General features: G+C 59.1%; 56 protein-coding genes (1 of these 56 cut by a window edge). 27 read left to right on the top strand and 29 right to left on the bottom strand.

Annotated features, from left to right (window positions below; all coding sequences use genetic code 11):
• The 4 genes from AC13QY_RS27205 to AC13QY_RS27190 form a co-directional block, all read right to left on the bottom strand.
• Positions 1-497 carry the beginning of a phosphopentomutase gene (locus AC13QY_RS27205; protein ID WP_113391021.1) on the bottom strand. The gene continues 724 nt to the left of window position 1, outside the view, so only the first 497 of its 1,221 coding nucleotides appear in the window; its start codon is at positions 495-497; the stop codon falls past the left edge of the window.
• A gap of 128 nt (positions 498-625) precedes the next feature.
• Positions 626-1,198: a TadE/TadG family type IV pilus assembly protein gene (locus AC13QY_RS27200; protein ID WP_113395924.1), complete on the bottom strand. Its 573-nt coding sequence runs from the start codon at positions 1,196-1,198 to the stop codon at positions 626-628.
• A 14-nt stretch (positions 1,199-1,212) separates the two neighbouring features.
• Positions 1,213-1,833 (bottom strand): TadE/TadG family type IV pilus assembly protein, encoded by a 621-nt coding sequence (locus AC13QY_RS27195; protein ID WP_113351453.1) that lies wholly within the window; start codon positions 1,831-1,833, stop codon positions 1,213-1,215.
• A gap of 154 nt (positions 1,834-1,987) precedes the next feature.
• The gene (locus tag AC13QY_RS27190; RefSeq protein WP_145323346.1) at positions 1,988-2,416 is read right to left on the bottom strand and encodes a pilus assembly protein N-terminal domain-containing protein; all 429 of its coding nucleotides are present in this window, start codon (positions 2,414-2,416) and stop codon (positions 1,988-1,990) included.
• Positions 2,417-2,819: 403 nt separating this feature from the next.
• Here AC13QY_RS27190 and AC13QY_RS27185 point away from each other — a divergent pair, with 403 nt between their 5' ends.
• From AC13QY_RS27185 to AC13QY_RS27140, 10 genes are all read left to right on the top strand, one after another.
• Positions 2,820-3,005 carry a Flp family type IVb pilin gene (locus AC13QY_RS27185; protein WP_113351451.1) on the top strand — a complete coding sequence of 62 codons (186 nt, stop codon included), beginning with the start codon at positions 2,820-2,822 and terminating at the stop codon, positions 3,003-3,005.
• Between the two features lie 97 nt (positions 3,006-3,102).
• On the top strand, positions 3,103-3,615 hold the full coding sequence (locus AC13QY_RS27180; protein WP_113351450.1) for an A24 family peptidase: 513 nt from the start codon (positions 3,103-3,105) through the stop codon (positions 3,613-3,615).
• Between the two features lie 156 nt (positions 3,616-3,771).
• On the top strand, positions 3,772-4,587 hold the full coding sequence (cpaB, locus tag AC13QY_RS27175; RefSeq protein WP_113351449.1) for a Flp pilus assembly protein CpaB: 816 nt from the start codon (positions 3,772-3,774) through the stop codon (positions 4,585-4,587).
• Between the two features lie 14 nt (positions 4,588-4,601).
• Positions 4,602-6,134: a type II and III secretion system protein family protein gene (locus AC13QY_RS27170; protein WP_113420607.1), complete on the top strand. Its 1,533-nt coding sequence runs from the start codon at positions 4,602-4,604 to the stop codon at positions 6,132-6,134.
• 53 nt (positions 6,135-6,187) lie between these two features.
• Complete coding sequence (locus tag AC13QY_RS27165; protein ID WP_152094606.1) at positions 6,188-6,919, top strand: CpaD family pilus assembly protein; 732 nt, start codon at positions 6,188-6,190, stop codon at positions 6,917-6,919.
• A gap of 31 nt (positions 6,920-6,950) precedes the next feature.
• Positions 6,951-8,222, top strand: a complete 1,272-nt coding sequence (locus AC13QY_RS27160) for a CpaE/TadZ family protein (RefSeq protein WP_145323358.1) — start codon at positions 6,951-6,953, stop codon at positions 8,220-8,222.
• 77 nt (positions 8,223-8,299) lie between these two features.
• Positions 8,300-9,784: a TadA family conjugal transfer-associated ATPase gene (locus AC13QY_RS27155; RefSeq protein ID WP_069610976.1), complete on the top strand. Its 1,485-nt coding sequence runs from the start codon at positions 8,300-8,302 to the stop codon at positions 9,782-9,784.
• Between the two features lie 8 nt (positions 9,785-9,792).
• Entirely contained in the window at positions 9,793-10,800 is a 1,008-nt protein-coding gene (locus tag AC13QY_RS27150) for a type II secretion system F family protein (protein WP_488494285.1), read from the top strand.
• Positions 10,801-10,821: 21 nt separating this feature from the next.
• Positions 10,822-11,799 carry a type II secretion system F family protein gene (locus AC13QY_RS27145; RefSeq protein ID WP_069610978.1) on the top strand — a complete coding sequence of 326 codons (978 nt, stop codon included), beginning with the start codon at positions 10,822-10,824 and terminating at the stop codon, positions 11,797-11,799.
• 72 nt (positions 11,800-11,871) lie between these two features.
• The gene (locus AC13QY_RS27140) at positions 11,872-12,516 is read left to right on the top strand and encodes a LysE family transporter (protein WP_113330642.1); all 645 of its coding nucleotides are present in this window, start codon (positions 11,872-11,874) and stop codon (positions 12,514-12,516) included.
• Positions 12,517-12,608: 92 nt separating this feature from the next.
• Here the strand turns inward: AC13QY_RS27140 and AC13QY_RS27135 are convergent, their stop codons facing one another.
• Positions 12,609-13,439, bottom strand: coding sequence for a tetratricopeptide repeat protein (locus tag AC13QY_RS27135; RefSeq protein ID WP_488494284.1), 831 nt, complete (start codon positions 13,437-13,439; stop codon positions 12,609-12,611).
• 166 nt (positions 13,440-13,605) lie between these two features.
• Here AC13QY_RS27135 and AC13QY_RS27130 point away from each other — a divergent pair, with 166 nt between their 5' ends.
• The 4 genes from AC13QY_RS27130 (at position 13,606) to AC13QY_RS27115 (ending at position 16,989) form a co-directional block, all read left to right on the top strand.
• Positions 13,606-14,997, top strand: a complete 1,392-nt coding sequence (locus AC13QY_RS27130) for a leucyl aminopeptidase family protein (protein ID WP_488494283.1) — start codon at positions 13,606-13,608, stop codon at positions 14,995-14,997.
• Positions 14,998-15,460: 463 nt separating this feature from the next.
• Positions 15,461-15,805 carry a MarR family transcriptional regulator gene (locus AC13QY_RS27125; RefSeq protein ID WP_041677769.1) on the top strand — a complete coding sequence of 115 codons (345 nt, stop codon included), beginning with the start codon at positions 15,461-15,463 and terminating at the stop codon, positions 15,803-15,805.
• A 15-nt stretch (positions 15,806-15,820) separates the two neighbouring features.
• Positions 15,821-16,675, top strand: coding sequence for a C40 family peptidase (locus AC13QY_RS27120; RefSeq protein WP_113351441.1), 855 nt, complete (start codon positions 15,821-15,823; stop codon positions 16,673-16,675).
• Positions 16,676-16,749: 74 nt separating this feature from the next.
• Complete coding sequence (locus AC13QY_RS27115) at positions 16,750-16,989, top strand: hypothetical protein (RefSeq protein WP_092714676.1); 240 nt, start codon at positions 16,750-16,752, stop codon at positions 16,987-16,989.
• 32 nt (positions 16,990-17,021) lie between these two features.
• Here the strand turns inward: AC13QY_RS27115 and AC13QY_RS27110 are convergent, their stop codons facing one another.
• A complete protein-coding gene (locus AC13QY_RS27110) occupies positions 17,022-17,948 on the bottom strand; it encodes a DMT family transporter (protein WP_488494282.1) in 927 nt (308 codons plus the stop codon).
• Between the two features lie 124 nt (positions 17,949-18,072).
• Between AC13QY_RS27110 and AC13QY_RS27105 the strand changes: the two genes are divergently transcribed.
• A complete protein-coding gene (locus AC13QY_RS27105; RefSeq protein ID WP_113391032.1) occupies positions 18,073-18,552 on the top strand; it encodes an Lrp/AsnC family transcriptional regulator in 480 nt (159 codons plus the stop codon).
• A 21-nt stretch (positions 18,553-18,573) separates the two neighbouring features.
• On the opposite strand, the gene AC13QY_RS27100 is transcribed toward AC13QY_RS27105, so the two are convergent.
• The 12 genes from AC13QY_RS27100 to AC13QY_RS27045 form a co-directional block, all read right to left on the bottom strand.
• Positions 18,574-19,965: an amidase gene (locus tag AC13QY_RS27100; RefSeq protein WP_488494281.1), complete on the bottom strand. Its 1,392-nt coding sequence runs from the start codon at positions 19,963-19,965 to the stop codon at positions 18,574-18,576.
• Between the two features lie 23 nt (positions 19,966-19,988).
• Complete coding sequence (locus AC13QY_RS27095) at positions 19,989-20,855, bottom strand: ABC transporter permease (protein ID WP_113391034.1); 867 nt, start codon at positions 20,853-20,855, stop codon at positions 19,989-19,991.
• A complete protein-coding gene (locus AC13QY_RS27090) occupies positions 20,852-21,805 on the bottom strand; it encodes an ABC transporter permease (RefSeq protein WP_145633761.1) in 954 nt (317 codons plus the stop codon). The genes AC13QY_RS27095 and AC13QY_RS27090 overlap by 4 nt, the downstream gene beginning before the upstream one ends.
• Before the next feature lie 145 nt (positions 21,806-21,950).
• Positions 21,951-23,480, bottom strand: coding sequence for an ABC transporter substrate-binding protein (locus AC13QY_RS27085; RefSeq protein WP_269245648.1), 1,530 nt, complete (start codon positions 23,478-23,480; stop codon positions 21,951-21,953).
• A gap of 157 nt (positions 23,481-23,637) precedes the next feature.
• Complete coding sequence (locus AC13QY_RS27080; RefSeq protein WP_269245647.1) at positions 23,638-24,555, bottom strand: LysR substrate-binding domain-containing protein; 918 nt, start codon at positions 24,553-24,555, stop codon at positions 23,638-23,640.
• Between the two features lie 15 nt (positions 24,556-24,570).
• Complete coding sequence (locus tag AC13QY_RS27075; RefSeq protein WP_488494280.1) at positions 24,571-25,569, bottom strand: P1 family peptidase; 999 nt, start codon at positions 25,567-25,569, stop codon at positions 24,571-24,573.
• A gap of 263 nt (positions 25,570-25,832) precedes the next feature.
• The gene (locus AC13QY_RS27070; RefSeq protein WP_488494279.1) at positions 25,833-26,027 is read right to left on the bottom strand and encodes a hypothetical protein; all 195 of its coding nucleotides are present in this window, start codon (positions 26,025-26,027) and stop codon (positions 25,833-25,835) included.
• A 510-nt stretch (positions 26,028-26,537) separates the two neighbouring features.
• The gene (locus AC13QY_RS27065; protein ID WP_488494278.1) at positions 26,538-29,465 is read right to left on the bottom strand and encodes an aminotransferase; all 2,928 of its coding nucleotides are present in this window, start codon (positions 29,463-29,465) and stop codon (positions 26,538-26,540) included.
• 134 nt (positions 29,466-29,599) lie between these two features.
• Complete coding sequence (locus tag AC13QY_RS27060) at positions 29,600-30,151, bottom strand: hypothetical protein (RefSeq protein ID WP_488494277.1); 552 nt, start codon at positions 30,149-30,151, stop codon at positions 29,600-29,602.
• Positions 30,152-30,250: 99 nt separating this feature from the next.
• Positions 30,251-31,135 carry a formyltetrahydrofolate deformylase gene (gene purU / locus AC13QY_RS27055; protein ID WP_145323378.1) on the bottom strand — a complete coding sequence of 295 codons (885 nt, stop codon included), beginning with the start codon at positions 31,133-31,135 and terminating at the stop codon, positions 30,251-30,253.
• A 154-nt stretch (positions 31,136-31,289) separates the two neighbouring features.
• On the bottom strand, positions 31,290-32,525 hold the full coding sequence (locus AC13QY_RS27050) for a hypothetical protein (protein ID WP_112722803.1): 1,236 nt from the start codon (positions 32,523-32,525) through the stop codon (positions 31,290-31,292).
• Between the two features lie 88 nt (positions 32,526-32,613).
• On the bottom strand, positions 32,614-33,693 hold the full coding sequence (locus tag AC13QY_RS27045) for a glycoside hydrolase family 5 protein (protein WP_488494335.1): 1,080 nt from the start codon (positions 33,691-33,693) through the stop codon (positions 32,614-32,616).
• Positions 33,694-33,887: 194 nt separating this feature from the next.
• On the opposite strand from AC13QY_RS27045, the gene AC13QY_RS27040 reads away from it, so the two are divergent.
• Positions 33,888-35,564 (top strand): GumC family protein, encoded by a 1,677-nt coding sequence (locus tag AC13QY_RS27040; protein WP_488494276.1) that lies wholly within the window; start codon positions 33,888-33,890, stop codon positions 35,562-35,564.
• A gap of 215 nt (positions 35,565-35,779) precedes the next feature.
• Positions 35,780-37,765: a polysaccharide biosynthesis protein gene (locus AC13QY_RS27035; RefSeq protein ID WP_113390821.1), complete on the top strand. Its 1,986-nt coding sequence runs from the start codon at positions 35,780-35,782 to the stop codon at positions 37,763-37,765.
• 68 nt (positions 37,766-37,833) lie between these two features.
• Here the strand turns inward: AC13QY_RS27035 and AC13QY_RS27030 are convergent, their stop codons facing one another.
• A complete protein-coding gene (locus AC13QY_RS27030) occupies positions 37,834-38,694 on the bottom strand; it encodes a glycosyltransferase family 25 protein (RefSeq protein ID WP_269245525.1) in 861 nt (286 codons plus the stop codon).
• A gap of 248 nt (positions 38,695-38,942) precedes the next feature.
• Here AC13QY_RS27030 and AC13QY_RS27025 point away from each other — a divergent pair, with 248 nt between their 5' ends.
• From AC13QY_RS27025 to AC13QY_RS27000, 6 genes are all read left to right on the top strand, one after another.
• Positions 38,943-39,275: a hypothetical protein gene (locus tag AC13QY_RS27025; RefSeq protein ID WP_269245526.1), complete on the top strand. Its 333-nt coding sequence runs from the start codon at positions 38,943-38,945 to the stop codon at positions 39,273-39,275.
• 192 nt (positions 39,276-39,467) lie between these two features.
• Positions 39,468-40,625: a Gfo/Idh/MocA family protein gene (locus AC13QY_RS27020; RefSeq protein WP_113329834.1), complete on the top strand. Its 1,158-nt coding sequence runs from the start codon at positions 39,468-39,470 to the stop codon at positions 40,623-40,625.
• A 13-nt stretch (positions 40,626-40,638) separates the two neighbouring features.
• Positions 40,639-41,526 (top strand): carbohydrate ABC transporter permease, encoded by an 888-nt coding sequence (locus AC13QY_RS27015; RefSeq protein WP_113329835.1) that lies wholly within the window; start codon positions 40,639-40,641, stop codon positions 41,524-41,526.
• On the top strand, positions 41,523-42,380 hold the full coding sequence (locus tag AC13QY_RS27010) for a carbohydrate ABC transporter permease (RefSeq protein ID WP_112722798.1): 858 nt from the start codon (positions 41,523-41,525) through the stop codon (positions 42,378-42,380). The genes AC13QY_RS27015 and AC13QY_RS27010 overlap by 4 nt, the downstream gene beginning before the upstream one ends.
• A 36-nt stretch (positions 42,381-42,416) precedes the next feature.
• Positions 42,417-43,646, top strand: a complete 1,230-nt coding sequence (locus AC13QY_RS27005) for an ABC transporter substrate-binding protein (RefSeq protein ID WP_113329836.1) — start codon at positions 42,417-42,419, stop codon at positions 43,644-43,646.
• Positions 43,647-43,730: 84 nt separating this feature from the next.
• The gene (locus AC13QY_RS27000; protein WP_269245527.1) at positions 43,731-44,864 is read left to right on the top strand and encodes an ABC transporter ATP-binding protein; all 1,134 of its coding nucleotides are present in this window, start codon (positions 43,731-43,733) and stop codon (positions 44,862-44,864) included.
• A gap of 173 nt (positions 44,865-45,037) precedes the next feature.
• On the opposite strand, the gene AC13QY_RS26995 is transcribed toward AC13QY_RS27000, so the two are convergent.
• Genes AC13QY_RS26995 through AC13QY_RS26985 form a run of 3 tightly spaced genes read right to left on the bottom strand, consistent with a single transcriptional unit; the run spans position 45,038 to position 48,127 of the window.
• The gene (locus AC13QY_RS26995; RefSeq protein ID WP_269245528.1) at positions 45,038-46,153 is read right to left on the bottom strand and encodes a D-TA family PLP-dependent enzyme; all 1,116 of its coding nucleotides are present in this window, start codon (positions 46,151-46,153) and stop codon (positions 45,038-45,040) included.
• Between the two features lies 1 nt (position 46,154).
• Positions 46,155-47,630 carry a M81 family metallopeptidase gene (locus tag AC13QY_RS26990; RefSeq protein WP_488494275.1) on the bottom strand — a complete coding sequence of 492 codons (1,476 nt, stop codon included), beginning with the start codon at positions 47,628-47,630 and terminating at the stop codon, positions 46,155-46,157.
• Positions 47,631-47,641: 11 nt separating this feature from the next.
• A complete protein-coding gene (locus AC13QY_RS26985) occupies positions 47,642-48,127 on the bottom strand; it encodes a hypothetical protein (RefSeq protein WP_113395731.1) in 486 nt (161 codons plus the stop codon).
• 274 nt (positions 48,128-48,401) lie between these two features.
• Between AC13QY_RS26985 and AC13QY_RS26980 the strand changes: the two genes are divergently transcribed.
• Both AC13QY_RS26980 and AC13QY_RS26975 read left to right on the top strand, forming a co-directional pair.
• On the top strand, positions 48,402-49,265 hold the full coding sequence (locus AC13QY_RS26980) for a MurR/RpiR family transcriptional regulator (RefSeq protein ID WP_152093855.1): 864 nt from the start codon (positions 48,402-48,404) through the stop codon (positions 49,263-49,265).
• 107 nt (positions 49,266-49,372) lie between these two features.
• The gene (locus tag AC13QY_RS26975; protein ID WP_113390825.1) at positions 49,373-50,149 is read left to right on the top strand and encodes an SDR family oxidoreductase; all 777 of its coding nucleotides are present in this window, start codon (positions 49,373-49,375) and stop codon (positions 50,147-50,149) included.
• A 225-nt stretch (positions 50,150-50,374) separates the two neighbouring features.
• Here the strand turns inward: AC13QY_RS26975 and AC13QY_RS26970 are convergent, their stop codons facing one another.
• Positions 50,375-50,557 carry a hypothetical protein gene (locus AC13QY_RS26970; protein ID WP_069611006.1) on the bottom strand — a complete coding sequence of 61 codons (183 nt, stop codon included), beginning with the start codon at positions 50,555-50,557 and terminating at the stop codon, positions 50,375-50,377.
• Between the two features lie 301 nt (positions 50,558-50,858).
• On the opposite strand from AC13QY_RS26970, the gene AC13QY_RS26965 reads away from it, so the two are divergent.
• The gene (locus AC13QY_RS26965; RefSeq protein WP_113390827.1) at positions 50,859-51,125 is read left to right on the top strand and encodes a DUF982 domain-containing protein; all 267 of its coding nucleotides are present in this window, start codon (positions 50,859-50,861) and stop codon (positions 51,123-51,125) included.
• A gap of 43 nt (positions 51,126-51,168) precedes the next feature.
• Here AC13QY_RS26965 and AC13QY_RS26960 read toward each other — a convergent pair whose 3' ends face one another.
• From AC13QY_RS26960 to AC13QY_RS26940, 5 genes are all read right to left on the bottom strand, one after another.
• Positions 51,169-51,297, bottom strand: coding sequence for a hypothetical protein (locus AC13QY_RS26960; RefSeq protein WP_257714003.1), 129 nt, complete (start codon positions 51,295-51,297; stop codon positions 51,169-51,171).
• Positions 51,298-52,102: 805 nt separating this feature from the next.
• The gene (locus AC13QY_RS26955; RefSeq protein WP_488494274.1) at positions 52,103-52,480 is read right to left on the bottom strand and encodes a hypothetical protein; all 378 of its coding nucleotides are present in this window, start codon (positions 52,478-52,480) and stop codon (positions 52,103-52,105) included.
• Positions 52,477-52,980 carry a Panacea domain-containing protein gene (locus AC13QY_RS26950; RefSeq protein WP_488494273.1) on the bottom strand — a complete coding sequence of 168 codons (504 nt, stop codon included), beginning with the start codon at positions 52,978-52,980 and terminating at the stop codon, positions 52,477-52,479. Before AC13QY_RS26950 ends, AC13QY_RS26955 begins: the two co-directional genes overlap by 4 nt.
• A gap of 109 nt (positions 52,981-53,089) precedes the next feature.
• Positions 53,090-53,668, bottom strand: a complete 579-nt coding sequence (locus tag AC13QY_RS26945; RefSeq protein WP_488494272.1) for a GIY-YIG nuclease family protein — start codon at positions 53,666-53,668, stop codon at positions 53,090-53,092.
• Between the two features lies 1 nt (position 53,669).
• Complete coding sequence (locus tag AC13QY_RS26940) at positions 53,670-54,845, bottom strand: DNA cytosine methyltransferase (protein WP_488494271.1); 1,176 nt, start codon at positions 54,843-54,845, stop codon at positions 53,670-53,672.
• Between the two features lie 86 nt (positions 54,846-54,931).
• Between AC13QY_RS26940 and AC13QY_RS26935 the strand changes: the two genes are divergently transcribed.
• Complete coding sequence (locus tag AC13QY_RS26935; protein WP_488494270.1) at positions 54,932-55,396, top strand: very short patch repair endonuclease; 465 nt, start codon at positions 54,932-54,934, stop codon at positions 55,394-55,396.
• A 378-nt stretch (positions 55,397-55,774) separates the two neighbouring features.
• On the opposite strand, the gene AC13QY_RS26930 is transcribed toward AC13QY_RS26935, so the two are convergent.
• Positions 55,775-56,836, bottom strand: a complete 1,062-nt coding sequence (locus AC13QY_RS26930; RefSeq protein ID WP_488494269.1) for an AAA family ATPase — start codon at positions 56,834-56,836, stop codon at positions 55,775-55,777.
• Between the last annotated feature and the right edge of the window lie 18 nt (positions 56,837-56,854).

The following is a 56,854-nucleotide window of genomic DNA, read 5'->3' as shown; positions in this document are numbered from 1 at the left end:
CCGCTACGGATGTGCTCTTCGCCAAGCTTGGCGATGATATCCGTGCCGGATGCATGGCAATTGCCGAGAATCCCTGGCAGATCGGCGGCTTCGCAGATGGCCTTCACCAGCTCCGGCGGAAAGGCATCGCCCTCTGCCGGAAAGTAACCCCAGTCGAACATGACGGGCGTACCGGCGATCTCCCAATGACCCGATGGTGTATCCTTGCCGCGGGAAACTTCATTGGCGCAGCCATAAAGGCCGTAGAGTTTTTCCGGCATAGGCATGCCGGCGGGATAATTGCCCGTCGCCGCCTTGGCGATCTCCAGCAGGCCGAGACCGGACATGATCGGCAATGTCAACGGACCCTGACGCAGGCCCTCGCGATCGGCCGCGCCAGCGGCGCAGAACTCGGCGATATGGCCAAGCGTATCGGCGCCCTCGTCACCATAGCTTGCCGCATCCGGGCCGCCGCCTACACCGAAAGAATCCAGAACGAAGAGAAAGGCGCGCGCCATAGATCACCCGATAGAATGCCGTCACCCGGCAGGTCTTCCGGGCTATTGGACGTCACCCATATAACGGAGGCATCGACTTGGCAATTTTCCGTTTGGAAGCACCCGTCAGGCGCCTTTCCTCGGCGTTTTCAGCAATCGCTGCAGCTGATCGAAGTGCCGACGCGCTGCCGGTAATAATATTGCCGGCTGATGGTGATCTGGTTTGTGCCGCTTGGCAGGAAATTGGCACCGAAGCTGAGGAGCTGATAGGGCAGGGCAAGCTCGCTACGGACGAGGAATGTGCTCGCCTGGTTCATGTTGGCCGGCACCGTGACCGTGGAGCCTGGTGTGTACGGTCTGGTTCCGTCCTGCGCCCAGGACCAGGCGACGGTCGCCTTGCCGGCCGTGTCGATCGCAATGCCGGTGATCTTCAGCGTCAGGCCCGTCGTGCTATAGGGCGCGAAGATCGCGCCGGCAACGGAAGGCATGCCCGCAAGCACGGACTTGGTGACAGACGGCTGCTGCGAGACGATGTCCGCGATGGAACCTGCAGAACGGCTGGCACGTTTCGAGGCATTGAGGCCGACGGTAAGCTCGAAGGCACCGAGATAAAGCATCAGCAATACGGGAAAAAGAATGGCGAATTCGATCGCGCCGACGCCATCTTTGTCGCGAGCGAAGCGTCTTAGTACGCCAAGGCGCGTACTTTCTTTCCCGATCATGCTCTTGAGGCCGCTCACGGATAATTCTCGTTCTGAAAGGCTGCGGTTGCGACGATGAGATAGACCGACGCCGAGCCGTCGGTTGGATGTACGTTGGTAAGATAGGGGCGCAGCAGATCCGTTATGATCTGCCAGCGATAATAGGCGCGCACCATGTTCAGCGACTTGGCGCCGCCGGGTGTAAAAGTGAATCCGGTGGTGCTGAGATCGGAATAAGGATCGGTCGACGACTTGCGGGGGATCGTCGTCGGCATGGATGCGAAGCTCGAATAGCTCTCCACATCGAGATAGAGGTTCGCCGGCGTCTGTACTTCGGTGGAGGAGCAGGTAATGAGCACGGAAATCTGATTGCAGAATGCCTGTCGGAACTGCTGCGAAGTTGTATTGGCTGCCGTAATCTGTCCCGTCCGGATCTGGCGCGACAGAGTATCGACGGCGTTTGAGACGACTTGCTCCGCGGTAAAGGCGACGAAGGTTTCGATGATCGCAAAGACGATCAGAAAATAAGGGATCGCAAGCAGGGCAAATTCGATCGCTGCTGTCCCGTCCCGAGAACGCAGGAATTCACGCAAGCTGCTTCGGGCACTGCGACGTGCGCGGCCTGTATTGGCGTGAGGGGTATTATCTGGCGTCATGGGAAGTCCGCGGCGATTTACACGCGGACGACACTAGAATTGCTTTCTTGATAATCCGTTTCTCTTCTCTCTTCATATTTAGAGGAAACAAGGATTATCGTTTGCTGCTCAATTCTTTGAAAGTACTTTAGAATATTTGAGTTATCGAATGTTTCTATTGTCCGGCTGCAGCCGTTGGGGTCGTCGTCGTATTGTTCTGCTGGGCATGCTGTTCGCAATTGGGCGTGCATGACAGCACGGCGCGATCCGTCTGGCGGAAGACACGGACCGTATTGCCTTCGTCGATCGATACCAGGATCTGCTCGTCCACGATGGCATTGCCGTCGGTATCGAGCAGGATGATATTCGTCGTCCCGAAGCTGCGGCCGGTCAGTACGATGGTTTTCGGATCGGCGACCGTGGCATCGGCGACTTGCGAATTGCCGACGATGACCTTGCTGACAGGGCGGTCCAGCTTCAATACGCGCGCGTGATCCATATAGACGCGCAGCATGCTTTCTCCGGCAGCGTGGGAAAGCTGCGGCATCATGCCGGCCATGGCGACAATGCCGGCAAGGAATGCTGTTCTGCCGCCGATTGGCATGGCTTGGCCTCTTGGAAAGCTATGGCGAAAAGAATTTCCCGATAGAATGAGAAAGAATGGTGAATGAACGATTAAGCTCGCCTTCTGTCATGTAATTATGGCGCAGATGTCCCATGCGGACCCTCCTCGTCGCCTTCTTCCGCAGATCGTGTATTAATTCGAGACGAATCGTATATCGTACTAATATTCATACATCTAATAATTTCTATTTGGCTGAAGATTTTCTTTAAAAACGCACAGAAGAACATGCAAGTCACATTAACTATTCTATTTTCGCTTTTGTATTTACTGCACATTAACCTAATTCTTTAAAGCGATGGAAACGGCGGGAAGCTACCGTGCAACTCATCCGATCAACGGCAACAGTTGGCGGACGTGCTGTCAACAAAGTGGAGTTAAACTTATGTCCAAGCTTTTTTCGCGTTTCCTGAAGGATGAATCCGGCGCGACCGCAATTGAATACGGCCTGATCGCCGCCCTGATCTCGGTCGCCATCATCACCGGCGCGACGACCCTCGGTAGTACATTGAACACCACCTTTCAGAATATCTCGAACCACATGACTAATGCTGCTGCGGTCAACAAATAAGCCCAGTATATATTTAGTGCAGATTCTTGGCGAAAACCGCTCGGTATAGTGAGCGGTTTTCGATGTTTTTACTTTCGCAATAGGCGATGTATCTTCAATGATTGAAGCTTCAACATTGTTAATATTTCCGCTCTGCATGTCGATCGCGGCGATCTCCGATCTTCTGACGATGACGATCCCCAATCGCGTTTCACTGGCACTCGCACTCGCATTTCTGGTACTCGCGCAGATCTTCGGCTTGTCGTTTTCGGAAATCGGTATTCATTTCGCCGGTGCCATCGCCGTCTTCCTCGCCTGCTTCGCACTGTTCGCATTAAATGTCATGGGCGGCGGTGACGCCAAGCTCCTGGCCGCGGCCGCGCTTTGGTTCGGCTTTGATGCATCCCTCCTAGAGTTCTTGATCTACGTAGCCTTTATCGGTGGGGCGTTGACGGTTTTGATCATCTTGCTCCGCTCGCAGGCCAACACGATTTTGGCCATTGGTCTTCCTCTGCCGAACTCTCTGGTGATCGCGAAGAAAATTCCTTACGGCATCGCGATCGCGATTGCTGGCATTCTCGCCTTTCCATCTTCACCGGTGTTGATTGCGGCGACGCGCGCCTTGGCTTGAGTCGACTAGTAAAAACAAACTCGCACATATACATTTTCTAATATACACCAAGTAATCATGGTTAAATAACAATAAATGTAACCAGCCATTAACCATAATTACACCAATTATCGGTCATTCTGCAGGGCGAAGAATCCTGTTCCTCAAGGAATGACCATGAAACCCGCTCGCATAATGATACTCGCAGTGGCAGCCGTCGCGGCCGGGATGGCCGGTCTGCTCGCAATGCGCCTGGCTGGTTCGCGCGATATCGTTCCCCAGCAGATTGCGGCGGTGGTGGAGAAGGAGGCGACGATCAATGTCCTCGTTGCCGGTGCCAATCTGCCCGTCGGTTCGCGTCTGAACGAGCAATCGATCCATTGGATGCCCTGGCCGGAAAGCGGCATCGTCAAAGGTCTCATCACTGAACGCGAGCGCCCTAATGCGTTGAAAGATCTGACCGGCGCGGTTGTTCGCCTGCCGATCTTCGAGGGCGAGCCGATCCGCGAGGAAAAGGTCGCCGATTCCAACAGCCGTATCCTTTCTTCGTTGCTACCGGCGGGCAAGCGCGCCGTCGCCACCGAGATTTCCGTCGCCACCGGCGCAGGCGGTTTCATCCTTCCGAATGACCGCGTCGATGTCATCATGGTGCGCAAGGGTTCGCAGCAGCAGCTCGTCACCGAAACCGTGCTCAGCAACGTTCGCGTTCTGGCGGTCGATCAGCAGATCGAGGAAAAGCAGGACGGAAGCAAAGCCGTCGTTGGGGCAACCGCGACGCTGGAGCTGACGCCGGACCAGACGAAGGTCCTGGCGGTCGCGCATCAGATGGCCGATCGCCTGACGCTGGCACTGCGCTCCGTTGCCGACGCGCAGCAACCCGATACGACGGCCGCCGATTATCTGCTGGCCGGGGACAATGGCGGCAGCATGATCCAGGTCATCAAATCGGGAGCGATCGTGACCGACGGCCCCAGCGGGCCGAAACCGCAATGAGAAGGGGCGAGACCATGTTAAAGACAAGCAAGAAAGCCAGCCTCCCCCTTGCCGTAAGCCTCTCCTTCTCGGTTGCCTTTGCCGGCCTGCCCTTGGCAGATGTTCCGGCCTTTCTGCGCACGCCCACAGCTTTTGCAGGCGGCTCGGACAGTATCGTCACAATAGCCGGCCTCGGCACCAAGCGCACTTTGAAGCTTGGTCTCAACAAGGCGCTTGTCGTCGATCTGCCCGCCGACGCCCATGACATCCTTGTCTCCGATCCCAAGATGGCCGATGCGGTGACGCGGACCTCGCGCCGCATCTACCTTTTCGGCAAGACGGTCGGCCAGACCAACATCTTCATCTTCGGCGCCGACGGCAAGGAGATCGTCAGCCTCGATCTCCAGATCGAGCGCGATATTGCTGGCCTGCAGGATAATATCAAGCGCTTCATCCCGGACTCCGATATCAACGTCGAGATCATCTCCGACAACATCGTCCTCACCGGCATCGTGCGCACGCCGCAGGATTCGATCCGCGCACAGCAGCTCGCCCAAGCCTTCCTGAAGGGCGGCGAAGCGACGACACGAAACCAGACCGCCTCCGGCAGCGGCGACAACAACGCAGTCGCCATTTTCGCCGAAGGGCGGCAGACCTCGCAGATCGTCAACATGCTGCAAATCGAAGGCGAGGATCAGGTGACGCTCAAGGTGACCGTCGCCGAAATCAAGCGCAGCGTCCTGAAGCAGATTGGTTTCGACAACCTGGTCAGCAATTCCTCCGGCCTCGGCGTCGCTCAACTCGGCAATATCGGAAACAGCGGAACCACGAATTTCCTGGGAGTAAACGGCGATCCCACAAACGCCACCGGCGCGGGTGGTATCTCGACACTCTTCAAATATGCGCTCGGCAAATACAATATCAGCACCTATCTGAATGCTCTCGAGCAGGCAGGTGCCGTGCGCACCTTGGCGGAGCCGACATTGACCGCCATTTCCGGACAGGCTGCTACCTTCAATTCCGGTGGTCAGACGCTCTATTCCACGACCGACAAGGACGGCAACACGACGATTACGCCCTATACCTATGGTATTACGCTGGCCTTCACGCCTGTGGTCCTGGCCGGTGGCCGCATCAGCCTGCATGTGCAGACCCAGGTCTCGGAACCGGTCGCATCGTCATCCACCCCGACCTACAACCAGCGTGCCGCCAATACTTCGGTCGAGCTGCCATCCGGGGGATCGATCGCGCTTGCCGGCTTGCTGAGCGATAACGTGCAGCAGACGACCTCGGGAACGCCGGGTGCATCGAAGATTCCGATCCTGGGTGCCCTGTTCCGTCAGAAGAGCTTCCAGCGGGATGAGAGCGAGCTTGTGATTATCGCGACACCCTATCTCGTGCGCCCCGTAGCGCGCGACAAGCTTGCTCGCCCCGACGACAATTTTTCTCCGACGAACGATGCCGGTGTCTTCTTCATGAACCGGGTCAACAAGATCTACGGCCGCAAGGATGGTCCGCCGGTCGCCGATGCCGATTTCCACGGCACAGTCGGCTTCATCTACAAGTGAAGAGCGGGATCATGACGCCAGCCTTTTCAACGAGGTCAACGAGAGAGCAAGAGATGGCCAGCCTCGAACGCAATACACCCGGCGGTGCCCGGCCTCGTTTTTCAAGATCGATGCTGATCCTCCCGACATTGGCGCTGATATCGGCCGTCAGCAGTTGCGCGGGCTCCCCAGATGGCATGACGACGAGCGCCATCAGGGATGACTATCGCCAACGGCATCCCATCGTGCTCACCGAAAAGGAGCATAGCGTCGATATACCGGTCGCGGCCAGTGACCGGCACCTGACAACAGGCATGCGCGATACGGTTCGCGGTTTCGTTCAGGATTATCGCGCCCATGCAAGCGGCACGGTGGAAATCCTGTCGCCGCGGCAATCGCCAAATGCCTTCGCCGCATCGGCGCTCAACTCACAAATCCGTCGGGAGCTGGTCACGAACGGTATTCCGTCGGCGCGAATCGTCAACAGCTATTACCCGGCGGGCGGCCCGGGCGATGCTGCGCCGATCCGCCTGCGCTTTACCGCAACGACGGCGGCCACCAACGCCTGCGGCCAGTGGCCGGACGATCTTTCCGACAACGCATTCGACAATCAGAACTATTATAATTTCGGCTGTGCGACCCAGCACAATCTGGCAGCGCAGGTCGCTAATCCGACCGATTTGATTTCGCCGCGCGCGATGACACCGATCGATGCCGATCAGCGCAGCAAGGTCATCAGCGATTATCGCAGCGGCTCAACTCCGACCAGCACGGCGACGGTCGGCGGCTTCGGTAGCGGAAATTGAACGCAAGAGGCTGGCGCAACGGGATGAGATCATGAACGCCATCGAATACGATATCGGCTCGACTGCCCCGGAAGCGGAGGAAGCTTCGCGCTCGGGCAACCTCGACAATCTGCGGCCGCTGCCGCGTATTTCCATACATGCTTTTTGCGAAAGCGAGCAGCTGCAGCAGGTGATGGATCAGTGCGCCAACGATCGGCGCATGTCCAAGGTCAGCCTGCGGATCACCAGCGGCGGTGTGGCGGCTGCGGCGAACATGTTCGCCTCAGCGCCGACCCCAAACCTGATCATTCTGGAGACGCGCGCCAACCCACGCGGCCTCCTGGCGGAACTCGAACCGCTCGCTGCCGTCTGCGATCCGAGCACCAAGGTCATCATCGTCGGCTATCACAACGATATCGGTCTTTACCGCGAACTCATCCGCAACGGTATCTCAGAATATATCGTACAGCCGACCGATATGATCGATCTGATGACGGCGGTGGCATCGATCTTCATCGACCCCGATGCCGAACCGCTCGGCCGCAGCATTGCCTTCATCGGTGCCAAGGGTGGGGTGGGCGCATCCACCATCGCCCATAATTGCGCCTTCGGCATCTCCAGCCTCTTCTCGACCGAAACCATTCTCGCCGATCTCGATCTGCCCTACGGCACCGCCAATATCGATTTTGACCAGGACCCGGCTCAGGGGATAGCCGAGGCCGTCTATGCGCCGGAACGCCTCGACGAGGTCTTTCTCGACCGGCTCCTGACCAAATGCTCGCAGCATCTGTCGCTACTCGCCGCGCCCTCGATGCTGGACCGCGCCTATGATTTCGAAGGGCAGGCATTCCTGCCGGTGCTCGACGTTCTCCAGCGCAGCGCGCCGGTGGCGGTTCTCGACGTGCCGCATGTCTGGACGGAATGGACGCGTTCGGTGCTTGGTGCCGTAGACGAGGTCGTCATCTGTGCCGCGCCTGATCTTGCCAATCTGCGCAACGCCAAGAACCTGATCGACGCTCTGCGCAAGCTGCGGCCGAACGATAAGGCACCGCACCTCATTCTCAATCAGGTCGGCATGCCGAAGCGCCCGGAGATCAATCCTTCGGAATTCTGCGCGCCGCTGGAGACCGACCCGATCGCCATCATACCCTTTGACATCAACCTGTTCGGTAATGCCGCCAACAGCGGGCAGATGATCTCCGAGACTGATCCCAAGTCGCCGATTGCGGAAACTTTCTCGCAGATATCGCACATCGTTACCGGGCGTGTTGCTTTGAAGAAGGCAAGAAAGGGCGGTTTGCTTGGCCTTTTAAAGCGGAAGTAACCCTATGATTTCACATGGATTCCGAAAGCCAATCTTTCGTGAAAGCCATGCAGCAGCAGTAGAATTGGATCGAAGACATGTTTGGCAAGCGCGGAAGTGAAGGTCCTGCAAAGAGCGGCGGCGCAATGCCTCCGCCGGCACCGGCGCGTGCACCCGTTCCCGCTGGCGGGCCAACGGCGCCGGCTGTGCTGATAGAGCCGTCCCGTGATGCCGCGCAGCCACGTCAGCAGGTCGCTCCGCCGCCGATGCAGACGCCTAGCCGGCGTCGCGTGGCGCGCACCGAAGAATATTACGATACGAAATCGCAGGTTTTCTCCGCGCTGATCGATACGATCGATCTCTCGCAGCTCTCCAAGCTCGGTAACGAGGCGGCGCGTGAGGAAATCCGCGATATCGTCAACGATATCATCACGATCAAGAATTTCGCGATGTCGATCTCCGAGCAGGAGGAATTGCTCGAGGACATCTGCAATGACGTGCTTGGCTACGGTCCGCTGGAGCCGCTGCTCGCCCGCGACGACATCGCCGACATCATGGTCAACGGCGCCGGCCAGACCTTCATCGAAGTTGGCGGCAAGACCGTCGAATCCGAAATCCGCTTCCGCGACAATTCCCAGCTTCTATCCATTTGCCAGCGCATCGTCAGCCAGGTCGGCCGCCGCGTTGATGAATCGAGCCCCATCTGCGATGCGCGCCTGCCCGATGGTTCGCGCGTCAACGTCATCGCCCCACCGCTGGCCATCGACGGTCCTGCACTCACCATTCGTAAGTTCAAGAAGGACAAGCTGACGCTCGAGCAGCTCGTCCGCTTCGGCGCCATCACGCCGGAGGGCGCGACGCTTTTGCAGATCATCGGCCGCGTGCGCTGCAACGTCGTCATTTCAGGCGGTACGGGCTCGGGCAAGACGACGCTTCTGAACTGCCTGACCAACTATATCGATCGAGACGAACGCGTCATCACCTGCGAAGACACCGCCGAACTGCAATTGCAGCAGCCGCACGTGGTGCGCCTCGAAACCCGTCCGCCCAACATCGAGGGCGAGGGTGAGATCACCATGCGCGATCTCGTCAAGAACTGCCTGCGTATGCGCCCCGAACGCATCATCGTCGGCGAAGTGCGCGGACCCGAGGTCTTCGACCTGCTGCAGGCGATGAACACGGGTCACGACGGCTCCATGGGCACGATCCACGCCAATACGCCGCGCGAATGCCTGAGCCGCATGGAATCGATGATCGCCATGGGTGGTTTCAGCCTGCCGGCCAAGACCGTCCGTGAGATCATATCCAGCTCCGTCGACGTCGTCATCCAGGCTGCCCGCCTGCGTGACGGTTCGCGCCGCATCACCCAGATCACCGAGGTGATTGGCATGGAAGGGGATGTGATCATTACCCAGGATTTGATGCGCTACGAAATCGAGGGCGAGGATGCGAACGGCCGGATCATCGGGCGGCACGTCTCCACCGGTATCGGCAAGCCGCATTTCTGGGATCGTGCTCGCTATTATAACGAGGAGCGGCGTCTGGCAGCCGCCCTCGATGAGATGGAACAGAAGGCGCAATAGGGCTCGCGATGTTTGGTATCGATCCGATAGTGCTGCTGATTGTCCTGCTGACGGCGGTCTCCGCCGCCGCGGTCTGCTACGGCATTCTCTATTCACGGATCGAGACACAGAAAAAGGCCGATAGCCGGGTCAACCGGGTCAAGCAGGCTGAGACCGATCGCGTCAAGGTCAAGGCTGCGCGCGATCGCGTCCAGGAAATGTCCAAGCGGCGCAAGTCGGTGCAGGACACACTCAAGGACCTGGAGCGGCGACAGAGCGAAAATACGAAGAAGAAGCAGTCGCTCAAGGCGCGTCTGGCGCAGGCCGGCCTGTCGTTGACGCCGTCGCGCTTCTACATCTTCAGCGTGCTCTTCGGTCTTTTCGTCATGCTGGTCTTTTTCATCGTCGGCGCGCCGCCTCTTGTCATTTTGGGAATGTTCTTTGCGTCTGCCTTCGGCCTGCCGCGCTGGGTCATCGGCTTTCTCATCAAGCGCCGGCAAAGCAAGTTCCTCGAAGAGTTTCCGAACTCGCTTGACCTCATCACGCGCTCGCTTCGCTCGGGCCTGCCGCTCAACGATGCAGTGCGGCTGGTGGCTGGCGAGGCGCGAGAGCCTGTCAAGACGGAGTTTCGGCGGGTGGTCGAGGCGCAGCAGGTCGGTCTTAGCATGTCGGACGCCTGCGCACGCATCGCGAACCATATGCCGCTGCAGGAAGTAAATTTCTTTTCGATCGTCATCGCCATTCAGGCCCAGGCGGGCGGCAACCTGTCGGAAGCCCTGGGCAACCTCTCGAAGGTGCTGCGCGAACGCAAGAAAATGAAGGCGAAGGTCAAGGCATTGTCGATGGAGGCCAAGGCATCCGCCGTCATCATCGGTGCTCTGCCCTTCATCGTGATGCTGCTCGTCTATCTGACGTCGCCGCAATACATGATGATCCTGTTCGCCGACCCGCGCGGCCATCTGATCTTGCTTGGAGCCGGCATCTGGATGTCGCTCGGCATCTTCATCATGCGCAACATGGTCAATTTCGAGATCTGAGCGGAAGGAGCCGCGTCGCCCATGTCCGATCTGGCAGCCAATTTGACCGATCCTGGCACCCTTCTTGCCGTTGTGGTTGCCATCGCCGTCTTCGCGACCTTCTACACGATTGCCATACCGCTGCTGGAGCGTGGCGATCTCAGCAAGCGCATGAAGGCCGTTTCGACAGAGCGCGAGCAGATTCGCGCCCGTGAACGCGCACGGCTGAGCGCAGAGGGCGGCAAGGCATCGCTGCGGAGCCACAACAATCGAAACGTCAGACAGATCGTCGAGCGGTTCAACCTGCGCAATGCGCTTGTCGATGCCAATACCGTCAATCGCTTGCGGTCTGCCGGCCTGCGCTCTGAAAATGCGCTCAACATGTTCCTGGTGGCGCGATTCCTGCTGCCCTTCCTTTTTCTGGCAGTTGCGATCGTCATCGTCTTCGTTCTCGGCTGGTTTGCCGCAAAGCCCCTGCCGATCCGGCTGCTTGGCGTCATTGGCTTCGCCTATCTGGGCTTCTATGCGCCGAACATCTATATCTCCAATCTGGTGACCAAGCGCCAGAAATCGATCAAGCGCGCTTGGCCGGATGCGCTCGACCTGATGCTGATCTGTGTAGAGTCGGGCATTTCAATCGAAGCCGGCATGCATCGCGTGTCCGAGGAAATGGCCGAGCAGTCCCCGGCACTCGCCGAGGAAATGGTGCTGACCACGGCCGAGCTTTCCTTCCTGCAGGATCGCCGCACCGCCTTCGACAATCTCGCCGCCCGCACCCAGATCGAGCTCGTCAAATCGGTCACGCAGGCGCTCATCCAGGCGGAACGCTATGGTACGCCGCTCTCGCAGGCCTTGCGTGTCATGGCGCAGGAAGGCCGCGACGAGCGCATGAACGAGGCGGAAAAGAAAGCCGCCGCACTGCCGCCGAAGCTCACCGTACCGATGATCGTCTTCTTCCTGCCGGTCTTGATGGCGGTCATTCTCGGCCCGGCGATCATTCAGGCAATGGACAAATTCTGAGCCGCCGACTTGCTCGCGGCATGCGGGTATGGTTATCTTCCATGCAATGTCGCCCATATTGGGAGGTCTCGCATGGAATCCCTGGCAATATTTTTCAGCGTCGTCGCGGCAGTCTTCATCGGGGCGGTGAGCCCCGGCCCAAGCTTCGTGCTCGTTTCGCGCATCGCAGTTTCCCGCTCACGCAAGGCAGGTCTTGCCGCGGCCTTCGGCATGGGAACAGGCAGCGTCATTTTCGCGACCTTGGCCCTCTTTGGCTTGAGCGCATTGCTGATGAAAGTCGAATGGCTATATCTGGCGCTAAAAGTCGCCGGTGGCCTTTATCTGATCTATATCGGCATCCGCATCTGGCGCGGTGCTGCGGACGATCTTCCCATCGATGCGCCTACGACGCCGGCTGCAGGCGGTGTGATGCGCAATTTCCTCTTTGCGCTCGGCACGCAGCTCAGCAATCCGAAGACAGCCATTTTCTACGGTAGTATCTTTGCCGCACTTCTGCCGGCGGCTCCGGCTCCCTGGCTGCTGTTTACGGTTCCGCCCGCAGTCTTCCTTGTCGAGGTGGGCTGGTACACGGTGGTAACGCTGGCCTTTTCGTCGAACCGGCCGCGCGCCATCTATCTCGGTGCGAAGTTATGGATAGATCGGGTGGCCGGCGTTGTGATGGGCGCCCTCGGCGCGCGGCTTGTCGCCGAGGGGTTGCCGCGCCACATCTGGCGTTAAGGCCTACGGCTACCGGGCGTGCGCCTCAACCGCTCCGCTGACGAGTTCCGTTTTCGAAAGTTGGGTAGGGAAGCTGTTTCGGCTCTCCCGCTCTATTGCTGGGCTACTTTCCTGTTATCGCCACTGGCGGCAAGCTTCTGCCAGGAGTTCTGCTGTGCCAGCATGCCGCGCAGATAGGCGACATTGGCGTTTGCCTGCTGCGGCGTCAGTTCCTGGCGGGCGATTTGTTCGGCTTCCGCAAAGCGACCCTGTAGCCCGACGACCAGCGCCAGGTTCTGCCGCACGCGGCTGTCGGCGCCCGGCTGGGCGACGGCCGTGCGGAGATAGCTCTCCGCATTCTTGAGGTCGCCGGTCAGCACGTAGGACATGCCGAGATTGGAAAGAACGGTCGGTTCGTTGGGGGCGAGCACCAGCGCATCGCGATATTTGGCGCGTGCATCGGTGGAGCGCCCGAGCTGATCGAGGATGGCGCCCTGCGCCGAAACCAGCCGCCAATCCGGCCGATCCGGCAGCTGTGCGCGGTCAATAGTCGAGAGCGCTTCGTCGAGCTGCCCTGCCGCCGCTTGCGCCTTGCCGTAGGCGGCCAGGACGCCGCGATCGCTCGGATTGGCGATTGCCACCTGCTGCATGACGGCAAGCGCCTGGTCGTTGCGGCCGCTCATGCGCAAGGCGTTGGCATAATTGACGCCGGCATCGCGATCTTTAGGATTGGCGTCATAGGCCTTGCCATACGTCGCAGTTGCCTGCGCCAGATCAGTGCTGTTCATCGTGTCGAGAGATTGCGACGTCTTCGGAATCGAGCCGGTCGTCATCCGGTCCTTTCCGGTTGTCGAGCAGCTTGCGAGCGCGATCGCCAGAAGTGCAGCCGAAGCTCCCCGGAAAAGAAAGGTTCTGAATGAAGACGCAGCTGAGACGGCGGGCATGACGCTTATCCCTGAATTCCTATAGTCTTGCGTCCGGCCTAGAATCGGAACAGGGAAAGGTTCGACGCAATGTTCGCTCCAGCAATAATCTGTTAACCCTAACAGACGGTTAACTCTCGATTCCCTGAAGTCCCCGATTCCCTGAAGTCATCGTCAAAGGATAGTCATGGCCCCCTATCAATTCATCGAGCGCGCGACGCCCTTCAATTCGAAGGGTGGCGCGACCCTGCCGATCTTTGCCGTTACCCCCGCGCATATCGAGACCGGTACCATCGATCCCATCGCGCTCGATTGGGCACGCAAGGCGGGTTACAAGGCGGAGAGCGGTTCGTTGCTGCTGATCCCGACCGCGGAGGGGCATCTGGGCGGCGCTCTCTTCGGCCTAGGCTCTAACCCATCCGAGCAACCCTTCCTCACGGGCAAGCTGGCGCGCAGCCTGCCGGCCGGCGGCTGGCATATCGAGACGGCGCCGCTGACGGCGAACCGGCTCTCGCTTGGTTTCGGTCTCGGCAGCTATCGCTTCGACCGCTACAAGTCGGAAAAAGCCGCGGCACCCACGCTGATGATCCCGCGCGATGCCGATGCTGCCGATATCAAGCGCCAGCTGGCAGGCGTCTTCCTTGCCCGCGACCTCATCAACACGCCGACCAACGACATGGGTCCGGAACAGCTCGAAGCCGCCTTCCGGGCGCTTGCCGAGCACTACAAGGCAGAGATGTCCGTCATCATCGGCGATGATCTCCTGAAGGAGAATTTCCCTCTCGTGCACACGGTCGGTCGCGCCAGCGCCGATGCGCCGCGCCTTCTGGAACTGCGCTGGGGCAAGAAGGGTCATCGCCGCATCACCCTGGTCGGCAAGGGCGTGTGCTTCGACACCGGCGGCCTCGACATCAAGCCGGCATCCTCGATGCTGCTGATGAAGAAGGACATGGGTGGCGCCGCCAATGTGATGGGCCTGGCGCTGATGATCATGGACGCCAAGCTCAAGGTCGATCTTCGCGTCATCATTCCGGTCGTCGAGAACTCGATTTCATCCAACGCCTTCCGTCCTGGCGATATCTACAGGAGCCGCAAGGGCCTGACCGTGCAGATCGACAATACGGATGCCGAGGGCCGGCTGATCCTCGCCGATGCGCTGGCTTATGCCGACGAAGACGCGCCGGACCTGATGATCGACATGGCAACGCTGACAGGTGCAGCCCGCGTTGCGCTCGGCCCCGACCTGCCGCCTTTCTTCACAGACGATAGCGAGCTTGCCAGCGATCTGACCGAGGCGAGCCTGGAGACGGATGATCCGCTGTGGCGGATGCCGCTCTATATGGGCTACGACAAGGACATCCGGACCAAATTCGCCGATATCACCAATGCTCCATCAGGCGGCATGGCCGGCTCCATTACGGCTGCCCTGTTCCTCAAGCGCTTCGTGACAAAGACGCCGAGCTGGGTGCATTTCGATATTTTCGGCTGGGCGCCGAGCGAACGCCCGCATTCCCCCGGCGGCGGCGAGGCACAGGCGATCCGGGCTCTGTATCATCATATCAGGCAGAGCGTACGGTAGGTCATTGTTATTCCCTCTCCCCGCATTGCGGGGAGAGGGTTAGGGTGAGGGGCCAGGCACGTAAGCGCAACAAAGTCGGGCTCACCTGGCCAGCAGCTTAGGAAGGCAAGCGGGCTTTTAAGCCTGCCGCACGTTTGATACCCCCCTCTGTCACTTCGTGACATCTCCCCCACAAGGGGGGAGATCGTTGGGAGTCTGCTGCTTGTCGTTCGTAAAACAACGAACTGCAATTTCAACAGGCGCGATGTCAACTTGTGGCAGGTGTATGCAGCGAGTTACCAATCTCCCCCCTTGTGGGGGAGATGTCACGAAGTGACAGAGGGGGGTGCGCACCCTCCTTGAATTCTACGACTACTATTGGCGATGGTTCATCTTCGAAGGAGCTGGAACCAAAACACCCCTTGAAACCGCCATGATCTTGGCCGAGACTGGAACGGCAGCGTAACGAATTCCGGGGTTGCCCTTGCCGCTTGAACTCACCGCCTCACAGGCTCTCGGCCTCTGGCATGGCGTGACGCTCGCTCAGGTGCGCCGCGAGGATCATGACTTGACGCTGCGGCAGACGGCAATCCTGCTGCAGATCTATCTTGTGCCGCCTCCTCATACCGTGCGCGGTCTGGCCGCGACCCTCGGCGTTACCAAGCCGGTCATCACCCGGGCGCTTGATACCATGGGCGTGATGGGATTGGTCGACCGCGTGCGCGACGATCGCGATCGCCGCAACGTCATCATTAAGCGAACGGTCACCGGTGCACTCTATCTTGAAAAACTCGGCGATCTCATCATCGAGCATGGCCGAAAATTGTAACCGCAGGAATTTACCATGATGCTCGACCGCCGTCTCAATGCTTTCAGACCCGATCTCGCCGAGGCGTCTCTCAAGGGCAAGGTCGAGGCCGAGCGCTTCGTCGAGGGTATTGCTGCACGCATTGCCGTCCCGGTCATTGCGCTTCGGCCCAAGCCTGATCTCGCCTCGGGCATCGATACCGAGCTACTGATGGGCGAAGAGGTGACTATATTCGAGCGCCGCGACGGCTGGTGCTGGGTCAAGGCTCTGTCCGATGGTTACGTCGGCTATCTCCCGGAAACGGCGATCAAGGAGGGTGCGGCACCCCCGACCCACATCGTCGTCCCGCAGCGCACCTTCCTCTATCCGGAGCCGGAGCTGCGCAAGCCGCACGTGGCAATTCTCTCCATGGGCAGCCTCGTGCATGTGGCCGGCACGGCGGAGGCGCGCGGCAATCATTATGTCGTCCTGGAGGATGGCACTGCCATTTTCGCAAAGCATGTCGAGCCGATCGGCTACAATAAGGGCGGCGACTTCGTCGATGTCGCCGTACGCTTTCTGGAGACGCCCTATCTGTGGGGTGGCCGCTCAGGTCTCGGCATTGATTGTTCTGGCCTCGTCCAGCTGGCACTGTCGATGACGGGCCGCGCCGCGCCGCGCGATACCGACATGCAGGCTGCCAGCCTCGGCCAGCCGATCGAGCGCGAGGAGTTGAAGCGCGGCGATTTCGTCTTCTGGAAAGGTCATGTCGCGATCATGGAAGATCCGGACACCATCGTCCATGCCAACGGCCATACCATGACCGTCGCCCGCGAGAATTTTGCTGCAGCTATTGAGCGCATCGGCTGGCTTTATGAGCGGCCGACAGGTTACCGCCGTTTCATCGATTGATTGCGCTCCGGAACCGTCCTTTCTCTCACCCGTTATCTTCTTGATCGAGATATCCTATCGAGAGGAGAAAACTCATGCCCATTACGGCCATGGAAAAGACGGTGCGGGATATTCTGTTCGACAATCATCTGCGCAAGAGTGGCAAGATCGACAGGCTTCGCGAGCTGCGCAGTGAGGCTCGGGCTATCCAGCGCGCCGGCAGCGAAAGCTCGATGAGTGCCGACGACGGCCTCCAGGATGATTTGCGCGTAATTGAAAAGGCGCTGCACGATCTGGATGCCGATGTCTCGCACAAGGGTGCAGCGACCTTGTAGTGGCGACTTTCTGCACTCCCGATAGCGATAGTCTACGGAGTGCGAGGGCGCGCGATCCAGATGCCGGCGACGATGACGATGCCGCCGAGCGCCTGCAGCAGGGTGACGTTTTCGCCAAACAGGAACCAGGCGAAAACGGCGGCCGCGATCGATTCCAGAAAAATGACGAGCGAGGAGAAAACGGTTGGCAATCGTCCGAGCGCCACCGAAAGCAGCCCCTGTCCGCCAGCGTGGCTGATCAGGCCGAGCGCGAGAAGCACACCCCACCCCGAGATCGACTGCGGCAGGATGCGCGGCTCGAAGAAGAAGGCGATCAGGAACAGGATCGCCGAGGTTATGACGCTCAATTCGAAGGTAACGCGCGCGGCATTGGTCCCCGGGCGTGCCTCGCCGACTGCCAGGAAATAAAGGCCGAAGAAGGCGCCGGTGATGATGGCGAGCGCATCGCCGACGGCTCGGTCCGGATTGAATGCCAGGCTTTGGACGACGAGTGCCGTTCCGCCCGCAAGGCAGACGAGAAGCCCGAGAAGCGTGGCGCGGCTGACACGCTGTCTCAAAAGAAGCCAGCCGAAGATGACGACCCAAAGCGGCGCCATCGTTGCGAAGAAAGTGGCGTTGGCGATCGTCGTCCGCATGATCGAGAGATGCCAAAAGAACAGGTCGCCCGTGAAGGCAATGCCGGCGAGGACCGTCGGTATCGTAAAGCTGGCGCGGGGTGCATCGGGTTCCGCAGCCTCGCCATATCGCATCCATATCCAAAGGATCGGCAGCGCCAGAAAGACACGCCAGAAGGCGCTGGCGAAAGGCCCGACATCGGCAAGACGCACGAGGCTGGGCGAAATGCTCATGGCCAGCGCCGCGAGGATCATCGCGACAACGCCAAGAAGAAAGCCTTTCGTATCTTCGCTTTCCCCGAGGCTCGCGCTGCGCATATCGTATTCGGTGTCCGGCTGTGACATTCTCGTGCCCTTGCAAGTCAGGTGATTTGTGGCGCAAAGCTAGTACATAGGGGAAGAGGATTTGGCTCCATTTTGATGGCTTTCATGCAATTTTGTTTCCTCTTTGCGGTAAGGATGTATTGAAATGCGCAAACCCGCCGATCTCGATGAGTTCGACCTGGCAATTCTCGAGATTCTCCAAAAGGACAGTATGGTTCCGCAACGGGAGATCGGTGAACGGATCAACCTGTCGGCGCCGGCTGTGCAGAGGCGCATCAAGCGTATGCAGGAAAGCGGCGTCATCCAGGCCAATATCGCGGTCGTCGATCCGGCGGCAATAGGCCTGCCGATCACCATCGTGGTCGAGGTCCATATCGCCAACGAGCGGTACGACCTCATCAACGCGATCAAGCGCAGCTTCCTCGAAGCGCCGGAAGTCCAGCAATGCTACGGGGTCACCGGCGAGGCCGATTTCGTGCTCATCATCGTCGTCCCCAGCATGTCCGCCTATGAGGAGGTGGCCCGGCGTCTTTTCTACGACAATCCGAATGTCACGAAGTTCAAGTCGCTCGTGACCATGGACCGGGTCAAGGTCGGCCTTTCGCTGCCATTGTCGCTGGACTAGCTGGCTGTCTCCAAGTTTGCTTCATGACGGCCGTTTCGGCCAGTTCGTCACGCCGCCGGTCCAGTCCTCAAAAGCCTTCGAGAGACGAAGTACCAGCATGTCGTCGAAGCGCGGGCCGATGATCTGCATGCCGATCGGCATGCCGGAGCGGGAGAAGCCGCAATTGATCGATGCCGCCGGCTGCTCCGACATGTTCCACGGAACGGTGAAGGCGATGTGCTCGAACGGCCGCACAGGGTCGTTGGTGGGCGAAGCCCATTCGGCGGGATAGGAGACGATCGGATTGGTTGGCGAAAGCACGGCATCCACCTCCGCGAAGAGCTTGGCGCAGCTCTTGCGCATCTCGTAGGTCTGGTTGAAGCCGCGAACGGCATCGACGCCGCTGATACCGGCGCCGCCCTTCGCCCAGCTATAGATATAGGGCAGGATGCTGTTGCGGCGTTCCTCGCTCAAAGCCGTTATATCGCCCCAGAAGCGTGCACGCCAGAAAGCATCGAGTCCGTCAAGCATCTGCCTGGTCAGCACCGGCGAGACGTCGATGATGATGGCGCCTGCTTCCTCGAAGCGCTTGGCGGCAGCAGCGACCGCATCGCGTATCTCGTCCTCGACCGGCAGGCCGCAGCCAGCATCGAGCATCAGGCCGATCTTCATGCCTCGGATGTCGATGTCGAGATTCATCCAGTCGATCTCATTCGGCGGCAGGCTCGTGCTGTCGCGCCAGTCGGGTCGTGAGAGCGTAGCCATGGAAAAGGCCGCATCCTCGACCGTGCGGGTCATCGGTCCGGCGCATCGCCCGAGATAATAGGGATCGATCGGGATGCGGCCATTGCTCGGCTTGAAGCCGAAAATGCCGGTCCATCCTGCCGGCAGGCGTATCGAGCCGCCGATATCGGTACCGATATGCAGCGGCCCATAGCCGGCAGCGGCAGCGGCAGACGCACCGGCGCTGGAGCCGCCTGGATTTTGGCTGGGGTCCCAGGGATTGCGGCTGAGCTTGTGAAAGCTCGAAAGGCCTGATGAGAGCATACCGTAATCGGGGCAGGTGGTTTTCGCGAAAATCACCGCGCCATCCTCGCGCATCCGGGCGGCGATCGGCGCGTCCTCGGCTGCAGGAATAAGCTCGACGGCCGCCGTGCCGAGCGGCACCGGCTGGCCTTTGGTGGCGATCAGCTCCTTCAACGTTACCGGAATGCCGTCCAGAGTTCCAAGCGGCGTACCCTTCGCCCAGCGCTCCGTGGAGGCCGCGGCTTGCCGGCGAGCATCCTCCGGATCATAGGCGTAAAGAGCGGCGATTGTCGGCTCCCATGCCTCGATATGCGTCTCGAGTGCCAGCCAGTATTCGCTGGGAGATAGGCTCTTGTTGGCAAATTGGCGCCGGAGGTCTCGGATGGAAAGATCGGTAGGTTCGGTCATGATCTATACTCTTCATGTCTCAATCAGCGCGTCGCCTCGCGGGGGTCGAGGAGATCACGCAGCCCGTCGCCGAGCAGGTTGAAGCCGAGCACGGAGAGCGCAATGGCAAGCCCCGGCAGCAGGGCGAGCCACGGCGCAACGTGGAAATAGGTCTGCGCATCGGCCAGCATCCGACCCCAGGTCGGCGCGGGCGGCGGTACGCTCAAACCCAGGAAAGCGAGCCCAGCCTCAGTCAGGATCGCAAGGCCGAGCTGGATGGTCGCCTGGACGATGATACTGCCCATGATGTTGGGCAGGACATGGCGCAGCGTGATGGAAAGCTGCGTATTGCCGATGGCGTGCGCCGCCAGCACATAGTCGCGGCTCCACGCCTGCAAGGCAGAGCCGAGCGCGACGCGGGCGAAGACCGGCACCATGAAAACCGCAATGGCGATGATTGCCGTGGAGCGCCCGGTCCCAAGAAATGCACCAAGGATCATGGCCGAAAGGATCGGTGGTAGGGCGAAGATCACGTCGCAGGCGCGCATAACCAGCGCCTCGAACAGGCCGCGTTGGGCGGCGGCGGAAACGCCGATGATCGTTCCGAGCGTCCCGCCGATCGCAACCGCCGATACGGAGATTGACAGCGAATTCCAGCAGCCCGCCATCAGCATCGACAGGACATCACGGCCGATCTGATCGGTGCCGAGAAGTCCGAAGCCGAAGGGTGGCTGCAGCTTGTGGAGGATCTGCATCTTCGCCGGCGGCACCGGTGTCCAGAACAAGGAGACGATGGCGACGCCGATAAGAGCGAGGATAATGAGGGCGCCGACGATCAGATTCATCCGCCGCAGCGCCCGAAAACGACGGCGGGAAGACGTCGCGGCGATTTTGGCCTCGACAGCAGTCATCGCGCACCTCCCGCTCGCAATCGCGGATCGATGACGAGATAGGAGAGATCGACCAGAAAATTCACGACGATGACGAGGCCGGCAAAGAACAGCACGACATCCTGCAGAACGATGACGTCGCGCTGGCTGAGTGCCTGGTAGGCGAGGCGGCCAAGGCCGGGCAGGGTGAAGACATTTTCGATCAACACGGCCCCGGCGACGAGAAAGGTGAATTGCAGCCCGAGAATGGTCAGCACCGGCACCAGGGCGTTCGGCACCACATGTCCCCACAGCACGCGGCTGCGTGACAGGCCCTTGGCGATCGCCGTGCGGGCAAAATCCTCATGCAGCGTGTCGAGCACGGCCGAGCGCGTCACGCGGGTCAACACTGCCGCCTGCGGCAGCGCAAGTGCGATCGCGGGTAACACCAAAGATTTCAGGGAGGGCCAGAATCCGCTTTCCCAACCGGGAAAACCGCCGGCCGGCATCCAGCCGAGCGAGGTGGCGAACAGAAGAACCAGCAACAGGCCGACCCAGAAGCCCGGCACGGCGATGCCCATCTGCGAAAACAGCGTGGCGATGATATCGAAGACGCCGCCGCGTCTTGCCGCTGCCGCAACGCCGAGCGGTACGGCGACAAGAACCGACAACAGGATGGCAAGCAGCGCAAGCGGCAGGGTAACGGCAAGCCGCTCGGCAATCAGGCCTGCGACCGGAACGCCATAGGTATAGGACGTGCCGAGATCCCCCGCCAGCGCGCCGGCGAGCCATTGGCCGTAGCGGACAATCAGCGGCTGATCGAGACCCATATCATGCCGGAGCGCGGCAAGTGTTTCCGGCGTCGCCGATGTGCCGAGCGTGATCGCGGCCGGGTCGCCCGGCAGCAGCGCCATGACGGCAAAGACCAGCAGCGAGACGGCAATCAGCGTCAGCACAAGTCCGAAAATCCGGCGGGTGAGCAGTACGATCATAGCAAGTCCATGGCCAGGCTAATTCGGCTAAGAATACGGAGTTGGTGCGGCCTTTGACTCCTCCTTCTCCCCATCGGGGAGAGGGAGTTGGTCGTCGTGCGCGAAAGAAATACCAAGATCATGCCCAATCAAACTGTTGGAGCGGTCAGTCTTCCCAGGAGACGTTGGTCAGCACGTTGGAAGGGATCGGTTCGTTCTCCCAAAGCCCCTTCAGCTTCTTGTCCCAGACGCCGAGCTTCGGCATGACGAAAAGAAAGAGCGCCGGCACGTCCTCGGCAAGAATGCTCTGCGCCTCGCCATAGAGCTTGTTCTGCTCGGATACATCGGACGTGAGCTGGATCTTCTTCATCAGCTCGTTGAAGGCGGAATTCTTGTAGTTGAAGTAATAGGGGTCGCGCGAATAGATATCGATATCCAGCGGCTCAGCATGGGCGACGATGGTCATGTCGTAGTTGCGGCCGGTGAAGACGTCCTGCACCCATTTCGCCGGGAATTCCGTCGGCTCGATGTTCATCGTCACGCCGATATCGGCAAACATCGCCTGCATCACCTGGGCGCTACGCGGCGCATAAGCCATCTGCGGCGTCTTGATGGTAAAGGTGAAACCGTTCGGATAGCCGGCCTCTGCAAGCAGCGCCTTGGCCTTGGCGGTGTCGTAGGGCAGCGTGCCGGTCAAATCCTTGTAGCCGGGATCGTTCGGCGTGTAGTGACTGCCGATCGCGGTGCCTAAACCGGACCACGCGCCTTCGATGATCGTCTTCCGGTCGAGCGCCATCATCAGCGCCTGGCGCACGCGCTTGTCGTCGAAGGGCTTGCGGGTGTTGTTCATGCCGGCCACGACCTTGAGTTCGGTATTGCCGACCTTGGTCGTCAGCCTGGCGTCGCCCTCGAAGGAACTCATGAGCTCCGGCGCGGCGAATTCCGGAAAGGCATCGAGATCGCCGGCCTTCAGCGCCGCCGCCTCCGCCTGCGGATCGGAAATGAAGCGGAAGGTTACCTTCTCGAGCTTCACGTCGACCGACTTGTTCCAGTAATCCGGGTTCTTGACGAGGTCGACATGATCGCCCTTCGCCCAGGAGGAGAATTTGAACGGGCCGGTGCCGATGGGCGTCGTCTTGTCATTGGCCGAGGATTTCGGCCCAACCATCACGGAGCTCGGCCAGCCTAGCCAATAGAGAAGGCTGCCGGTTGGCGAGGACAGATGCAGTACAAGCGTTTCCGCATCCGGCGTATCGATCGAGGCGATGGTCGAAAAGAAGCGCTTCTGCGGGTTGACGGAGTCGGCGCCACGAGCGCGATCGAGCGTGAACTTGGCGGCAGCCGAATCGAAGGCTTCGCCGTCATGGAATTTCACGCCGGCCTGCAGCTTGAACGTATAGGTCAGGCCGTCAGGTGAAATCTCCCAGCTCTTGGCGAGCTGCGGCGCGATCTTGCCGTTTTCGTCGATCGCAACCAGGCCTTCGAAAATGTTTTGCCAGGTGACCTGGCCGATCGCGACGGGCGCGGCGATCGTCGGATCTAGACCTGTTGGCTCGACGCTCATGCCGAGATTGAGTGTCGTCTTCGCGGCTTCAGCCTGCGTCAGGCCCATCATCAACAGGCCGGCAGAAACTGCGGCGCCATAGGCAAGCCGGCGCGCAACGTCGCCCAGGCTCGGGCGTGAAAACTTGGTCATGTCGGTTCCCTTGCTTTTGCCCGCACGTCCGGCTTCCCTTCCGGCCTGCGGTCTTTTTTCAGGATAGTGTCATCTCATCGGCGCACACACAATTCCGAAAATGTGTGCTCGGTGTAGCTGAAATCGCTACACTCTTTTCGTGGTTACAGCGTTTCGTTCAATCATGCCTCCTCCTGGCGGAAAGTTGCTGATGCATGAAGCGTTCGATGAAATCGAGTAGCTTGCCGGCGGCGAAGGAGAGCTGGCGATCGGGCGCGACGCAGAGATCGACCGGCGTCCGCACCCCCATGCCGCCCGCCACGGGCCGTGCGACGAGCTGCCCCGCCTCGATCTCCCTTTGAACGGTGAGTGCCGGCAGCATGGTGATTGCCGCGCCGCGCAGCACCAGCTCCTTCTGCATTTCAAGCGAGCCGGTCTCAAAGACTGGATCGAGCCTCAGCCCCTCCTGCTCGAACAGTGCGTCGAAGGCCTGTCTTGCGCCGAAGGAGCGATCGGGGACGGCAAGCGCGTGGGCCGAGAGTTCCGCAAGTGTGATCTCGCTGGCGGCAGCAAGCGGATGAGAGGCGGCAGCGATCACGTCATAGACGAGCTCGGAACGCAGGCGCACCTTTGTGCCGGAAAGCGGCGGAGCAAACAGCGTCACCGCAATATCGGCCTCGGCATTATTGACGGCTTCGATGGCGCCGCGGGCGCTGGTAATGGTCACTTCGAAACGTAGGCCGGGATAGCGCAGGCTGAATTCGGCCAGCGCCGGAGCAAGGATATTGGCGACGGACGCGCCATTGGCAAAGATGCTGACGGTCCCGCGCTGCAGGCCCTTCAGGTCTTCGATCAACTGGTGAACATGGTCGAGCTCGCGCAGCGTCCGGCCGGCGCGTTCCGCCAGCAATTCGCCAGCCGCCGTCAATTTGATGCCGCGGGCACTTCGCTCGACCAGCTGCGTGCCGAAATGATATTCGAGATTCTCGATCTGGCGGCTGATGGCCGTCGGCGCCACGTTCAGGTTTTCAGCCGCCTGGCGCATCGAATTGGTGCGCACCAGCTCGTCGAAATAGATCAGCGCGCGGATCTGCATGCGCGGGAGCTCCCGTTAGATGGCGGACTTGGCGAAGCGATCCCGCCACGCCACTTGCCCGCCTTCGACCGGCAGCGCCGTCGCTTCGTAGACGCCGCGGGCGATGGCGCGCGCCATGATAATGGTGGCGAGGTGGCAGAGCTCCATGAAACCAGGCATATCGTCGCGCGCATGCCTGCCGGTGGAAGCGGCAAATACGGTATCGCCGTCGAGCGGCAGATGCGTCGGTAAAAGCGCACGCGCAAAGCCGTCGTGAGCGCAGATGGAGAGGCGATGCGCCTCAGCCTTAGTCAGCTGAGCGTCGGTGACGACGACGCCGATGGTCGTGGCGGTGATGTTGGTGCCCTTCAGCCGCAGGCGTGAATCGACCACCTGCGGCATGCCGAGACCGCCAAATTCGTCATTCTGCTCGAAGGGAGCCGCCCAGAAATGCGGGCCGTCGCCGATGGTGGCGGAACCAAGCGCATTGACGGCGACGATGGCGGCGATTCTGTATCCCCTGCTGCTGACGACGCTTGCCGAGCCGAGGCCGCCCTTGACCGTTGCCGTCGTGGCACCGGTGCCGGCGCCGACGCTTCCAAGCGCAAACGGCCCTTTATTTGCAGCCTTGAAGGCGGCATATCCCATGTCGCGATAGGGCGAGTGCAGCCCCCAATCCTTGTTGCCGCCGTTGATGAGATCAAACAGGATCGCCTGCGGCACGATTGGCACCAGTGCACTTCCGACTGTCAGGCCCCGGCCGATCTCCCGCAAGCCTGCTTGCACCCCACCTGCCGCATCGAGCCCGAAGGCCGAGCCGCCTGAGAGCACGAGACCATCCACAGCACCGACCGTCATTGCAGGATCCAGCAATGCGGTATCCCGCCCACCCGGCGCGCCGCCGAGAACGGTGCAGGAGGCGATAGCCGGCTCATCGAAGACGATGGCAGTGACGCCGGAGCCGAGCGTAAGGTCGGTGGAGTGACCGACAGCGACGCCTTCGACATCGGTCAGGAGATTGAGGAGGTCAGCCAATGAAAAATCCTTCGCCGTTTACAACGCGAGGTCGCCATGGCGATAGGATCGTAAAGACGGGGAAAAGACAAGATGGGTTTGTTCAACCCGAGCGGTCCGGGACCGGAGGCTTTGGAGCTTCGGCGTTTCACGGGGGAGCCGGCGCAAGCTTCCTTCGCAGGAAGCGACACGATGGCCTCAAATAAAAAAGCCCCCACCCTGATTCTATCAAAGGGTGAGGGGCTGGGGACGGGAATGAGTAAAAGCGCAGGTGATCCGACCCATCAAACATGGATCGGTTTTGCCTGCTGGCGGGAAAGAAGGTCGCGGATCGCAAGCTTCACTTCGTCCGTATTTCTGAAATGCTGCTCGTCCAGATCATGGACATGATATTTTACAGCGATGAACTTGAGCCGATCCTGATCGGGAACGACGATGCCGACGGGGACGCCGGCGTATTCGATGACTTGCTTCTTCATAAATAGACTCCCTCTGCGCAAGCACAGCGCAGACATGGCGAATTGACTGTTTGATTCCGGTAAGGAGGACGAACGTCACATTCGACAGCACGGGCGGGAGAGCGCGCCCGAGCGGTCATTGCCAAGCACGGACCGCCTAGGGATCGAAGCAATGACTTTTCTATTCAGCATGTCACTTCCTCAATTGGCGTTGTACTTGTTAGGGGCCCCGTTAGGGGGCACCGCGATCGATGTACTATTATCCACTACATTAGTAGATAATAGCGATTGCATCCTCAGAAACATATTCCGAAAGATGTCAAAATGTCGACGATCGGGAAAATAAAATTCCGAGTCTTGCGGGTTGCAGGGAAGGTTGTCTTAAAACCTTCGGATTGCTACCCGTGTCGGTACGGCTCGCCGATCACCGAGCAACAGATAGGAACTGGCGCGAGATTCGACAATGCCCCGGCAGCATTAAAATTCACGCGCCGCTAAAACACCTCAATGGTTAATGGCGTGACGAGAACGTCAAAATCTATCCTCAAGCACCTTTTCCAGGGCCTTCACGAAGAAATCGGCGCTCTCGGCTGCGAGGCATAGCGGCGGCTTGATCTTCAACACATTCAAGTGATCGCCGGTCGGCTGCATGATGACCCCGAGATCGAGCAGGTGCTCGCAGATCGCAGCCGTTTCTTCGGTCGCCGGCGTCAGGCTTTCGCGGTCGCGCACGAATTCCACGCCGAGATAAAGCCCCGTGCCATGCACGGCGCCGATCAACGGGAATCGATCCATGAGAGCGATCAGCCCGGCCTTCAGCCGGTCACCGATGACGCGGGCATTTTCCTGCAGATTTTCATCCTTGAGGATATCGAGAACGGTGAGACCGGCGACGCAGCTCACCGGGCTGCCGCCGGCGGAGGAGAAGAAATAGCCTTCCTTTTCCAGCGATTCGGCGATCTCGCGGCGGGTGATGACGGCGCCGAGCGGATGGCCGTTCCCCATGCCCTTGGCGATGGTGATGATGTCGGGCGTGACACCCTGCGTTTCGAAGCCCCAAAAATGCTCGCCGAGACGGCCGTAGCCCACCTGCACTTCATCGGCGATGCAAAGGCCGCCGCGTTGGCGCACTGCGTCATAAACGCCTGCGAGATAGCCATGCGGCAGCGCGATGCCGCCGGCATTGCCATAGACCGGTTCGGCGATGAAGCCGGCAAGGCCGTCGCCCTTTTCGTCGATCGCCCGCAGTTTCGCCATGACGTCGCCGAGATAATGCGGAGCAGAATCCTGGCCGCGGAACGGCCCGCGATAGGTATTCGGTGAGAGGACGGGGTGCACCCAATCCGGCCGTGTCGTCAGCGCCTGCGGATTGTCGGCAATCGAGGTGGAGACGGCGTCACTCGCAACCGTCCAGCCGTGATAGGCCTCCAGCAGGCAGAGCATGTTTCTCTTGGCCGTGTGCGTCCAGGCAAGGCGGATCGCCAGATCGTTGGCTTCCGAGCCGCTATTGACGAGGAAGACGCTGTCCAGTCCCTCAGGTGCCAGCGTCACCAGCCGCTCGGAGAATTCGGCAACGGCGGCATAATGGAAGCGGGAGTTGGTATTGAGGCGAGACCATTGCTGGGCGATCGCTGCCGTCAGGCGCGGATGGGCGTGGCCGAGCGTCGTGACGTTGTTGACCATATCGAGGTAGCAGCGCCCTTGCGTGTCGAACAGGAATTCGCGCCAGCCGCGCTCGATCTGTGGCGGGAATTCGTAATAGTGCTTCTGCGGCTTGGCGAAACGGGCATTGCGCAGTGACAGCAGCGCGGAAGCGTCCGGCCGCGGCGCCTCACAGGCCGGGTTCAAAAGAGCGGCGGGCGAGGGGGAGACGGCCGACCACCCCTCTGCCTGATCCGCCGTCGCAAAAAGCGGCGGCACAAGGCCGGGCACGCGGCAAAGCTGAATGCGCAATCCTCCAATTGCCGAGCCCTCGCTGCCGATCGTTCCTATTGTCGCGCCTTGCTCGATAGCCGCTCCGTCCTCGAGAGCACTTTCGATACCGTCGAGATGCAGGCTGATTTCTTCACCGACCAGCACGAAATGCTGGCCCTGCCGTTGCAGAAGGCCAGGGAAGGGAGCCGCAACCGTCGCGCCAGCCGGCAGGCAGATATCGCAATGCAGGGCGAAATTCTGTGGCTGCCTCATGTTAAGCGGCGCAGCAAGGGAGAGGCGGAATTCGCCGTAGCGGGTCGCCGCAGCCCCGGAAGCGATTGCCGTCTGGGCAAGCAGCCGCCAGTCCATATCAGGCTTCTGCCAGTTGCCGTCCGTGAAGTCAGGCCCGGTGGCGGAAAGATCGATGGCGGCAATCTGCGAGGAGTCGATGTCGGGTAGCAGCGGCGACCAGCCGTCAGTCACGACTGGGGCGACATCAAAACCGATCGTCCGCAGGATCGCCGCTTCCATCACATCCGGCTGCGCCTCGGTTGCGACATCGAAGATTTCGCGCTCGAAATCGAGATTGCCGCGCACATAGTCGTTGTCGGGGTCGATAGCGAGCTGCTGTTCGGTGCTGGCGGTGAGGATGACGGCCCGCGCGACGATCAGCGGCCACAGGGCTTTGGCTTCGACTTCCTCCAGTGGATAGATCGCATGATAGGCACTGATTGCCGGAAGGATGTGGAAGGGGTTGCCGCCTGCATGATGTAGCAGCGACGCACAGGTGACAGCAAGATCGCCGACCAGCCAGCCCTGGATGATATCGCCGAAGTCGATGACGCCATCGGGCACGAGCTGTCCGCGCGCATCGGGATGGCTGACGACATTGTCGTCGGTGACATCATGATGCACCGGCTGAACACGCAATTGGCTCGCGAGCGGCTGGATGCGCTTGACGGCGGCGACCATTGCCTTGGCGATGCGGTCGCGCGCCTCGTGATCGGTTATGGCCGACAGCAGCTGCACGGCAACGGGTCCTGCCCGTCGCAGGTCCCATTGAAGGCTGCGGTGCAGGCCGGGATGATCGAAATCGGCAAGATCGCGTGCAAGCCTAGCCGAAAGCGCGCCGAGCCCGGCCACGGAGGTCTGCGGCAGGTAGTTGCGCCGCGTCAGTGTCTGGCCGGGGAGAAAGCGGAGCAGCCGGACGAGGTAATCCTGCTCGCGGAGAGTGATGGCGAGGATATCGCGGCCATTCAGTGAGGGGATGACCTCGGGCACGCGCGGCGCATCCGGCTTGGCGTGCAGATGGCGGATCGCGGCATTCTGCGCCTCGAGCTCGACCAGCTCGTATTCGGCCCGGCAGATCTTCAGCACATAGGCGTTCTCGCCGGCATCGATGCGATAGTTGCGGTCCTGCTGGCTGCCGAGCTCGGTCAGTGTTCCGCTCAGACCGTAATGCGTCTGCAGGATCTCGGCCGCCTCCTCCGGTGTAACGTCCGGTCTCGGCAGTTGCATACGGTTCACGAGCGTGGCGTCGGCCATGGCATCCCCCGGATGGTTCATTCGCATCGACACTAAACCATTCCATCCTAAAGAAAATTACCCAAAACAGATAGGGTAGTCGAGCAGCGAGGAGGAAGATAGGCCGAAGAATGCAGCCGGCTAGGCATAACAGCCTATTCGACCTCGATGGAATAGCTGCAACCGGCTAGCGTCTTGCCCGGATGGGTGTCGACAGTGGAGACATTCAGCGAGATGCGCGTTTCCAGTACGGTGTCCGAATTTTCCTGCTGGTCCTTGCGCGACAGGACGACCTTCTCGCCGAGAAACTTGTTCGGCTGGTCGACGGAAGCTGTGACGCCAAGCTGCTTGGCGAGCGGATGCGGATCCGCCTCGTCAAGCACGGCAAGTGGCCCGGTGGAGGCGAAGGCGATCCTGTTCGTCTGCCGCCCGAAAACGATCATAGGCATCGAAAGCTGGAATTCGCGCAACAACGGATTATCCGACGGCAGCTCGCTGATGCCGAATTGTTTCATGGCCGTGGCGCGTTCCGGTCCGGTCAGCCACAGAGCGAAATTGTTGTAGCTTGGCACGTCATAGGTCGTGCATTCGATCAATTTGGCAAGATCGATCTTGGAAGGGTCCTGTTCTGCCGTTTGGGCATGGGATGCCGGCGCAAATAGCAGGAGCATCGGCAGCAGCAGCGCGCCGTTGCGGTAGAATGACATGTCCTCTCCTCGATCTCCGGACGATTCGATACCGGTGATATCAAATCGCGTGTCGGAGCGAAAAGGGAAAGAAGCCAGCCGAAATCGCGTGCTTGCGCCTCACCCCATGCGCTCGGAGGCATAGGATCCCGGGCTTGCCGGGAAGACGACGGTGCGGTTGCCGTTGAGGAAAGTGCGATAGTGGATATGCGCATGGATGGCGCGCGCCAGCACCTGGCTTTCCACATCGCGGCCGATCGAGACATAGTCCTCGGCCGACTGCGCATGCGTGATGCGCGCCGTGTCCTGCTCGATGATCGGACCCTCGTCGAGATCGGCCGTCACATAATGCGCCGTCGCCCCAATCAGCTTCACCCCACGCTCATAGGCCTGCTTGTAGGGGTTCGCTCCCTTGAAGGACGGCAGGAAGGAATGGTGGATGTTGATGATGCGGCCCGACATCTTTCGGCAGAGCGCATCCGACAGAACCTGCATGTAGCGGGCGAGCACGACGAGCTCGGTGCCGGTCTGCTCGACGATCTCGAGCAGCTGCGCTTCGGCCTGCGGCTTGTTGTCCTTCGTCACCTTGATGTGGTGGAAGGGGATGTCATGATTGACGACCACCTTCTGGTAATCGAAATGGTTGGAGACGACGCCGACGATGTCGATCGGCAATGCGCCGATCTTCCAGCGATAGAGCAGGTCGTTCAGGCAATGGCCGAAGCGCGAGACCATGAGCAGCACCTTCATGCGCTTCTTCTCGTCATGGATCTCGGCATCCATGGCGAACTTCTCGGCGATCGGCTTGAAGCCTTCGACGAGCGCTGCCTGGCCCACCCCTTCCTCGGAGATGAAGGAGACGCGCATGAAGAACTTGCCGGTATCGAGATCGTCGAACTGGCTGGAATCGACGATGTTGCAGCCCTGCCCGGCCAGATAGTTCGAGATCGCCGCAACGATCCCACGCGTCGATTGGCACGTCACTGTCAATACATAGCTCGTCATGTCTTTATCTCTTCTATCCCGAGGATGTCCGCCTGCTTAGATGAAATCGGAGGTCTGGGAAATACCTCCCCCCAGCCATGTTTCGACGGATATTTAGGCAGGATGACGGGCAAAAAGTCGTTCCCGTTGCGTCTTCGAACGGCGTATCCCCGCCTCAGCCGCCGGTTGCCAGCGAAAGCTTTTGCGGTGGTTTCGCCAGACTTCCCTCGTTGAATTTCAGGAATCCCACAAGAAGCCAGACCAGTCCGGCCGTCTTCATGGAGAAGATGGCTGTGGAGCCGATCATCAGATTGAGGAACAGGAAGAGGGAAAGCGCATGGCCAAGGCGTCGCTGATTGACCGTTTCGCCGCCCGGATAGAGCGAGGCGTAGAGCCAGAACAGAATCAGGCCGAAGATGGTGGCGCCATAGATGATGTAGACATATCCGCTGTCGAAAAAGATGCCGACCTGATCGAGCTGCAGCCCGATCGTGCTCTGCAGGTCCATGCCGAGGAAGGCTTTGACCGTGCCATTGATGCGCCCGACGAAATTATCGCCCGTCACGCTCGGCTCGAGCGCGTGAATGACGAAGCCGACAACGATGATGCCGGGCATCGTCAGCAGGTCGAGCGTCTTCGGGAGCCATGGATAGATGAAATAGCCCGCAACGCAGATGAGGCTGAAGATCAGCATCGTGCGTGTGTCGTTCGTCAGCAGGATCAGCACGACCGTCGAGAAAAACAGCAGCCGGTCCAGCAAACCGAGACGATTGGAGAAGCTGATCAGATACAGCACCATCACACCGCAGAAATTGGCAAGCGAGACCTGCTCCAGGAAGATGGAGGACGATCGGTGGTCGATCAGGCCGAAAGAGAACCGGCCCTCGAATCCAAGCGCGCCGCGAAACAGGCCGATATCGCTATAGGTCGCCGGCGGCACCCCACGCGTATTCTGGAAATATTCGGCCGGATGGAACAGCGCGACATATTCCTTGACCGACACGATTTCCAGGACAAGCACGGCAAGCACGATGAAGCATGAAATCTTGAAGGCAAGCTTGACGGTGCGCTCGTTGGCAAGCCGCCCCATGATCGAAAAAGCGAAGATGATCATCACGTTGCGGAGATGATCGATATAGGCCTGCTTGTTGATGGCGATGACGAAAACCGTCAGCACGATGGTCAGCAGCAGATAAAGGAGCGGTGCTATGTCCTCTTCATATATGCCTTTCGTCAGCAGGTAGGTGAAGGCGGCGACCTGCAGCAGCACCTCGGACAGCACGACGGAGCTCGGCGTCAGCGGTGTGATATTGTGATTGATGAAGGCAAGGATGCAGTTATAGCAGACCGCCAGCAGCGAAATCGTGAGAATGACGAAATTGATCGGCTGCTTTTCGCCTGAACGTTGCATCAGATATCCGGAGTGGTGACGTCTTCACTGGCGGCGGCAGCATATCAGGCCGATGATTCGCGACAAAGAGCCGGCTGCCCGTCACTGATCATTTCGCCGGCTTGACCAACGCGCATGAGGCTGCCAGCGACACTTTTCGATTGAGCCCCTCGGTAAGAACCTTCATCTGCGGCTTGTCGCGGCCGTTGTGTGGCTGGACGTTGAGCGGCTCCTCCGGCGGCCACCAGTCGCCGGCGGCCCAATAGGTCCAGCCGAGCCACACGTCGCTGTTGGCGTTCATGATGTCGAGAACCTGTTTGAGACCGTCGAGGCAACCATCATTGGCGGCGACGCCGAATTCACCGAGGAATCCGCGCTTCCCGTTCTTGCGCAGCCAGTCGGTAACGTCGTTCATGCCCTTCACGGCTTTGTCGGTGCCGTCGCAGACCGGGTGCGTGCCCGAACTGTCCGAATCCAGATATTGGTGGAATTCGAAGGCGTAGAAATCGATCGGGTCCTTGACGCCGAGCATGACCGTGCCATTGGCGCTGCCGCCCAGAACGTCGGCCGACCAGCTATGCGCCCCCGTCCAGTTCGTGCCGGGCACGAGAATGAGATTGCGCGCGCCGATGGTTCGGATGCTGCGGATGGCGATGTTGGCAAGTTCGAGCCAATCGGGAGCCTTGATATCGTGGGGCTCGTTCATCAGGCCGAAGGCGACGCCCTTTCGATTGGAGAACTCCACCGCAAGCCGCGCCCAGAAATCGCCGAAAGCAAGATCGGTCGCGGGAGCCTGCTTGAGCTGCGTCTTGTCGTAATAGGCGTAATTGTGGGGATCGAGAACGACTGTCATTCCATGCTTCTGGATGAGATCGACGGCATCCTTCAGCCGCTGCAGTTCGTCATCATCGAGAGGTGCTCCGAGCACGGGCTGCAGCCGTTCCCATCGGAAGGGAAGGCGGATTGTATTCATGCCTTTTTCCGCGAAATAGCGCACGGTCTGTTCGGACGGATATGTGTAATTTACATTCACGACCCCGCCGCGCTCGCCATATTCCGCACCGGACAGATTGACGCCGCGATAGCATAGTTGCTGCGCCGCAAGGGGGCTCTCCGCCTGCGCCGTGAAAGCGAGCATGATCGTGGCGGCCAGCAGGCGTCGCAGAGTTTTCGTCATCGATGCGGTCATTGCATGGCCCTGCCTTCCGTGCGCGTGTGGCTTTTCATAGGGATAATGGTGTTGAGCAATGATGAAGGGATGGATCATGCGCGCGCGTGCCACGCGATTTCCTGAGAGCGTCCTTAATGTTCCGTTAGCCAAACGTTTCTAAACTTCCGGCACCTGCTGCGTGGAATGCGTCTGCGGAGCATTGAAAGTCTGCCATGAGCTCAATGGAACGAAGCAAGAGATCGGACCGACTTGCGGGTTGGCGCGATACCGAGCCGTCTGACATACGGCGCGACGGTATGCGCTTGCGCAGTCCTGTCTTGCGCCCTCGGGATTTCGTCGCCGCTGCTGAGCCCATGGCACATTCCGAAGAGCTTGAGGCGCCCATTCCGGATGCCGCCGTTCCGCAAAGTCCGCCGAAGCGATCCGATGTTGAGGAGCCGGTGGCCCCCCGCTCCGTTTCCGAGCCGGTTGTCACCGCTGCGGTGCCTACTGTCGAGCAGGTTGCTGTTGTACCGGCATCTGTCGCTGCTCCGACGGCATCGATACCGGCGGCAAAATTGCCTTTGCTTGATCTTCGATCGGCCATCGCTTCGATCTGGGCGAAGAAGTTCGTTGTTCTTGCCCTGGCAGGCGCCGGCGCCGTTCTGGGCGGAGCGGTCATTCCCCTTATTCCGCAGAAATTCACCGCCGAGACCAGCCTCTATTTCGACCCTCGGCCGGTCGGAGGCTCCGATTCCGCCCAGCAGGCGCCGACGCCACCGGAATTGATCACGACGATGATCGACAGCCAGACGCAGATCCTGTCTTCCGGCAAGGTGCTAGGGCGCGTCGTCGATGCGCTGAAACTCGATCAGGATCCGAAATTCAATGGTGGCGCCACTGGCGAGGCGGCAAAATATGTGGCCACCGCCGCCTTGGCGAAAGCCGTGCAGATCGCCCGCGAATCCAGCACCTACGTCGTCAATGCCAAGGTGACGACGAGCGATCCTCAAAAATCGGCCGAGATCGCCAACCAGCTTGTGACCTCCTTCATGGAGGAAGAGAGCAAGGCGGCTGCGAGCACCTACAAGAACAGCAATACGGCGCTCGATTCCCGCCTGGAGGATCTGCGCCAGCAGGTACTGTCAGCCGAAAAGGCCGTCGAAACCTATCGCGCCGACAACGACATGGTGGCCGTCGAGGGCAATCTGATCTCCGACAAACGTCTGACCGCTCTGAACGACCTATTGGTAACGGCCCAGCAGAAAACGATCGAGGCAAGAGCCCGCGCGGACGCTGCCGGCAAGCTCAGCTTTGAAGATGTGGTCTCCAACAATCCGTCCGCAGGGGTGACATCGACGGCATTGAGCAGCCTGCGGCAGCAATATGCGACGATGGCCGCCAATGTCGGCAGCCTTCAAAGCCAGCTCGGCGCCCGCCATCCGCGCCTGCTCGCCGCGAAATCGTCGCTGGATAGCCTCGCCGCCGAAATCCGCGCGGAGCTGCAGCGGCAGATGACCTCGGCCCGCGCCGATTATGAGCAGGCACAGAAGGCCGAGCAGGATATCGCCAAGGAACTGGCAGTACAGAAGGCCTCGCAGGTCAATACCTCAGGCAAGCTTGTCGGCCTGAACGAACTGCAGCGCAAGGCGACCGCGGCTCGCAATCTCTATGAATCACTGCTGAAACGGTCCGGTCAGGCGAACGATGCCCAGGACCTCTCGCAGAGCAATATCCGCGTGATCTCGGAGGCGGAACCGCCACTGAAGGCGGATGGGCCGAGCCGCAAGGTGATGATGGTGGCCGGGCTGATCGCCGGCGCAATCTTTGGTGCCGGTCTTGGCATGGCGTTTGCCGTTCTCCTCGGCCTGTTTCGGCATCCCGTCATCCGCGGCTATTTCGGCAAGTGACCATCGTCTTACCCTTTCGCATCGGCTGCCTTTTTCAGCATTGAGGATGCAATTGCGCGCCGACTGTTCTAAATGTAAATCGGCGCTGGGGATGATTGGGTCTTGCTAATGGAAGCGCGATACGGTCATTAAGCGTTGTGCGATACTTTGTGAGACAATCTATGCGAGAAAAGCGGTGCGTTGCTCCGATGACTGGCGCCAGGGAAAGCTGATCGATGGTGCCCGCGGATAAACTCGTTCTGCCGTTTCTGGCGTTGCCGCGCTCCACCAAGCGCGCGCTTGCGCTGCTGGTCGATGCCAGCTTGTGTGTGCTGACGGTCTGGTTTGCCTATTGTCTTCGCCTTGACGATTGGGTCATCCTCGAAGGCGTCGAGTGGCTGCCGGCGATCGTCTCCCTTCTGCTCGCCATTCCGATCTTCATCGTCCTCGGCCTTTACCGCGCCATCTTCCGCTATGCCGGCCTTTCGGCGTTCGTGACGGTCGTCAAGGCGGTGGCGATCTATGCGCTCGCCTTCATGACGATCTTTACCGCCATCAGCGTGCCGGGCGTGCCGCGCACCGTCGGCATATTGCAGCCCTTGCTGCTGCTGATCGCGATCGGCCTGTCGCGCATGTGGACACGCTACTGGCTTGGCAACGCCTATCAGCGCCTTCTCAATCGCAATCAGCTTGCCAAGGTGCTGGTCTACGGTGCCGGTGCTTCAGGGCGTCAGCTTGCGGGCGCGCTTGCCAACAGCGCGGAGCTGAACGTCGTCGGCTATCTCGACGACGATCGCAACCTGCATGGCAGCATTATGGGCGGGCTGCCGATCTACGATCCGGCCGATCTGCCGGCGCTCGTAGTCTCAGGCGAGATCAAGGGCGTCTTGCTCGCCCTGCCGAATGCCACGCGACAGCGGCGCAACGAAATCCTCGAAGACATGCGCAAAGCTCGCGTCACCGTACGGACCATGCCAGATCTGACGGCGCTCGCGCAGGGCCGCGTCGCGGTTTCGGATCTGCGCGAGCTTGATATCGAGGATCTGCTCGGCCGCAACGTTATCGCTCCCGATCGCGGTCTGATCGAGAAGAACATTCGCGGCAAGGTCGTCATGGTCACCGGTGCCGGCGGCTCGATCGGCAGCGAACTCTGCCGCCAGATCCTGAAGAACGGTCCGTCCTCTCTGTTGCTGATCGAACAGAGCGAGTTCGCCCTTTATGCCATTCATGGCGAGCTGGAGAAGGCGGCCGCCTCCGCCGGCCACGCTGCCGATGTGCGCATCATTCCCTTCCTGGCTTCCGTCCGCGATGGCCAGCGGATCAGACAGATCATGCAGGCCTGGCGGCCGAAGACCGTCTATCATGCCGCTGCGTACAAGCATGTGCCGCTCGTCGAATACAATCCCGTCGAAGGCATTCGCAACAATGTGCAGGGAACGCAGATAGCGGCCGAAGCTGCGCGCGATCATGGTGTCGAAAATTTCGTCCTCATCAGCACCGACAAGGCCGTGCGTCCGACCAACATCATGGGCGCCAGCAAGCGGTTGGCGGAAATGGTGCTGCAGGCGATGGATGCAGATCGCAAGCCTGGCACCGACAGTACCAATTTCGCCATGGTGCGTTTCGGCAACGTGCTCGGCTCATCCGGTTCGGTCGTGCCGCTTTTTCGCCAGCAGATCCGCGACGGCGGCCCGATCACGCTGACGCATCCCGATATCACCCGCTATTTCATGACCATTCCCGAGGCGTCGCAGCTTGTGATCCAGGCGGGCGCGATGTCGGGCGGCGGCGATGTCTTCCTGCTCGACATGGGCGAACCGGTACGCATTGCCGATCTCGCGCGGCGAATGGTGGAATTGTCCGGTCTGACCGTGCGGGACCAGGACGAGCCGGATGGTGATATCGAGCTTGAAATCACCGGCCTTCGACCGGGCGAGAAGCTTTTTGAGGAACTGTTGATCGGCGACAACCCGCAGCCGACCAGCCATCCGCGCATCATGCAGGCCAAGGAGGATTTCCTGCCCTGGCCGGAGCTGTCGAGGCGGCTCGCCGCGCTCGAGGCGGCACTGGATGAAAACGACATTCCCTTGGCGAAAGCCCTGCTGCAAAAGCTCGTTTCTGGCTATGCGCCGAGCAGCGAAGTGGTTGATCTGGTCTATCGCGAGCGCGAGACGGATCTGACGGTCGATCAGCCGAACCTTGATAACGTTGCACAGCTATAGGCGCGTGTCCTGTCACGACACCGGCGTCTTTTAATGCTTTCGGGTTTGGCCTCGCAGCTTTGCCGCAGCTACTGCTTCATCGCGATGGCGTAGTACCAGCGGCGCACTTGATCGCAGGTGCGGAACCAATGTGCCGTGAGCCGCAACAGGGGATGCCGCTTTACCGCGCGGTAATGCACGCGTTTGCCGATCGTGGTGTGGGCGCGATGCGGGCTGAAATCGACCAGGTTTTCAAAGGTCGTGAATGTCTCGACGCCGGTTGACCAGCCGCGTTCCAAGGCGACGTCGTAGGGAAGAAGCATGGGCTTCAGCGTCGTCAGCAGCTTCTTGGCCGCCTTGCGGTTGACGATATAACAGGCAGCCGATCCCTGCGGACCATGCATGCAGCGGCCGACGACATCGTTTTCGCTGGTTTCGCAGATCGGCTTGAAGCCGACAAGGCGATGATTGACGAGCTTGACGAGACGCGCCCCCTGGACGCTTTCCATCGCTGCGATTGCACGCGGGATAAGCTTCTCGTTGAGCTCGACGTCGTCTTCCATGATGATCGCCATCTTGTCGCCGCTTGCGACGAATTGCTCCAGCGCAATCAGATGGCTGCGGTAGCATCCGTACTCTCCCGGCAGGAGCTTGCGGCCGTTGTGATAGATGAACGAATGCGGATAAAAATCGACGCGGTCTGCCTCCGCGACGACACGTCCGTCGACGGCAGGAACGCGCGTGATATGCAGATCATATTCGACGGCCTGGTTGCACAGTCGTTCCCAGCGATCACGCGAGCGATCAAGATTGATGACATAAATGGAAACCTGCTGAGCGGCATCGTCAGCAATCTCCGGGTCAACAAGAGGCGGGATACGATTAATCTGTTCGAGAATGACTGTTACTCCTTCAAACAGAAATCGCGCCGACAACAACCAGGATGACAATTTTCATACTATATAACATGCTTATGACTTGTCGCAAATCGCTTGCACACGCCTGCATTGTATTTGCAGATAAAAGCATTTTTTTTGGTGTAACGTAGCGTGAATGGCCCGCGTCGGCGATGCGGAAACCATCCCGTGCGCATGATTTTGATCGGGGAACCCGTTGGCGCATGACCCCAGCCCCATTATATCTGTGATATGCGGTGTGTGGTCGTTGCGCTCGCATTTGTAAAGGAGCGTAGCAGTATATGTGGATCAAGTCGAAAATCGCCATTGCTGCCCTGTCCCTTGCGGTCTTGATGCCGGCGGCCGCACTTGCCGACAATCCGCTCCTCCCCAAGCCATATGTAGCTCCCGTCTATCCTTACAAGGACCTTCCGGGAGTTACTGCGCCGAAAATGGCTGATGACGAGAAGTTTCAATGTCGCACCGCCACCGTGTACGCCGATTATTTTCACGAAGGTCCGTTCTACCGCGGCTTGCCGCGCCTCGGTTACGTTTGCGATCGGAATGGCGTCATTTCCAGCAGCACCAGAAAGCCGAACTACCAATATTGGCAATATAACGGGCCGGATAGATAAGTCGTAGGCATTCTGCCGAATTAAGCAGCAGCGCAATCAAGGCGAGCGTGGCTTCATGTTCGCGTCGGTAGGTTTTGTTGGTGGTCTGAAAATAAATTTCATGTTTTTGGTTAAATGCGCGAACGTCGTTGACGAATGCGAAAATTTGCCCCAAGGTTACGAAAATAAATTACGTAATGGGAACATAAAAGCATGCGCGTTGGAATCATTGGGCTGGGATTCCGCCTAGGCTATCTGGGCTATGTCTTCAAGGCGATCGACGAGAGCTTCGAGATTGCAGGATATGTCGATCCGGAACCCGCGGGCCTGCCTGGTTTGCTCGAACGGGGCATCTCAGCCGGAAAGGCCTATGCAACACCCCAGGATCTGATTGCCAACGAAAAGATCGACCTCTTGATGATCGGTTCGCCGAACCACATGCATCTCGATCACATCCGCATCGGCCTCGAGGCCGGCCTCAAGATTTTCTGCGAAAAGCCGATCGTCACGACCATCAAGGACAGTATCGAGCTTGCCCGCCTCATGGCGAAATTCGGTCATGAGCGCCTGAATGTCGGCCTCGTACTGCGCTATTCGCCGATGTACCGCGATCTCCTGGCTGCCCAGGCCGAGGGGAAGCTTGGCCATGTCGTTTCCATCGAGGCTGCCGAGCATATCGAACCCTATCACGGCGCCTTCTTCATGCGTGACTGGCGCCGATACGAACATTATTCCGGCAGTTTCATGTTGGAAAAATGCTGCCACGATCTCGATCTCTATAATGGCGTGGTTGGCGCGCGGCCGGAGCGGGTCGCAAGCTTTGGCGGCCGCAAGAGCTTCATTCCGGAAAACGATCCCGCGCGGGAAGGCATCAACGATCTCGAGCTCTTCCATCGCAAGCCGAGCGGTTGGATGGGGTCTGACAAGGTCTTCGACAGTGACGGCGACATCATAGACTATCAGGTCGCGATCATTGAGTATGCCAATGGTGTCGGCATGAACTTCCACACCAATCTCAACGTGCCTGACCAGTTCCGCCGTTTCGCCATCATGGGCTCGCGCGGCATGGCCGAGGGCGATTTCATCCGCGGTTATTTCAATGTCCATGAGATGCTGACCGGCAGGAAGGTGATCGAGAAGACCTACGCGGCCACCACGCTTTCGCAGCACTATGGCGCCGACGAACAGATGGCCGCGGATATTATCGCGCACGTCAAGACGGGCCTGCATCTGCCGGTGTCGACCCAGAATGCGCTGGAAGCCGGCATTCTCGCGCTCTCGATGGACGAGGCCCGCATGAAGAAGACCGTCGTCGATCTCCGGCCGATCTGGGACGAGTTCGACGAAGCGCTTCATTCAAGAGCCGCCTAGGGAGGGGCGCAGGATGGGTGTTCAACGCGGCACGGTCATCTTCGCCTGGCTCCTTCTTTTTCCGGCTCTCCTTTACGTCACCGTCATCGTCGCCTATCCGCTGGTCGACACCATAATCCTGTCCTTCACCGATGCATCGTTGAAGAAGGTGACGAATTGGGTCGGTTTCGAGAACTACGCGAAGATCTTCAACGACACTTTCGCAGGCGTCATCGTCCGGACTTTCATCTGGACGTTCTTCTCCGTGTCGATCAAAATGATCATCGGCACGCTGGGCGCGGCGCTGTTGAATTCCGCTGTTCCGGGCCGCGCGCTTTTCCGCGTCTTGACCATGCCGCCCTGGGTTGTGCCGATGGCGATCGGCATCTTCATGTGGGGCTGGATGTATAATGGCCAGTTCGGCATGATTTCGGGCATGCTGCAGCGTTTCGGCATCGTCGACAGCCCGGTGGCGTTCCTCGCCTATGGCAGCACGGCCTTCTGGGCGACGATCATTACCGACGTCTGGATCGGCGTGCCGATGGTCACTCTTTATATGCTGGCGGCCATGCAGGCGATCCCGCATGATCTCTACGAAGCTGCCTGGACGGATGGCGCCGGCCGCTTCTATCGCTTCCGCCGCATCACCCTGCCGCTGCTGGTGCCGTCGCTGGTCACCATGTCGATGTTGTCGCTGATCGCCACTTTCAATTCCTTCGATATCATCTGGATCCTGACGCGCGGCGGCCCGAACGGCGAGACGACGACGATGATCATCGACACCTATCGCACTGCGATCGGATCTTACAAATATGGTGAAGGCGCTGCCCGCGCGGTGCTGATCTGCATCTTCCTGTCGATCTTCTGCCTTGCCTATTTCCGCCTGACCAGCCGCTTTTCCACGGGAGCAAAGCAGCGATGAGCCAGCCCGCCATGATCAATCGCTACAAGTGGTACGAACTCATCGGCATCTATGCCGGGATCCTCCTGTTCCTGACCTTCGTGCTGGCGCCCTTCGTCGAGGGGTTCCTGGTCTCGCTGAAGCCGCTCAGCCAGCTTTTCTCGTCGCCCTATCGGTTCATTCCCGAAAATGGTTCCTTTGCAGCCTATCGCACGATGTGGACCAGCGTGCCCGGTTTCGGCTGGTATATCTTCAATTCCTTCCTGATTTCCGGTGTGAGCACTGTCATCGTGCTGATTCTCGTCGTGCCGGCCGCCTATGCCTTCGCTCGTTTCGAGTTCCGAGGTTCTGGCCTGCTGCTCGGCGCCTTCCTGGCAGTCAACATGTTTTCCGGTGCCGTACTGCTGATCCCGCTGTTCCGGCTCATGCGCTCTTTCGGCTTTTTGAACACCTATCTTGCCATGATCGTACCGGGTGTCGCTTTCCTCATTCCCTCTGGGATTTGGTTGCTGCGCACCTATATGATGCGCATTCCGAAGGAACTCGACGAAGCGGCCTTTGTCGATGGAGCAAGCCATTTCTATACGCTGCGCCGCGTCATCCTGCCGATCGCCATGCCGGGCATCACCGTCGTCGCCATTACCACTTTCATCGGTTCCTACGCGCAGCAGTTCATCTATGCGCTCACCTTCAATTCGAAGACGGAATACATGCCGCTGCCAGTTGGGCTTTTTGCCTATTTTGGCCGGCAGGAGGTCGTCTGGAACGAACTCATGGCCGCAAGTTTCGTCGGCATCGCGCCGGCTCTGGTCGTGATCTTCTTCCTGCAACGGTATCTCGTCAGCGGTTTGACCGCTGGCGCGGTGAAGCAATAAAATCAATCAACCACCAGAGAGAACGGGAGCTTAAACGTGACATTCCATTTCAAGACGGGGCTTCTCGCCCTTGCTTTGCTCGGCTCCACCGTGCTTGGCGCCGTAAACGCCCAGGCCGCCGACAAGGAAATCAGCTGGATCTATTGCGGCGACAGCATCGATCCGATCCATGTGAAGTACATCAAGCAGTGGGAAGACAAGAATCCGGGCTGGGCCGTCAAGCCTGAGGTCGTCGGTTGGGAGCAGTGCCAGGACAAGGCAACCACGCTCGCCGCAGCCGGCACGCCGGTTGCCATGGCTTATGTCGGCTCGCGCACGCTGAAGCAGTTCGCTGACAACGACCTGATCGTTCCGATTCCGATGACGGACGAAGAGAAGAAGGCTTATTATCCGGGCATCGTTGGGACGGTTACCTTCGATGGGCAGCAGTGGGGCACACCGATCGCCTTCTCGACAAAGGCGCTCTACTGGAACAAGGATCTCTTCAAGAAGGCAGGTCTTGATCCGGAAAAGCCGCCGACCACCTGGGCTGAAGAAATCGCCGACGCCAAGGCGATCAAGGAAAAGACCGGCATTCCGGGCTATGGCCTCTCGGCCAAGACCTTCGATAACACCATGCACCAGTTCCTGCATTGGGTTTACACCAACAACGGCAAGGTCATCGACGGCGATAAGATCGTTCTCGATAGCCCCGAGGTTCTGGCAGCTCTCCAGGCCTACAAGGACATCACGCCCTACTCGGTCGAAGGGCCGACCGCTTACGAACAGAACGAAATGCGCGCCATCTTCCTCGATGGCAAGGTCGGCATGATCCAGGCCGGCTCCGGTGCCGCCGCTCGTCTGAAGGAAACAAAGATCAATTGGGGCGTGGCACCGCTGCCGCTCGGTCCTTCGGCCAAGGGTCAGGGCACGCTGCTCATCACCGACAGCCTTGCCGTCTTCAAGGGCAGCGGCGTTGAGGACAAGGCGATCGAATTCGCCAAGTTCATCACGTCTCCCGGCCCGCAGGGAGAATACGAACTCCAGGGCGGCGCAGGCCTCACACCACTGCGCCCGTCTCCGATGGTTGACGAGTTCGTCAAGAAGGATGCTTCCTGGAAGCCGTTCATCGACGGCATCGCCTATGGTGGTCCCGAGCCGCTCTTCAAGGACTACAAGGGCTTCCAGAACGTGATGATCTCCATGGTCCAGTCGGTCGTCACCGGTCAGGCTCAGCCGGCAGATGCGCTGAAGAAGGCCGCTGCCGATCTCGAGCAGTACAAGTAAGCCTGCAAGTCACCGGGCCGCGCGCAATGCGCGCGGCCTTTGGAGCCCTGCCCGCCCCATGGCGGCGCCGCGCGGAGACAGAGTTTGGGAAAGCTGCACCTTAATCAGGTCAAAAAATCTTACGGTCATTTTGAGGTCATCAAGGGCGTCGAGCTCGACGTCAATGACGGTGAGTTCATCGTCTTCGTCGGCCCGTCCGGCTGCGGCAAGTCGACCCTGCTGCGCATGATTGCCGGCCTCGACGATGTGACCAGCGGCGACATCAAGATCGATGGCGCCCGCGTCAATGATCTGCCGCCCGTCAAGCGCGGCATCGCCATGGTCTTCCAGTCCTATGCTCTCTATCCGCATATGTCGGTGTTCGAAAACATCGCCTTCCCGCTGCGGGTGGAGAAGATGGCGGAGGACAAACTCAAGGCCAAGGTCGAGAATGCTGCGCGTATCCTGCACCTCGATAAACGCCTTCAGGAAAAGCCGGGTCAGCTGTCCGGCGGTCAGCGCCAGCGTGTCGCCATCGGCCGTGCGATCGTGCGCGAGCCGAAGATCTTCCTCTTTGACGAGCCACTGTCCAACCTCGATGCTGCGTTGCGTGCCGATATGCGCATCGAGCTCGCCAAGCTGCACCGCCAGTTGCAGGCAACCATGATCTACGTGACGCATGATCAGGTTGAGGCTATGACCATGGCCGACCGCATCGTTGTGCTGAACGCCGGCGAGATATCGCAGGTCGGTGCGCCGCTGGAGCTTTATCACAAGCCGGCAAATACCTTCGTTGCCCGCTTCATCGGCAATCCGAAGATGAATTTTCTGCCCGTCATTTGCACAGGCGTCAGCGATGCGGGTGTGGAGGTGGAGTATAAGGGGCAGAAGGTGCTGCTGCCCGTCACGCCGCGTCCAGGCTTTGCCGGCAAGGCATTGACCCTCGGCATCCGGCCGGAGCATGTCCAGCTTGGCGATGGTGATCTGACCCTCACGATCGTACCGACGGTCGTGGAGCGGCTCGGCGCCCAAACGGTCGCCTATGCCACGGCTGATGGCATCGACGAGAATTTCTGTGCGACGCTGCCCGGCAGCGCCGCCATCCGCATGGACGCACCCCTGAAGACTGGTATCCGCCTCGGCGATTGCCATCTCTTCGATGAAAACGGCCAGGCTTTCGAGCGGCGGGTGGAACTGACCGAAATCGACATGGACTTGCTGAACCAGGCTGCTTCCTGACGGAGAGGTGATTGCTGGCTATCCTCGCCCTTCGACAAGCTCAGGGTGAGGATGGGGTAAACCTGGTCCTCGATACGGCTTACCGTTCTTGGGCTACAGCGCGGAGAGTCTGCCCTCTTGGTGAGGAGGCTCAAAGGGCCGTCTCGAACCACGAAGGCGGGTGAGGGATCGCCCTACCAGACCAGACCGCGAGCTGCTACCTCTTCGACGCGGGTGACGACGCCATCGCGATGGAACACCATCTGGTCGAAGAGATTGGAAACGACGCAGGTGTGGTTCGGTATGATGCGGATCTTGTCGCCGATCTCAGGACGAGCGCCTGCGCAGTTCGACAGATCGATGACACCATGCTCTTCCGATAGCCCCTTGATGACGGCATCGGGATAGTCGACCACCTGACCGTAATCGGCAAAACCGAGAAGGTCGGAAGTCAAAGCCTTCGAGCCGGCATCGATGACGGCGCGGTCTTCGGTTGGTCGGGAAACGACGGTCGCAAGGATGTGCATGGCGCAATCCTCTTCCCGGCAATGGCCCGCACGCACCATCGAGCGGTCATTATAGATGTAGGTTCCGGCGCGATGCTCGGTAGCGGCCGTGACGAGGTGGGCCTCAAAAAGGCTTGGGGTGCCGCCATTGCTGACGATCGGGCATTCGATGCCATCATTCTTCAGCTGCGCTACTGCTTCGACGAGGAAAGCCTGCGTCGCGGCGGCGTTGTTCGGCTTCGGATAGCTCATCAAGCCACCGAAGACGAGACCGGGCTTGCTGGCGATATGCTTGCCGAGAGCGGCCGCCTGCTCTGGCGATTGCACGCCGCAGCGCGCGCCGCCGGTATCGCATTCGACCAGCACGGTCAGCGGCTTGCGGGCGGCGAACCAGCCGGAAAGTCCATCAACCGTCACGGTGCTGTCGGCCACGAGCTTGAGGCCGGATATACGGTCGTTCAAAGCCGAAAGCCGTGCGAGCTTCTCAGCCCCTAGGATATTGAAGGTGATCAGGATATCTTCGAAACCTGCATTGGCGAAGACTTCCGCCTCTGTGATCTTCTGGCAGTTGATGCCCTTGGCGCCGGCGGCGACCTGGGCGCGTGCGAGGGCCGGAATCTTGTGCGTCTTAATGTGCGGGCGGAAATTCAGTCCGTGCGCATCCATGTAGGACTGCACGCGCGCAATATTCGCAGCCAGCCGGTCTTCGTCGATGATCGGGCGTGGCGTGGAGAGGCTGTCGACCGTGTCGCCCGGCTTGGGGCTGATTTCCAAGGCAATGTCGTGAGCGATATTCGGAGCCATGTCAGGCGTCTTTCCGTTCTTCTGCAAAGGGGTCCGCCACCATCGGCCAGATATCCTTTCGCGCGCGGCGGTAGGGCGTGCGCGCCGGATTGTTGGGATAAGGCGTTCCTGCGGAGCAGTAAAGGATCTGCGATGCGATCTTGGAGAAGGACGCGTAGAAATGATTGGTCGATTTGATGACCAGGATCTTTTTCGTGCTGGGGTCGATGCCCATGACGGAAAACAGGCTCGGATCGAAGCTCTGCGCGCGCGTCGAATTCAGGATGATGTCGATGCCATCGAGCTGAATATGTGCGGCATCGCCGAAGGGAGCGAAGCTCTCACCGAAACGCATTTCGGCATTCGGAACCAGGCGAACGATCTTGACGAGACCGTCGATCGGATTGCCCGTGCCCGGTGCCGATTTGGCGCCAAAACGCAGGGGGATTTTCGCGCCTTCGCCGGCCGCCATGCAGATCTGTACGGCCATCGGGTCCCAGATCGTGCCGATCGCCGTGTCGGTAGCGCCGCGATCGAGCAATTCCTGCAGGATGACCGTTGCGTCGCCTGCCGTGCCGCCGCCGGGATTATCCCAAAGATCGGCTATGACGACCGGACCCGAAGCGGCAGCCATGGCCTCGCTTACCGCCTGCTTCTCGTCGATCTGCGGCATGATGAAGGTGCCGCGCTTTGAGAAGAGTTCCAGGCCGAGATCGCGGGCGATTGCGGAACCTTTATCCGGCTTATTATCTGTGACGACGAGCAGCTTCGTACCCATCTCCGGCACGTCGCCGGCCATGAAACCATGAATGACCGAAATCGAAAGAATATCGGCGTCACTTTTTTCCATCGCCATAATCTTGTCGACGAAAGAGCGCATGGGGTCGCGCGAGGTCGGAAAAACATCGATCATGCGGCAGTCGAAGGCCGACATGACCGGCTTCACGCGGCCTTCTAGCGTATCGATTGCGATCCGCCAGAGGTCCTCGGCGCGATCGACGAAATCCGTATGCGGGAATTCCTTGAAATAGACGAAGAAATCGGCGGCCGCGAGGCGCTTCGCCGTCAGATGGCTATGCGGATCGAGCTCGGCGCAGATCAGGATATCCGGCCCGACGATGTCGCGCACGCGCGATAGGAAATCACCTTCCGTATCCTCGTAACCATCCGCAACCATGGCGCCGTGCAGTCCGAGAACGACAGCATCGACAGGCATTGCCGCGCGCAATTGCTCAAGAATTTCGTCGCGCAGTTCCTCATAGGTACGGCGATTGACCAAACCGGCCGGATCGGCCCAGGTGGCGGTGCCCTCGATCACCTCCCAGCCCTTTTCCACCGCGATACGCCGTCCCACAGTGATCGGTGCGGAACATAGCGTCGGCGTTTCCGGATGTGTGCCCGGCGGCGCATAAAGAGAGGCTTCGAAGGCGCGCCGGTCGACGCAGATAGGGGAGAAGGTATTCGTCTCGGTCGCAAGGGCCGCCGTGAAAATGCGCAATGCTGTCGCCTCTATTCCATGGGGTTCGGCAGATAGCCGGTGAAGCCGCAGATCTTCCAGCTTCCTTCATGCAGGCGGCAGTAATAAAGTGTCTGCCACTTCATCACGTCGATGCCGCCATCCGACTTCTTCAGGCTGCCGTCGAACTTCTTGCGCACCAGTGCCATATCGCCTTCGATCTCGATGTCTTCGAGGGTCGTTGTCGTGAAGATGGCCGTGCGCGGATCTTCGGCGAAGGATTGCGTGGCGAAGTCGCGTGCCTGGCGCAGCCACTCGTCGCGATAGGCGGACAGCGTCGGGAAGGCGAGGCGCCATTTGTCCGGGCTGACCGCGCGCTTGCCATCGATGCCGATAAAGCCCTCTTCGACGAAATCGCCCGCGACCATCGACCAGTCGGCGGCAAGAAAAGCATCGATATCGCGCGGGACGAGCATCTCCCAGATCGAATGCCTGGCGGTATCGCTGGCAGGGAAGGGATTCTTGAAAGGATCACGCATAGCATCCGCCGTCATTTAAATTCTTTTCATAATTTGCGATTTTCACTGGCCAAATTCCGCTTTCTATGGTCATTTGTCAACGTATCAAGAAAATAATTTGCAGGAACCGCATGGTGGCCATCACATGTCACGGTTCCGGCGAAACGGGAACGAATGACAAGCCGCTTCTGCGCACACGCCTGTCCACAGGCGCCGGCGGGATCGGGAAGATTGAGATGGATCGTGTCGCTGACTACGTGTCAAACGTGGGTGAAGCAGCGACGAAGGGGGGCTGATGGATATCTTCACGACCATGCAGGAAGAGAGAGGCCGGCTTTCGCAATCGGAAATCCGTATCGCCGACATCGTCCTCAATGATTTCGAATTCGCCGTCAATGCTTCCATTATCGAGCTTGCGGGCAAGGCGGATGTCTCGCCGCCGACGGTGACGCGTTTCTGCCGACGTCTGGGCTGCGAAAGCTTTTCCGATTTCAAGGTGCAGCTTGCGCGGACAGCCTATGTCGGCATGCGCTATCTGAAGCCCGAGCCGAAGAGCATCGCACCGGCCGACGTTGCCCAGGATATTATTACCAAGGCGCAGAACGCACTCTTCCTGCTGCATCGCGGGCTGGATGTTGCCGCCATCGAGCGGGCGGCGAACCGCCTCGCCAGTGCGGAGATGATCTATGCCTTCGGCTCCGGCGGCAATTCCTCTATGATCGCGACCGAGCTGCAGAACCGCCTGTTCCGGCTAGGCCTTCGCATTACCGCGAGCTCCGACCACAGCATGCAGCTGATGATGGCTGCCGCCGCCAAGCCGACGGACGTGCTGATCGGCTCCTCCTTCTCCGGCCGCAACGCCGAGCTGGTGCGCGCTTTTGCGCTGGCACGCGAAGCCAAGGTGCCGACCATCGCCCTGACGCAGAGTGAAAGCCCGGTGGCCCGCGCCGCCGAGATTACGGTGCCCGTCGACCTGCCGGAAGGAGACAATATCTATCGGCCGACATCGACCCGCATCGCCTATCTGGCCGTGGTGGACATTCTCGCCAGCCTGGTCGCCTATCGCATTCAGCCGCAGGCAACGATGACGCTGCGCCGTATCAAGCAGCAGCTCGTCACCCATCGCGATGGCGACGACCGCCAGCTTCTTGGAGATTAGAGTAGTTTCGCGAAAGTCGGCGCAGCTCATCACATTGGGCTCCGCCGAAAACAACAACATTGGGTGGCGGATCAAGCCGCTCGGGGAATCGATCGAAGGAATATGATATGAGCAAATCCGTCGCCATCGTCACGGGGGCTGCCGGCGATATCGGCCGTGCCATCGCAAAACGCCTGGCGGATGACCACGACATCATCCTGCTCGTCGATATCGACGAGGCGGCCATGCAGAAGGCTGTTGGAGAACTCGGCCCGGCGGAGCGTTTCGTCACGTTCAAGGCGGATATCACCAGCGATGCCGATGTTGCCGCCATGGCAAAGGCCGCATCGGATCTCGGCGGGGTGAAGACGCTCGTCAACAATGCCGGTGCCGCTCGCGCCGTCAGCCTTCATGATACCACGCCGGCCATCTGGCGTGCCGACAATGCCCTCAATCTCGAAGCGGCTTTTCTCTGCTTCCGCGCCGTCGAGGACATGCTGAAGGCGTCGAAAGGGTCGGTGATCAATATCGCCTCCGTCAACGGTATGGCCGTCTTCGGCCATCCGGCCTATAGCGCGGCCAAGGCGGGGCTTCTGCATTTCACCCGGCTGGTCGCGGTCGAATACGGCAAGTTCGGCATCCGCTCGAATGCAGTCGCGCCCGGCACGGTGCGCACGCAAGCCTGGGAAGTCCGCGCAGCAGCCAATCCCAACGTCTTTGAGGAGGCGAAGCGCTGGTATGCGCTACAACGCGTCGTCGATCCCGTCGACGTCGCCAATGCGGTCTCCTTCCTCGCAAGCCCGCTTGCTTCCGCGATAACAGGCGTTTGCCTGCCTGTCGATTGCGGCCTGACGGCGGGGCAGGCGGAGCTCGCCCATACTTTCTCCCAGTCCGAGCATTACTGACGGGCTACGCCGAAGGGGAATGGAACACAGCCGTCCCCTCTCATCCCCAAAACACCTGGTCTCGCGAGCACGGGAGTATGGTCGGCTGACATGGGTGCTTTGGAGCGCCGGCTGGACCTTTATTCATGCTTCAGGCTGCCGAAATAGGTTTTCGGCGCCTTTTTCGTGCCTGACTGTTATCGAGCAAAGGTAGGCAGGATTGCATGGTTGTGGCGCCGGAGCGCGCTAACCGGCGCGCAGCGTCGCCATGTCGGTCGGGAAGAAACCCGCCCAGGCCATCACGGTCACCACGGTGATAACGAGCAGATACCACATGGCGACGTAATCACCGACGAGCCGCCGGTTCAACGCGGCAAAGAGAAGAGCGACACTGAAGGCGAGCCAGAGCAGGTTGCAGACGTGGTCCATTTTATTGTTCCCCTTATTCGTCTTTTTCCTCCCTTCGGCAAAAGTTAACGAGATAACGTTGCGCGAGGTAGCGCCATAACGGGATGGAGGTTTGCACACAGCGGGAAGCGCGGATCTCGGCCTCTGCCCTGATTGGGGCATTTGACTGGTTGTCCATCGCGGTTTCCATACAGAGCGTCTCGTATCCGGTCACATCCGATGAGACGCCGCAAGAAAATCTTAACGCCCTGCGCAGAGCCCAGGAACATCTCGCCGCTGCTCCCCGTTATGGGCTTGTAGCGTAAAGGCGAGGAGGGCTGCCATGGAATATGGTGATTGGAACAATCCCGTCATAGTCGATCTCGACGGCATCGGCCATTTCGCGATCATCACCAACGCGCTGGACGCGGCAAACTGCATGAGCGAGGAGTGGCCGGTCAATGGCGGCCCGGCAATGGATGAGGCCGTGCTGGTTTGCCTCGATGCCGTTCTTGGCAAGGTTTCCGCCGAGCGGTCGCGAAAGGCTTTTCTGGAGGCGGTGCGTGAGGCCGGACTTAGCGTCAGGCCGGATTCGGGAAGCCTTCACTAGTTGATGTAAGACAGGGGCGACAGCCTCCCTCGGCGAGAGGCGCTCAGATTGCCCAGAAGATAAGGCTGAGGATTATGATGACGGCGAGGATGAACCCTATCATCCTCCCGAGTCCTTCGTTGACATTGCCGTTGCCAACAATCAGGTCGTACCAGTCGCTCTTGTGGTCCATCAAACGTCCCTCAGGGTTTGCCCCATTAGGTCGATCTCTTCTTCGATAGTCAATGATTTAAAGACACTGGGCGGCAGCTGTTGACCAGGCATTCATCGCCTGCCAGCGGCGGGCATCAGGGATCCGTTCAAAGGACGATTATTCAGGGATGCCGAAAGGCCGGCTTTCATCCGGATAGCCGATTTCAAGACAAGTTCTTATGAACTCCCGGCGAACCGGAAGCGGCATTGCAAGAGCTCGCTAAATCTTGAAATCTTTGAGAAATCCGTGTTTCTCAAGAAAGGAAATGGTGCCCAGAAGAGGACAGGGCTCTTTGTCCATCATATCATTGAAATTGCTATATTATTCCGCTCTATTTTCTCCCTGTGTGTAGCACAATAGCGGGGCCTATGCAAATCCGATTGTTATGGGTATGCGGCCATTAGCTCGCCTCCATTCTTTGTACAGACTATGCGTTGTGCTTGCTCGGGATTGGAGAGCCGATAGGCAGAGAGAACTCCAAAGGTCGCAGGGTCGAACGTTTGTGCCTTTGGCATCCGAGGGTGGTTAAGCGTTCCTGTCCGACCGACCATGAGATTGGTTCATCATCGATTGCACCGAGAACTGATGGACTGAATGCCCCTCACGGTGGGATTGGAATGTGCCGTAGTGATGCTCACCAGAACGTCTATGGAAGCCGGCGTCATAACCGCCGACCAGCATAATTAAAAAACTGGTCGGCTTCCTACCCCAGATATCGGCTCGCTTCTCAGCGGAAATTTAAAATCCTTCGTTTCCCTTAATCGTCATCCAATCACACTTATTCTCAGTCGTCGCGGTGGTTTGATTTGCTACCCAACGATTTTCCAACAGCAACACCTGCTACAAGTGAGAATGGACTAACCAGGAACTGGATTACTCCCATTTCCGCACGCATAAGCAGAGCAACTAAGCCGAGCAATAGAATTACAATCAGAAGGAGTGCCGATAATACCAAAGCGGCGGCATGCCCTTGATCGGTCGTCCCGTACTTAAAAAACTTCGCATCAATAAAAAATACCCGCTCATCTGCATATGGCCCGGTCATGTCGGGAGACTTACGGGTATATTTATCTGGCTCGCTAGGTATATCACCGGGCGGTTTTATGGTGGTCTGCGGCATCTGCCCAGGCTGCGGCTGACCGTCGTCGCCATCTTCGCTCATACTTTGGCCCGGAACACGTCACGAATGATCTCGTTCGGGATAGTCGGCTTGCTATCTAGGGAGCCATAGCGTTCTTTCGTAATGGTCCACGGTTCGCCCGGCATATGCGTGGCGTTTGATAACTGCACGCCGGAGTAACCCTTATGCGTATCCCATATTTGCCTGATGAATTGCTTAGCGGTTGGGTCTTCCAACTTGGGGGCCTGTAGGCGGAAGTCGAGCACTCCAGTTCCGGTTCTTTGAAGCTGAGTCGCCCGCGTCCCTCGGATAGCAGCACGCCCGTGGTCTTTAAAGTTGAAGTATAGATTTCGAATAACGGGTCCCCATGGCCACGCTTCTATATCTTCCTCGAAGAGGGGCTCCCCTCTCTGCGCCAACCACCATGCTTGGGCATAGTAGACAAGCTTCTGAAGCTTCATTGGATCGACAGGAAAGCCTGGCTCGGCATCTGAGAGGTCGAGAAACTCATTGGCAACTGCGGCTGCTGAAATCGCTGCCACTGGTATTGCTCCTTCTGGGTTAGTGGTTTCTACACTCTACGTCAGACATTATATAGGGAAAGTGATACACTGGTACAACAAACGCAGCTCTGGTGGTTTTACGCTGCTCCTAATCTTCGCCCTCGCCATTTACATCTTCGGCCTGTCCCAGGAGTAGTGAATGGTAACGTGTCAGGCGTTTGAAATGGGCATTCATTGCTCGCGCGATCTGAGCGGAATTTTTTACCGCTAGGAAATGCCCGACAATCTGAGCGTAGTGCCCAGCTTGGCGGGGAAGTCGTTGCTCAGGCTGCTTGCGATCAGCTATTTCCTCATCGCTCATTACCTGAACGATTTGTGCCGGCTGCGGTGGGGGTGGAAGTTCCTCTACGCGAGGAGGAAGTGTGCCATTCATAAGCTGCGAGCGTGGGTCAAAGTGGTGGAAGAGATTAGCTTCTAGCGCGTTGATCTCGTTCCTATCTGGAACGGGATAAGTCCAAACGTAAGCTATTTCCCATACATCAATTTGCCGATTTGCAATAATGTCCGAACGCGCAGATGTAAGGTGTCTCGCTACTCGTGCTCGGATCCCATCTGTCGATTGGCCCACATAAATCGGCACATTGTCGAGGTCGGCTAAGACATATACGCCGATCTGCTTGGTCAGGGATGCTCCGGCCTTCTTGCGAAAATTAAAATTAACCGCCAATTCAGCCGCCCTGCGTTTTCAGTGAAATTGCGGAATTGTCACATTCGCTAAGCCGAGGCAGAAGCGGTTCAAACAGATAGTGCGAAAGGAACCGAACTACCGGGACTGCAACGCCGTCTCCGGTGAGATGGTAGGCCTCGTTATATTTCCGTGGAAGACGATAGTTTTCATCTAGCCCCATTAGTCGGGCTGTCTCCCTCGCTGAAATTAGGCGCGATCTGACGTTGTCGCCCTCAACGACTAGGATAGTCTGTCGAGAAGATCCTCCGTTAGGAGTTCTCAAGCATCCTGCAATATCATCAAATCTGACCTCCGCCCGGACAACACGGCGACCTCCCTCAGGCCGTGTGCGCTTATAGACCCCGCCAACGATGCGCCGCTCGGCACGCTTAGCGGCCTCCACCTTGGCAAGATTGACAGGCGTCATTGATGCTAGAAGGCGATCTGTCTGTGGTTGTGAATGCCAAGTCACATCACGAGGGTTTTCTTCGATAATGTCGGTAAAGGTTGTCGTCCTCAGAGGCGGGCAAGGCAAGTTCCACCATACCCAATCCTGCTTCGCCTTGTCAGTTATCCGTTGATAAGCGCTCTGAAGACTGCGCGTGTGGAACGGCGCAGTGGCTTCAGGAGATAGAAGGCAAGGATCGATATCAATATCTTTTCTCACGCCAACAACGAACAATCTCGGGCGCGATTGAGGCAAAAATAATTCGGCATCGATCACGAGCGCCCCATAACGATAACCTGCCTCCGAGAACGTCTCACAAATGGCCTGAAAGTCGGCCCCCTTATGCGAGGTTAGCGTTCCGCACACATTTTCGAGCGCGACTATTCGCGGACCTCGACCCTCATTAAGGAGGCCGCGCATTACATCCCAAAACGGGTAAAATGTACCGGAGCGCTCACCACGTAGCCCCGCGCCACCTCCGGCTAATGACAAGTCTTGGCAGGGGAATGAGCCCCACGCCAGATCCGCAATCCCGGGAAGCGAAGGAGTTCTAACGTTGCGGATGTCATCAATCACCAACTCACCACCGGTACCCCAATTATTTTGGTAGGTTAGGCCCTTCTTTCCATCGAAGTCATTTGCAAATGTGCATTTCCAAGCGCTTCCGAGGCCTGCCCTCGCCATTCCGGCACCTGCGAAAAATTCGTAGAAAGAAAAGTTCTTTGGCATGAAACCCCCTGAGCACCAACTCGCCATATTGCAATGCTAAAGGGAATTGGTTTCTGATTTGTTCTCAATTGTAACATGGTTTCGAGATGACCAGCAACCAGTCGCCCACAGATAAGAAGAGCCGAGAGATGGCTGCGGTTCGGTCAAAGCACACCGCGCCGGAGTTGCTTGTACGCCGTGCTCTTCACGCAATGGGCGTGCGCTTTAGGCTACACCGTAAGGATTTGCCCGGGACACCAGATATAGTTATGACAAGCAGAAGATGTGTAATTCAAGTCCATGGCTGCTTTTGGCATGGTCATGATTGCCGCCGAGGCGCAAGAATGCCGAAGACCAACTCCAACTATTGGGCGGCGAAAGTTGCGCGAAACGCAGCCAGAGACCAACGAAATGAACGGGAATTGAGGGATCTTGGGTGGCACGTTATAACAGTTTGGGAGTGCCAGTTGAGGGACCTAGACAGCGTTGCGGCCCTTTTGTCCAGATCCCTTCCCGCTCACAAAAAGGTGCGAAATGGCGAGGTACACACCGTTTCCACCGAGGCTCTATGATTTGGTCCAATCCGTAGCGCTCGGAAATCGCGTCGCTGGATCGCCGCAAGTCAGTGATCGCCAACTGCCAGCTCCATATTTGAAGCTCGGTTAAGTTGTCTTGGCGACAGAACTTAATACCCTCCCGCGCTCCTTTGCTAGAAGATCGAAAATTGGGGTCACGGTGAGCGACACCATAGCCCTTTCCATTTCGCAAAACGCCCCGCTTCCTCTCAAGTATCGCCGTCCGCCGGTTTCCGCTTGCAATCTCATCTTTGTATCCGGCTGGTATAAGGCGGCCTAGCTTCGCGAGATATTCCGTATTCCCAGCTAGTATGCGAGGAATAAGGAATAACCACATGAGGTTAACGGAGGGGCCAGAGGCCTCCCCGTAGTCCTCTAGAAATCCTCACCAGCGTTGTCCGATGGCGCTTCCTGGGTCTCCTCGGGGAGTTTCCCCCCTGTGGTCCTAAGCTCCCTTGCTTTCATGAAAAGCCTACTGATCTCGTCTGCCTTGATTGTTCCTAGTGTAGCCGCCCGTGTCAGCGCTTTGGAGACTGAGCCTTGGGCCATCCCAAGGGCACCCGCAAGTTCACCTTGGTTGACGAATTGGAGGGTTTTAAGGGCTTCAACAACCCGGTGATCGTTGCTGCCGGTATCGTCTTGAACGTCCCAACCGAGGTTCCCCAAGGTCCAAACTCGCGGCCTTAGGGTGTCGTCACCACGACCACGGAACTTGCCGAACTCTGTGATGAACGACGCCGTACCCGGCTTCTCCACCTTCGGCCGCTGCAAGCCAAGTTTGACTTCGAAGGTTGCTTCAAGGGCCGTAGAACCTCGTGCATCGGTTCCGGTCTTGTTGGCGTGATGGACAACAATCGCCGTCTTGCCCGCCTGCTTCATCATAAGCAGGAATGACATAATCGACCGGAAAGCAGTAGCGTCGTTCTCGTCCGCTAGACCGTCCGCACATGTCGTGAGGTTGTCGATAATGACCACCTCGGCATCTTCCTTTTCCATCGTTGACAGAACTTGCTCCTGTGAGCTTGGATCGGTGATGTCGTAGAACTTCGCTCGTGGGTTCTGGTGCTGTCGTGGCATCAGTAGAAGGTTCTTCCCCATGGCCTGCCGGTCCAACCTATCGACAGCTCCGGTTTCCACGAGGTGCGCGATGCGTTCCTGAAGATCCTGGGTGTTCATTTCTCCGTCTATGATGAGGACCTTACGCGCCTTTGGTGCGGACCATTCCCAGACCTTGCCGCCCCCTGCCATCGCTACAGCAAGTGATAAGGTAAGCCATGTTTTGCCTACGCCTGTTGAGGCCCAGATGAGGGCGCTCTCCCCTGTTCGCAGCCATGGATCAATGGCGAACTGTCGGGGCGGAAATTGGGTAGCGAGGAGCTTCCCGGCTGTGATGCCTCGAAGGGCTGGGGATGTCTGAATGGTTATATTGGTGGTCATTGGTCTCCTTGATGTTGA

This window comes from Martinezella sp. CNPSo 3795, assembly GCF_057784475.1.
The sequence above is the reverse complement of the archived record's forward strand: the minus strand, read 5'-3'. Positions and strand labels throughout refer to the sequence as shown.

Coding starts and splice junctions, on each gene's coding strand:
- AC13QY_RS27180 (WP_113351450.1), top strand. CDS start 3,103: ATGATTGAAGCTTCAACATTGTTAATATTTCCGCTCTGCATGTCGATC.
- AC13QY_RS26955 (WP_488494274.1), bottom strand. CDS start 52,480: ATGAGCGAAGATGGCGACGACGGTCAGCCGCAGCCTGGGCAGATGCCG.
- AC13QY_RS27110 (WP_488494282.1), bottom strand. CDS start 17,948: ATGTCACAGCCGGACACCGAATACGATATGCGCAGCGCGAGCCTCGGG.
- AC13QY_RS27120 (WP_113351441.1), top strand. CDS start 15,821: ATGATGCTCGACCGCCGTCTCAATGCTTTCAGACCCGATCTCGCCGAG.
- AC13QY_RS27080 (WP_269245647.1), bottom strand. CDS start 24,555: ATGCAGATCCGCGCGCTGATCTATTTCGACGAGCTGGTGCGCACCAAT.
- AC13QY_RS27155 (WP_069610976.1), top strand. CDS start 8,300: ATGTTTGGCAAGCGCGGAAGTGAAGGTCCTGCAAAGAGCGGCGGCGCA.
- AC13QY_RS27185 (WP_113351451.1), top strand. CDS start 2,820: ATGTCCAAGCTTTTTTCGCGTTTCCTGAAGGATGAATCCGGCGCGACC.
- AC13QY_RS26940 (WP_488494271.1), bottom strand. CDS start 54,845: ATGCCAAAGAACTTTTCTTTCTACGAATTTTTCGCAGGTGCCGGAATG.
- cpaB (WP_113351449.1), top strand. CDS start 3,772: ATGAAACCCGCTCGCATAATGATACTCGCAGTGGCAGCCGTCGCGGCC.
- AC13QY_RS27130 (WP_488494283.1), top strand. CDS start 13,606: ATGGCCCCCTATCAATTCATCGAGCGCGCGACGCCCTTCAATTCGAAG.
- AC13QY_RS27040 (WP_488494276.1), top strand. CDS start 33,888: ATGAGCTCAATGGAACGAAGCAAGAGATCGGACCGACTTGCGGGTTGG.
- AC13QY_RS27085 (WP_269245648.1), bottom strand. CDS start 23,480: ATGACCAAGTTTTCACGCCCGAGCCTGGGCGACGTTGCGCGCCGGCTT.
- AC13QY_RS27195 (WP_113351453.1), bottom strand. CDS start 1,833: ATGACGCCAGATAATACCCCTCACGCCAATACAGGCCGCGCACGTCGC.
- AC13QY_RS27025 (WP_269245526.1), top strand. CDS start 38,943: ATGTGGATCAAGTCGAAAATCGCCATTGCTGCCCTGTCCCTTGCGGTC.
- AC13QY_RS27065 (WP_488494278.1), bottom strand. CDS start 29,465: ATGGCCGACGCCACGCTCGTGAACCGTATGCAACTGCCGAGACCGGAC.
- AC13QY_RS27070 (WP_488494279.1), bottom strand. CDS start 26,027: ATGAAGAAGCAAGTCATCGAATACGCCGGCGTCCCCGTCGGCATCGTC.
- AC13QY_RS27160 (WP_145323358.1), top strand. CDS start 6,951: ATGAACGCCATCGAATACGATATCGGCTCGACTGCCCCGGAAGCGGAG.
- AC13QY_RS27115 (WP_092714676.1), top strand. CDS start 16,750: ATGCCCATTACGGCCATGGAAAAGACGGTGCGGGATATTCTGTTCGAC.
- AC13QY_RS27145 (WP_069610978.1), top strand. CDS start 10,822: ATGTCCGATCTGGCAGCCAATTTGACCGATCCTGGCACCCTTCTTGCC.
- AC13QY_RS27035 (WP_113390821.1), top strand. CDS start 35,780: ATGGTGCCCGCGGATAAACTCGTTCTGCCGTTTCTGGCGTTGCCGCGC.
- AC13QY_RS26995 (WP_269245528.1), bottom strand. CDS start 46,153: ATGGCTCCGAATATCGCTCACGACATTGCCTTGGAAATCAGCCCCAAG.
- AC13QY_RS27190 (WP_145323346.1), bottom strand. CDS start 2,416: ATGCCAATCGGCGGCAGAACAGCATTCCTTGCCGGCATTGTCGCCATG.
- AC13QY_RS27170 (WP_113420607.1), top strand. CDS start 4,602: ATGTTAAAGACAAGCAAGAAAGCCAGCCTCCCCCTTGCCGTAAGCCTC.
- AC13QY_RS27100 (WP_488494281.1), bottom strand. CDS start 19,965: ATGACCGAACCTACCGATCTTTCCATCCGAGACCTCCGGCGCCAATTT.
- AC13QY_RS26980 (WP_152093855.1), top strand. CDS start 48,402: ATGGATATCTTCACGACCATGCAGGAAGAGAGAGGCCGGCTTTCGCAA.
- AC13QY_RS27045 (WP_488494335.1), bottom strand. CDS start 33,693: ATGACCGCATCGATGACGAAAACTCTGCGACGCCTGCTGGCCGCCACG.
- AC13QY_RS27135 (WP_488494284.1), bottom strand. CDS start 13,439: ATGCCCGCCGTCTCAGCTGCGTCTTCATTCAGAACCTTTCTTTTCCGG.
- AC13QY_RS27050 (WP_112722803.1), bottom strand. CDS start 32,525: ATGCAACGTTCAGGCGAAAAGCAGCCGATCAATTTCGTCATTCTCACG.
- AC13QY_RS27150 (WP_488494285.1), top strand. CDS start 9,793: ATGTTTGGTATCGATCCGATAGTGCTGCTGATTGTCCTGCTGACGGCG.
- AC13QY_RS26960 (WP_257714003.1), bottom strand. CDS start 51,297: ATGGACCACAAGAGCGACTGGTACGACCTGATTGTTGGCAACGGCAAT.
- AC13QY_RS26930 (WP_488494269.1), bottom strand. CDS start 56,836: ATGACCACCAATATAACCATTCAGACATCCCCAGCCCTTCGAGGCATC.
- AC13QY_RS27095 (WP_113391034.1), bottom strand. CDS start 20,855: ATGACTGCTGTCGAGGCCAAAATCGCCGCGACGTCTTCCCGCCGTCGT.
- AC13QY_RS27015 (WP_113329835.1), top strand. CDS start 40,639: ATGGGTGTTCAACGCGGCACGGTCATCTTCGCCTGGCTCCTTCTTTTT.
- AC13QY_RS26975 (WP_113390825.1), top strand. CDS start 49,373: ATGAGCAAATCCGTCGCCATCGTCACGGGGGCTGCCGGCGATATCGGC.
- AC13QY_RS27010 (WP_112722798.1), top strand. CDS start 41,523: ATGAGCCAGCCCGCCATGATCAATCGCTACAAGTGGTACGAACTCATC.
- AC13QY_RS27200 (WP_113395924.1), bottom strand. CDS start 1,198: ATGATCGGGAAAGAAAGTACGCGCCTTGGCGTACTAAGACGCTTCGCT.
- AC13QY_RS27165 (WP_152094606.1), top strand. CDS start 6,188: ATGGCCAGCCTCGAACGCAATACACCCGGCGGTGCCCGGCCTCGTTTT.
- AC13QY_RS27105 (WP_113391032.1), top strand. CDS start 18,073: ATGCGCAAACCCGCCGATCTCGATGAGTTCGACCTGGCAATTCTCGAG.
- AC13QY_RS26935 (WP_488494270.1), top strand. CDS start 54,932: ATGACCAGCAACCAGTCGCCCACAGATAAGAAGAGCCGAGAGATGGCT.
- AC13QY_RS27090 (WP_145633761.1), bottom strand. CDS start 21,805: ATGATCGTACTGCTCACCCGCCGGATTTTCGGACTTGTGCTGACGCTG.
- AC13QY_RS26985 (WP_113395731.1), bottom strand. CDS start 48,127: ATGCGTGATCCTTTCAAGAATCCCTTCCCTGCCAGCGATACCGCCAGG.
- AC13QY_RS27140 (WP_113330642.1), top strand. CDS start 11,872: ATGGAATCCCTGGCAATATTTTTCAGCGTCGTCGCGGCAGTCTTCATC.
- AC13QY_RS27020 (WP_113329834.1), top strand. CDS start 39,468: ATGCGCGTTGGAATCATTGGGCTGGGATTCCGCCTAGGCTATCTGGGC.
- AC13QY_RS26965 (WP_113390827.1), top strand. CDS start 50,859: ATGGAATATGGTGATTGGAACAATCCCGTCATAGTCGATCTCGACGGC.
- AC13QY_RS26970 (WP_069611006.1), bottom strand. CDS start 50,557: ATGGACCACGTCTGCAACCTGCTCTGGCTCGCCTTCAGTGTCGCTCTT.
- AC13QY_RS27060 (WP_488494277.1), bottom strand. CDS start 30,151: ATGTCATTCTACCGCAACGGCGCGCTGCTGCTGCCGATGCTCCTGCTA.
- purU (WP_145323378.1), bottom strand. CDS start 31,135: ATGACGAGCTATGTATTGACAGTGACGTGCCAATCGACGCGTGGGATC.